The following is a 54,374-nucleotide window of genomic DNA, read 5'->3' as shown; positions in this document are numbered from 1 at the left end:
GGGGGCGGAGGGGACGGCGGCGGTGACGGCGATGCGGAGGCGCGCGCCGGGTTGGGTGCCGAGGACGGGGACGCCGGTGCTGATGGTGGTGGAGAACAGTCCGTCCGGGTCCGAGCCGAGCGAGCAGACCCCGGGCGGTCCCGGCTCGTAGGCGTCGGCCGAGTCGGCGGCGGTGGCGCTGCACGCGGTGGTCCTGGCACCGGCGGCGAACACGGTGCGGTCGGCCCAGCCGAGGCCCCGGGGGAGGGCGCCGGCCCAGGCGGCAGCCGTGGAACCGGCGGCGTCACCGGAACCGGAGCCGATCCGGTGCAGCACCAGCCGTAGCCGGGCCGCGTCCTGGCCGGACTGCGGCACCACGGTGATCGAGGTCAGCGTCAGCGGGTAGTCGCGCGGGCGGCCGCCGCTGCCGTTCACCGCGAGCGGCACGGTGACGGTGTGTCGGCCGCCGTCGGCGTCCGGCAGCGCCGCGCTGACGGAGTCGGTGAGGCCGGCCGCGTCCTGGAGGGTGAGCTCCAGGGTGGGGGCGGCCTTGGCACCGTTGCTGGTCAGCGTCTCGTCCAGGAGCAGTTCGGTCGGACGGCCGGGCAGCACGACGCCGTCAGCGGTGCTGTCCGCGGTGCCGGCTCCGGCGTGTGTGTCGGTGCCCACGATCTGGAGGGTGGTCCCGCCCGTCGCCGTGACCGGGGTGAGCGTCACCGGAGTGACCGCGGTGACCCCCGGCAGCGTGCGGTAGGCACCTGCCAGGACCGAGGGGGAGTAGCCGCCGCCGGCCGAGGTGTCGACCCGGACGTCGGCGCCCACGGTGAACCCGGCCTGGTCCAGGGCCAGCCCGTCCAGGCAGGCCAGCGCGGTGCCGGCGAGCGCCCCCACCGCGGCGGCCAGGCACATCAGCAGAACGGGGCCGGCGTTGCGGGCCGAGCGCCGGCTGAGCTGCCAGCCGGCCAGCGGCAGCACCAGGCCGGTGCGGCGACGTCCGTAGCGGTCCAGCAGCCGGGAGGTCAGCGGCATCAATCGGAACAGCAGCAGCGAGGCGGCCACACAGGCCACCACCGGGGCCAGCACCAGCACCGGGTCGACGGCCGGCACCGCGGCCGGCCCCGTTCCGACCGCGGTGCCCTGCGCCACGGCGTGGTGGTGTGCCAACTCCAGCCAGCCCAGCACCGCGACGGCCAGCAGCGCCAGATCCACTCCGGCCCGCTGCACTGCCACCGATCCGGCCCGGCCCCGGCCGCTGCGGCGTCGCGCGGGTATTCGCGCGGAGGCGCCGGTGGACCGTCCGCCGAGGGCCCGGATCCGTCCCAGCAGCGGCGTCACCGCCGGGTACAGCACCGGCAGGACGACCGCGGCCCCCTGTACGGCCAGCGTCAGCAGGGCGGCCGTCCATCCGGCGGAGCCCAGTGCGCCGTGCACCAGCAGCTGTGCCAGGAACGGCGCGGCGACAGCGGCCGGGACGCCGGTCAGCGCCCATTCGGCGCAGGCCGCCGCCAGCAGCCGCCCCGTCCCGGCACCGCGCGCCTGCTGTAGCTCCAGCTCGCCACGCCGGTGCTCGGCTAGTTGACATGACGTCAGAACCAGTGCCGTGAGCGCGAGTACGGCGAGAAGTGCGGTCGGCTGGTAGAGCGCCGAGCGGGCCACCGAGACGGGCGCGGCCAGCGCGTCGACGGCCTGGGGGAGCGAGGACACCACCGTCATACCGGCGAGCGGCGGCTGCGCCCCGTGGAACACGGAGAGGTCGGCGTGGCTCCCGGCGAAGGCGGAGGTCCGGTCCCGCAGCCCGGCCAACTGGTCCGAAGCGGCCCTGGCGAAGTCGCCCTGCGCACTCCAGTAGGCGGTGATCTGGCCGTTCAGTGCGGCGGTGCCGTTGAGCGCGGCGGGGGAGACGACGAAGAGGGAGTTCGCGGCGCCCTGGGCGGCGGTCGGGTCCCCGGCCATGCCCGGCCAGAACCCGGCGTTGTCCTGGGGTGTGTAGACGCCGGTGACCAGCAGGGTGACCGGGCGTCCGAAGGCGTCGCCGAGGGTGAGCCTCGCTCCGGGGCGGACGCCGAGCAGTTGGGCCAGCTGCTGCGGCAGTGCCGCGCCCACGGTCGAGGAGGCGTCCGGGGCGGAGGCTCCGGCCGAGACAACGGGCAGATGAGTGAAGGCAGTTGACGGGGTGTCGGCGACTCCGGTGGGCCAGGAGCCGGCGACCAGGCGGCCGAAACGGGCCGCCCCCTGAACGGCGACCGGATGCAGCACCGCACCCTTGCCGTTGCTGCTGGCGCCGTTGTCGACGACCAGTGGTCCGACGCCCAGCAGCCCCAGATAGGTCTGCTCGGGAACAGCGCCGTAGACCTGCGCGGTGGCCTTGCGGACGGCGGCGTCGGCTGCGGCCAGTCCGTCGGCCTGGAAGCCCGCGCTGACCTGGACCTGGGCCCGGGGGTCGGCGGCCAGCCGTACTCCGGCCCCCTGGTCGACGGCGTTGCCGGCCAGTGCGGCCAACGCTGCCAGCACCGCAGCCGCGAGCAGGACCGTCACCGCGACGGCGGTGAGCACCAACCCGTGGTGCGCGGAGCGCCGCAGCCCTGCCGGGAGCCTTCGGATCCGTGCGTTTCGGACCGGTCGGACTGCCGTCGCGACCACGCACATCTCCTCGTACCTTGTGCTTTGCAGTACTCCGCAATTCGTGCCCAGTCTTTCCCTCGGGCCGGGTGGGGCGCAAGGGATTGCCGGTCTCAGTTGGGCGGGGGCTCGGGCGCCGCGTCGGGTCGGACGGCGGTCGTGGCATCCGGCGCCGGTGGGGCGGTCGGCTCCAACTCCCTGGCCAGCAGGGTCGCTCCGGCCACCGCGCCGGGCATGGCGAAGACGGCGACGAAGGGGATGAGGAACAGCAGTACCAGCGGGACGCCGAAGCCCAGGGTCAGCGTGAGCCGGCTCCGCAGCCTGCGTATCCGCTGCCGGAAGGTCAGCCCGCGGCGCTGCAGGGCGACTGCGGCCAGCTGCTCGGTCAGGAAGAAGCCGGAGACGCAGAACGCGGCGGCCGGGACCACCGTCTGACCGATCGCGGGGACGAAGCCCAGCACCAAAAGCAGCAGACCGAGGCCGGCCGTCAGCGCCACCGAGGCCGCGCCCTCACGGGCGGCGAACACGAGTTGCTGCCCCACCGACTGGCGGGGCGCGTCCGGGGCGCCGCCCTCGATCTCCTCCACCCGCTCGGACAGCGACTCGTAGAGCGGCTGGCCGATGAGCAGGGTGACCGCGGTGAAGGTGACCACGGCGAGCAGCAGGCTGCCGCAGACCAGCAGTACGGCCAGCAGCGCGCGGACCGTCGAACGCCAGTCGGCGGACCAGTGGTCGGCGAACGGGGTGGCCCAGGTGGCGATATCGCCCGCGTAGGTCGCCAGCGCGATCAGCGCGCCGATGTAGAGGACCAGCGCCACCAGCCCGGGCAGCAGCCCGAACCCCCACCAACGGCCGTGCCGCAGTACCCATCGCTGGCCCTTGAACAGGTGTCCGAGGCCCTTTCCGAGATCACGCATGCGCGCAGTCTGCCGTAGTCCACCGACAGACTGCGCATCCGGCTGCGGTTTACCGGATCGATCCCGATCCCGAGCCCGAGCCCTGGCCAGATCCCAGGCTCGGAACCGTACCCGTACCCGGACGGGCTCAGCCGCCGAGCACCGGGAGCACCGGCACGCAGACCGGCGCCGTCGCGTGTGCCGGGTCGAGCGCGTTGCTCACGTCGTGCAGGGCCACCGGGTCGTAGATCACGGCGAGGTGGTCCGCGAAGTCCAGGGCGCACTGGTTCTGCAGCGTGATGTCGGTGACCTGCCCGCTGCTGCCGCCGCTGAGGAAGGCCGAGGTGTAGGGGGTGACCACCTCGTCGTCCTTGGTCTCGATGACGGTGTACCGGACGCCGGGCACGGTGTCGCCGCCCGCGTTCAGGGCGGTGAGGAAGGAGGAGCCGACGACCTGCTGCCCGCAGGCCGCGCACAGCGAGCCGACGAACGACGAGCCGCCCGGGAAGGCGGCCAGCAGCCCGGTCAGCCCGTCCAGGTCGGTGCCGTGGTTGGAGGGCGCCAGCCCGACCAGGGTGTGCACCTTGGCAGCCCCGCCCAGGTTCTTCAGGTAGTAGCGCGGCATCATGCCGCCCTGGGAGTGGCCGACGATGTCGACCTGCGCGGCGCCGGTGGCCGCGAGCACCTGGTCCACGAAGGCGGACAACTGGGCGGCGCTGGTGGGGATGTCACCGAAGCCCTGGAACAGGCTGCCGGCCGAGCCGCCGTAGTTGAGGGCGAAGACGCAGTAGCCCTGGTCGGCGAGCAGGGGTGAGAGCGCCTGCCAGCTGTCGGTCATGTTGCCGAAGGTGCCGTGGACCAGCACGACCGGCCGGGGGTGAGCCGAAGTCGGCTTGCAGGACCAGTTGTCGGCGCCGGGCGGCGCGCTGCCCGGGGCCGCCAGCTCGGCGGCGATCCCGGCGGCGAAGCTGTAGGGGACGGGATAGCTCGCGGCCTGCGCCTGCGGCGCGGCAAGTCCGAGCGCGGAGGCCGCCGCGGTGGCGAGGGTTAGGAGCGATGCCGCGAGGTGCCTGGGGCGGCTGGGGTTTCTGGGGCGGCTGGGGTCTCTGAACGCGGGCATGGGCATGGAGGGCCTCCGGAGTGGGGGAGGAGGATCCGGCTACCGATCGGTAGGCTTACTGGAGAGTAGGAATGCCGGATCGAGAAGGCAATGCGCATGACGGCGCAACTTCAAGATTCTGTTGTGGAGACCTCATCAGGCGTATTCAGGCTCGCCGCAGAGCCGTTGGCGACCATCCGAACGGGCGACACCACGCCGCCGCGCTGATGTCGGTGGCCGAGCCTTCGGATTCCCTGGCCTCCGCTCACTCTTGTCGCGTACGCTCCAGGACTCGATGACTGACACCTGGGACACCATCGCCGACTGGTACGCGGAGCGCCTGCGGAGGGGCTCCGCGATGCATGAGTTCGCGCGCGACATCCTGTTGCAGCAGCTGCCGGAGAATCTGACCGGAAGCCGGATCGTGGACCTGGGTTGCGGCGAGGGGCTCGTGTCCCGCGCGCTCGCGCTGCGCGGCGCCGGCGTCCGCGGTGTGGACCCCGCACCGCGCATGATCGCGCACGCCTGGATAGCCGAGGCCGAGCACCCCACCGGCGCCGTCTACACGATCGGCGACGGCTGCACCCTGGCCCCCATCGGCGACGGCACCGCGGACTGGGTCACCGCCGGGCTCTCGCTCAACAACGTCCCCGACCTCGGGGCGGCGCTCACGGCGGTGCACCGGGTGCTGCTCCCGGGCGGTCGGCTGGCGTTCACCGTCCCGCACCCCTGCTTCGAGGCCCCCGGCGCGAGTTGGGCCCCCGAGACGGTCGACGACGACCCGCCGGACACCCGGGGCCGACGCCGCACGGTCGGCGACTACCTGGCCGAAGGCTTCTGGCGCTCCGACAACCCCGAAGGCGCCCGCCGCGCGGGCAACCAGCACCGCACCCTCTCCACCTACCTGACCGCTCTCCTCGAGCAGGGATTCGCCCTGGAGGCCATCGCCGAACCCGCCCCCACCGAACCGGTCCGCGCCGAACAGCCCCTCCGGGAGGGGCTGCCGCCGTTCCTGGTAGTGAAGGCGGTCAGACTGCCCTGACGCCGCTCAGGCTGGCGGCGCTCAGAACAGTCCCGGCTGCGCCTCCTGGGCCTCCGCCGTCGTCCGTCATCGGTCCGTTCGGCTCCGGCCGGGGATGTCCAGGTGAGTGCGGGCTGTTCGGGGGTCCAGCCGAGTGCGGTGCAGCGCCAGGCTCCTGGGGTCACTCGGGCCGTCCCGCGCTGACCGGGTACGCCGTGACCGGGTATGCCATGACCGGGCCGGCCGCCTTGACGGTGCGCAGCACCGGCGCCGTCTCCAGGGTGTGGATGGCGTCCAGGGCGCCCAGGCGGTGGGTGAGGTAGCGGTGCAGTGAGGCCGGGTCGGGGCAGAGGGCCTGGGCGGCCAGGTTGGTCCGTCCTGTGGTCGCACCGACGAAGGCGAGCTCCTCGTGCCCGGCCAGGGTGGTCGCGATCCGCTCCAACTGCGCCGGGGCGACGGCCATCCAGAGCAGGGCCTGGGTGCCCATGCCGAAGGCTGCGACGTCGAGCTCGACATCGAAGAGCAGCGCGCCGCCGGCCCGGAGCTCGGCCAGCCGGCGGGTGACCGTCGCCGGGGTCCAGCCGGTGGCGGCGGCCAGTTCGGCGTGGGTGGCCCGGCCGTCCTGCCGGAGCGTGGCCAGCAGCGGTGCGTCGGCCTCGGTGATGGCGGTGTCGCCCTCGGGCGCCGCCTGCGCCGGACGCAGCAGTGCCTGCTGTTCCTCGCTCAGCGCGTCAGCGCGTCCGCGCCAGGCGGTGGGCCCGCCGAAGTAGGTGTGAAGCACGTAGTGGGCGGAGACCGAGGTGACGCTCGCGGTGCGCGGGATGTCCCCGAGCAGCAGTGAATGGCTGCTGGCGGTGGCCCCGGTGGGGGTGTGGATGATGGTGACGATCTCGGTGCCGCCCGAGGCGAGCTTCACCCAGGAGGTGTCGGTGCGCCGGGCCAGTGCCCGGGCCACGTCCTGGGCCTGGTGCGGGGCCGCGGTCAGCCGGACCAGCCACTGGGCCTGCCCGGCCCGGTGCGGGTCGGGCAGGCCGACCACGCGCAGCGCGACGGTGCCGCGCAGTCTCCGATAGCGTCGGGCCACGGTCTGCGTGGACACGCCGAGTGCGGCGGCGATCCTGGTGTAGGGGGCGCGGCCGTCGAGGTGCAGGGCGTGGATGACACCCCGGTCGATAGCGTCGAGCATGGAGCCATTCTTCGCCATGGCCCCCGCTGATGGAAGAAATCACGCAACTTCGCCGTCCGGATGGATGCCGGGCGGCGACAAAAACCACGCGACGTGCGGCCCCCGATCGTCGATACTCCGCGGATGGCCACCATCGACGTCGACACCGCCGAACGCTCCCCGTCCGGACGTCTCCTCGGCGCCATCCCGCCAACAATGCTGGTCCTCCTCGGCATCGTCAGCGTGCAACTGGGCTCGGCAGTGGCCAAGCACCTCTTCAGTGCGGTGGGCAGCTTCGGGACGGTCGCACTGCGGCTGTTCTTCGCGGCGGTGGTGCTGCTGGCGCTGTGGCGGCCGCCACTGCGGATGAACCGCCGCGCATGGGCCGTGGTGCTCGGCTACGGCGTGGTCCTCGGCACGATGAACCTGTGCTTCTACCAGGCGCTGGCCCGACTCCCGCTGGGCATCGCGGTCACTGCCGAGTTCCTCGGCCCGCTGGCGGTGGCCCTGTTCGGATCGAGGCGATGGCTGGACGCCCTCTGGGCCGTGCTCGCCGCAGGCGGCGTGCTCCTGCTGATGCAGGGGCGCGGCGACCTCAACCTGGTCGGCTTCCTGTTCGCCCTCGCCGCGGGAACCTGCTGGGGCCTGTACATCCTGATCGGCGCGGCCCTCGGCCGCCACACCACGGAAGGCAACGGCCTGGCCCTGGGCATGGCCGTCGGCGCACTGGTGGCCGTCCCCTTCGGTGTGGCCGACAGCGGGACGGCGCTGATCCGACCGTGGGTCCTGGTGGCCGGGTTCGGTGTGGCCCTGCTGTCGTCGGTGATCCCGTACTCGCTGGACCTGGAAGCCCTGCGCAGGATCCCCCCGCGCGTCTTCGGCATCCTCATGAGCCTCGAACCGGCGATGGCGGCCCTCATCGGCCTCGTCGTCCTCCAGGAGTCCCTGCGCTGGACCCAGTGGATCGCCGTCCTGTGCGTAGTGGCCGCCTCAGCCGGCGCCACCCGACCCCCCAGCCCGGACGCCCGACCTCCGGCAGCCGGCGGCGGCGAGTGATTGGGCCTGGGCTTCGGTGACGAGTTCGTCGAGCCATTCGGCGGATTCCGGGACGGCGTGGATGCCTTCCTCGACGACCCAGCGCAGGGCGAGCAGGGTCCAGCAGAGGCCGCCGATGGACATCTGTTCCTGCACGGCGGCCGGGTCGGTGCCCGACTCCCGGGCGAAGAGGGCGGTGAGGGCGGCTGCGTCCGCCTGGTCGGTCAGGCCGAGTCTGCGGGCCTCGCGCAGGAGGGTGTAGAGGTCGCCGAGGTGGGGGTGGATGTAGGCGCCGGGCCAGTCCACGGGAGAGACACGGCCGCTGACGCCCCGCACCAGGTTCTTGGCGTGGAAGTCGCCGTGGACGATGGTGGCGGGGAGGCCGGACAGCGGGCCGAGGCAGGCGTTCAGAGTTGACGCCACGCCGTCCAGCGAACCGGCCAGGTCCGGGCGGACGGTGGCCAGCCCCACCGCGGCGTGGTGCGCGGTGTCCGCGAAGTCGGCGGAGGTGCGCCGCAGGGCCGCACCGAGTGCGGGGTTCCCGGCAAGGCGCTCGGCGGCGGTCGCCCGCATCCGCGCCAGCGTGCGGACGGCCTCGCGGTAGCCCGCGGCGGTGGGCCGTTGTTCCAAGGTCTCCTCGCCGACGTCCTCCAGGACCAGCACGACCGGCTCCGATCCGTCGCCACCCTGTGCCGCGATCAGCTGCGGTGCGGGAAGCTGCAGTGGGACGACCAATTCCCGGTAGCGCATGGCTTCCTGGGCCATCTCACCAGTGCCGCGCTTGACGATCACCGAGCGCGCCCTGCCCTCTCCGAGTCGGAGCCGCCACACCTCCGACAGCCCCCAGCACCGCAGTTGCCGACCGCCGAGGACCACTGCCCCCGGACCCAGTGGCCCCTGCGGATCCGTGAGCCACTCCGGGAAATTCGTTTCCGCATCTTCGATCACTGCGGCATCATCCGCCAGGACTCCCCAGCCCGCTCGCGAATTTCCGGAGGCATCCGTGCGCCTGCTCGTCCTCGGCGGCACCAAGTTCATCGGTCGCCATCTCGTCGAGCACGCCCTCGCCGAGGGGCACGAGGTGACGCTGTTCAACCGCGGCGTGACCGGCGCGGACCTCTTCCCGGGTGTCGCCCGACTCGTCGGTGACCGGTGGGCGGATGATGGAGGACTGGCCGCCCTCGCCGAAAGGAGTTGGGACGCCGTCTTCGACTTCAGCGGTTTTCTGCCGGCCCAGGTGAACAGCGCGGCCCGCCTGCTCGCACCGCGCATCGGCCATTACACCTTCATGTCGTCCATCGCCGTCTATCCGAGGACCGACCAGATCGGCCTTGACGAGAGCACCCCGGTCCGCGCGCTGGTCCCGCTCCCCGGCAGCCCGGAGTCGCAGGGCTTCACGGCCGACACCTACGGCCCGCTGAAGGCGGCCTGCGAACAAGCCGTCGAGGCTGCCGTCCCCGGCAGGGCCACCTCCATCCGCTCCGGGTTGGTGACCGGCCCTGGCGATCCATTCGGTGCGTTCGCCAGTTGGGCGGTGGCGATGGCCGGAGACGGCCCGGTCCCGTGCGCGGCCCGCCCGGAGCAGCCGCTGCAACTGACGGACGTCCGCGACCTGGTCGCATTCATGGTCCGCACCGGGACGGAGCCGCTCCCCGGGATCTTCAACGTCATGTCCGCCCCGATCACCTTCGCCGACATGCTGGAGACCTGCGGCAGGACCAGTGACAGAGGCGCGGAGGTCCGCTGGACTCAGCAGGAGAACATCGACGAGCACGGCGCAGGCATCGTCCAGCCGCACGACGGAAGCGAGGACAGCGTCTTCCAACTCGACTGCAACCGAGCTCTGGAGGCCGGCTACCGTCCCCGTCCGTTCGAAGAGACGGCACGCGACACCATCGACTGGGCCCGCCGCACCAACCCGGTCTTCACCAGCCCGCACTGAGTCCAGCGGATCTCACCCTTCCCAGTGCATACGGGTTCAAGGGCTCTGCAGACTCTTCGTCATGACCCGCTCCCTGCGCACGCCGTCAGGGAGCAGATCACCCGACTCGTCACAGTCAGCGAAACCATGGCGTTCGTAGAGCGCGATCGCCTGTCGGTTGTCCGGCATCACCGACAGGCGCAACGTCTTGGCTTGCCGCTCCACAGCCCACCCCTCCACCGCCCTGATCAAGAGATCTCCCACCCCCTGGCCCCGCGCCGCCGGGCTGACCCAGATGGAGATCAGCTCAACACCCGCACCTTCCTCGGCCGGAACTCCGCTGGCCATCCCCACGGGATGCCCGTCGAGGACCACCACGACATCGCGCGCACCAGGAATCTCCAGGCGGCCACGCCAGCGCTCCTCCCGGTCACCGGCACCTGTCCACTCGGCCAACGTCGATCCGAACGCCGAAGGCGCCTCGGCAAGCGCAGCCAGGCGCAGCTCCCGCCACAGGGGCCAGTCGTCCGATGCCAAAATTCGCAGTTCAAGCATGGTCCAGACCCTGCACGGCGTGGACTCTCAGCTGCAAGGCGTTTACCTCCCCTGCCGGGCAACTACCCCTTTTGCCGTACCGGATAGCGCAGATGGAGCACCCCATCGCCCTGGATGACCACCTCGGGGTCCTCCAGCGTCAGGTGGCCGCCGGCGAGCGAGCCGAAGTACGGCTTGCCACGGCCGAAGACGACCGGGACGATGTCGATCGCCACCTGGTCGATGAGCCCCAGCGACAGTGCCTGCCCGCCGACCTCGCCCGCGCACACGCCGATCTCCCCGTCACCGGCCAGCTCCTGTGCCAGCGCGATTCCCTCCTCCACCGAAGCGGCGAAGCGGTACGGCGCGTCCGGGTGCCAGCCCGCCGGCCGGGGTCGGTGCGACACGACCACGACATGGTCGCTCGCGGGCGGATGACCCTCCCAGCCGTTGGTCAGATCGAACAGGCGCCGGCCGATGACGAGGACTTTCTGGCGCGTCCACATGCCCCGCACGTACTCGGCCGATGCCGCCGAAACGCGGAACGACGTACCGCCGTGACTCTCGGAGTGGTCCTCGTCGACCAGGGCGTGGTCGCCGTTGGAATACCAGTCGTGGAGCGGCCCCACGCCGTCGTGCTCATCGGCGATGTAGCCGTCCAGCGAGGCCACTGCGTGCAGGTACGTCATGCCCATGGCCGCTCCTCCTACCGATACGAGCCATCCGTCCCCCTTCACCCTGCCCGAGCAACGTCCGGCACACCACTCCGGAACACCGCTCGGCCATCCGTTCGAAGCGGTCCGCCTCGGGGGAATGCGCGAGAGGCCGGTCGGCGCTCCACGGCTGGCCGCGAAGGCGTGCAGGAATCAGCTCTGCACGACGACGTGCTCGCCCTCTCCGCTGGGTTCCTCGAAGCCGGCGAGGTACTGCTCCAGCAGCTCCGTGGAGACGGTGACGCTGTTGGCGCCCGACTGTTCGTTGCGCAGTGCGAGGCGCCGCCGCAGGGTGTCCGGGTCCGCCTTGAGGTGGACCAGCTCCCAGCGGCAGCCGCGGCTCTCGATCAGCTCCTTGTAGCGGTCGCGCGTCGCCCGGCTCCAGAAGCTGTAGTCGATGACGACGGGTTTCCGGGCGTCCAACAGGCGCACCAACTCCTGCCGCAGTTCGGCCTCGACGTCTGCCTTGAGCTGCTCGTACTCCGCCGGGGCGAGTTCCGCCGGGTCGTGGCCCAGGCGCCGCCACACCGTCTCGTCGATGGACAGCCGGACGAAGCCCCGGCGCTCCAGCGCCCGGGCGTAGGTGCTCTTGCCCGAACCCGCGATCCCGCACATCAGGACGGTGAGGCCGGGCTCGGCGACGAGATGCTCCACGGGCCCGAGACTAGCCCGCCGATCCGAGCCGCTCACCGGAATTGCCTCCCGGGCCGGCGGTCAGGCCTCGCTTCCCCTGCTCTCCAGCCAGGTCCGGTACTGGCGCAGGGGGCGCTTGCGGGCGGCGTTCGCCTCGACAACCGGGCCGGTTGCCGGCGGAGCGCCCGCTCTGCTTCGAGTGGGTGCCCGGCTCTGAGAGACTCCGGGGATGAACTCAGAGACGATCACTGCGACGGCCTCCGGCACCTGGAAGCTCGGGGACCTGACGGTCAACCGGGTCGGCTTCGGCACGATGCGCCTCACCCAGGACGGCGCCGCCCTCGACCCCGACGCCGTGCCCAGCGACCGCAGGCGGGCCATGGCCGTGCTGCGCCGGGCCGTCGAGCTCGGGGTGAACCACCTCGACACGGCGTCCTTCTACTTCTCCCGGCTGCGTTCCGCCAATGAGCTGGTCAACAGCGCGCTGGCGCCCTACCCGGACGACCTGGTGATCACCACCAAGGTCGGCCCCGGCCGCGACCCGCACGGCGCCTGGACGGACGCGGCCACGCCGGCCCAGCTGCGCGGCCAGGTGGAGGAGAACCTGCGCCAGCTCGGCCGCGACCACCTCGATGTGGTCAACTACCGTCGCCAGCGGGCCGGTTCGATCGCCGAGCACTTCGGCGCACTCGCCGAGCTGCGCGACGCCGGTCTGATCCGCCACCTCGGGCTGTCCAACGTCGGCGCCGAACACCTCGCCGAGGCCCAGGCCATCGCCCCGGTCGTCTGCGTGCAGAACCGGTACGGCCTCGGCCTGGCGACCCCCGAGGCGGACGCCCTGCTGCACTCCTGCGGGGAGCAGGGCATCGCCTTCGTGCCCTTCTACGCCATCGCAGGCACGGCCGGCGAGAAGGGCACGACCGCCGCCCAGGCCGCCCAGGACTCCGAGGTCCGCGCCATCGCCGAGGCCCACGGCATCTCGGCCGCGGAACTCCGCCTGGCCTGGTCGCTCCACCAGGGCCCGCACGTCCTGGCCATCCCGGGCACCGGCAACCCCGCCCACCTGGAAGCCAACATCGCCGCCGGCGCCCTGAAGCTCCCCGCGGACGACCTCACCCGCCTGGACGCCGTCCACGTCGCCGCAGCAGCCGGCGCCTGACAGCGAATCAACCCGGTTCAGCCGACTGATCGGTAGGCCCCGGGCGATGACCGTCCGGGCCTCCGGATCCCACCCCCTCCGAAGGCCTGTCGGACCCCAGCGTCAGAGCGACGCGAGGTTGGCGGAGAGGTCGTCGAGGCCGAAGGAGCCCTGGGCCAGGGCCTTCATGTGCCAGGTCTTGAGGTCGAAGGCGGCGCCGGCCCGGGCGCGGGCGGCTTCGCGGCCTTGGAGCCAGGCGCGTTCGCCGAGCTTGTAGCCGATGGCCTGGCCGGGGACGCCGAGGTAGCGGATGATCTCGCTCTCCCGGCGGGCGGCCGGGCTGCCGTGGTAGGCGGCCATGAAGGCGGTGCCCAGTTCCGGCGTCCAGCGTTCGCCCGGGTGGAAGCCGGAGTCGGCCGGGACGGTGAGCTGCAGGTGCATGCCGATGTCGATGATCACCCGGATGATGCGGAGCATCTGCTTGTCCAGGTAGCCGAGCCGCAGGCCGGGGTCGGTGAGGAAGCCGAGGTCGTTCATCAGCCGCTCGGCGTAGAGGGCCCAGCCCTCGACGTTGGCGCTGACCTTGCCGAGGGTGACCTGGTAGCGGCTGAGCCGGTCGGCGGCCGCGGTCCAGGAAGCGATTTGCAGATGGTGGCCGGGGACGCCCTCGTGGTACCAGGTGCTGACGATCTGCCAGGTGGGGAAGGACTCCCGGCCCAGCGTCGGCAGATAGGTGCGGCCGGGTCGGCTGAAGTCCAGGCTGGGGCCCGAGTAGTACGGCGCGGCCGAGCTCCCGGCGGGGGCCAGGCAGGACTCGACCCGGCGCAGCGGCCCGGTGATGTCGAAGTGCGCGCCGTCCAGGGCCTCGACGGCGTCGTCCATGAGCTGCTGCAGCCAGGCCCGGACCTCCTCCTGGCCCTTGATCGCCGGGCCGTGCTCGTTGAGGTGGGCCATGGCCTCCAGCACGGACGCGCCGGGGATGATGTGCTCAGCCTCGGCGCGCATCGCGTCGACGGTGGCGTGGAACTCGCTCCAGGCCCAGGAGTAGGCCTCGTCCAGGTCCAGGTCGGCGCCGGTGGACCAGCGGGCCGAGCGCAGGTAGCGCTCGCGTCCGACGGCGTCCGAGGTGCCCTCGGCGGCGGGGGCGTAGGTGTCGCCCAGCCATGCGCGCAGCTCCGCGGCAGCGGCCGCGGCCTGCCGCGCCGCAGCGTCCAGTTCGGGACGGAGCCGCTCCGGGCCAGGGGCGACGAAACCCTCGAACCAGCCGGCGCCGCCGGTGTCCTGGCCGCTCCAGGCGGCGAGCTGCCCCATCACCACCTCGACCTGCCGGGGTGCGGCGAGCAGTCCGCGGGCGATTCCCTCGGCGAGGCTGGACCGGTAGCCGGCCAGCGCCCCGGGCACGTGGCGCAGCCGTCCGGCGATCACGGCCCAGTCCTCAGCGGTGTCGGTCGGACTCACGGTGAAGATGTTCCGGACCCCGTGCAGCGGCGAGTTGATGTTGCGCAGGCTGCGCAGATGGTCGCCGGCGTCGTGCAACTGCAGCTGCGCGGTGAGCCGTTCGCGCAGCAGTCGGGAGCAGGCCTGTTCGGCGGGGTCCGCCACCACATCGACGACAGGAGGCGCGACGGCGGAGAGCGCCGCCAGCGTCTCCCTGGCGAGTTCGGCCTCGGCCTCGAAGCCGTCGGGGGAGAGGTCGGCCTGGCGGTCGTCCCCGGGGTTCAGGCCGAGCCAGGCCGACACCCCCGGGTCCAGGGCGGCCACCCTCTCGACGTACTGGTCTGCGATCCGGCGCGGGGTCAACTGGTCTTCCGACATCCCGCCATCCTGCCATCCCGCGTGTGAACGGTCCGGGAGGAGGGACCGGCAGGGGAACGGGCTCGCGAACCGACTCCCGGGGCGCGACCACGTTTGAGTGACATTGCCGGGGACGACCCGCCGCGCGCTGATAGATCTTCGGATTCGACGTCCGCGAACCACCGGGAGCTCCCGACATGTCCATCGACACCGCCCTGCCGCCGCAGGTCGAGCTGGAAGCGCCCGCGGTGGTGGTGTCCGAGCACACCCTGACCTTCGACGGCTTCCGCTACGTGGCCAGGGTCGTCCGCCAGGGCGACAGCGTCACCGCACCGCTGCTGCTGCTGGGCGGCTCCTCCCAGGACCGCTTCTCCTGGATCCGGCACCAGGCCGCACTGCTGCCGCTGTGCGACGTGGTGACCGTCGACCTTCCCGGCTACGGCGAGGCCGACCAGTTGCCGCCCCGCTACGGCACCGACTTCCTGGCCGCCGCCACCCGGCACCTGGTGGACACCCTCGGGCTGGGCGAGGTGAACCTGTTCGGCGGCTGCTTCGGCGGCTCCATCGCGCTGCGCTTCGCCCAGCACTACCCGGAGCTGGTGGAGCGCATGGTGCTGGTCGGGATGACCACCACCGTCCCGCCCGAGTACGAGCAGGCGGCCAACCGCTGGCTGGGCATGCTGGACGAGGGCCGCTACGAGGACATGGCGCGGGAGCTGGTGGCCCGCTTCATGGCCCCGGCCGGCAGCGGCACCATCCGCAGGCACGCCGCGATCGGGCGGCTGATCCACCGCCAGTTCCTGGAGCAGACGCCGCGCCAGTTCGAGATGGCGGTGGCCGACCACAACCGCAGGCTGATGCGGCACGAGTGGTACCGCCCCGAGCCGGTGCCCCGGGTGCCGACCCTGGTCTTCACCGGCGAGCACGACTCGCTGACCCCGCCCGGGCTGGGGCGCGGGGTGGCCGCGGTGGTTCCCGGCGCGGTGTTCACCACCGTCAAGGACGCCGACCACCTGGTGCACATGGAGCGGATCGAGGAGTTCACCGACCTGCTGGCGCACTTCCTGACGGACTGCCCGATCGACGGGCTGCCCTACTGCACGCCGCTGGAGTGGCCCTCGACGGACGCGACGGACCCGACGGGCCCGACGGACTGAAAGGCCGTCACCGCGGCGAGGTGGATCCGGGTCACCCCGCTGACATAGCGTCCGCCGCAGCGGTCCTGCGGCACCACCAGCTGCGGCCCGCAGAGGTCCAGCGACTGCCCGTCCGCGCTGGTGGCGAGCAGCACCGGCTGGTCGGCGAAGTCGGGGTCGAGCTCGCCCCAGGACAGTACGGCGTGGTGGCCGTCGGCACCGGTCACCGACAGCAGGAAGGCTGCCCGGTCCTTGCGCCGCCGCCGTTCGAAGCCGGGCGCCGCGGCCAGCACCACGTCGTGCAGCAGCGGGCCGATGAAGCGGTGCCGCTGGATGCCGCTGGTGGCGCAGGCGAAGGTCACCTCGGCCTGGTGCAGCGGCCGGCGGAGCAGGTCGGCGACGCCGATGGCGGCCGGACCGGCGAACGCGCCGGTCAGCTCCACCACGGCCGCGCGCCGCAGCTGTGACGACTGCGAAGACTGCGGCTGCGCCTGTACCCCTGCCCGTGACGACACGTCCACGACTGCACCTCCACCGGCGTGATGCCCCGTCAGCGGCGGTCTTACCCGCAACCACCAAGGATTCACCCACTATGGCTCGGATCTGCGACCATTCCATCGCCTCTTGCCTTGCATTTGCTGGCTGTCCTCCGCGAGCTGCCGCCAGATCCGGCTGCGGCACGCGCCCGCGGCGCACAGTGGTTCCGGCGGCCCGGGGCGCAAGCTCTAAGGTGTCGTCATGACTGACTCTGCCGCTGCCACGCTCGACCGACTCGGATCCGGCAAGTACCTGCTGGTCACCACCTACCGCAAGGACGGGAGGACGGTCCCGACCCCGGTCTGGACGGTGCGCGACGGCGACACGCTGGGGGTGTGGACGGTCGCGACCTCCGGCAAGGTCAAGCGGATCCGCAACCGGGCCGATGTGCTGGTGGCGCCGTGCGACGTGCGCGGCAACCGGAGCGGGGAGGACGTCCCGGCCAGGGCGGAGATCGGCCCCGGCGAGCTGGCCGGGCACTACCGCGAGCTGCTGAAGCGGAAGTACGGCCTGATGGGCCGGTTGACCCTGCTCGGCAGCCGGCTGCGCCGGGGCAACGAGGGGACCGTGGCGATCCGTGTCACCCTGGCCGACGCCACGCCCGGCGACGCCACGCCCGGCGGCGCCGAACCGGGCGACCCGGCGGAGCAGGCCTGAGTCCAGCGGCGGAGCAGAGGGCTTCGGCGCATGCCTTGACTTCTCATGGTCAAGGTTCCACGTTGTCAGCTGACGCACCGTCAGGAACGGTGCGCGACTGACGCCCGGAGGGCCGCAGCGATGGACCTGACCAGCCACGACGCCACCGGTCCGAGCCGCAGGACCCTGCTCGGCGGGGCCGCGGCGGCCGCCCTGGCCGCCACCGCGGTGCAGTGGACCCCGCTCGGACGCATCCCGGCCGCCAGCGCCGCCAGCACTCTGGCGGCCCCGCCGTCCTTCCCGGCCGGGATCACGCTCTACCAGCAGACCTTCCAGAACTGGTCCGAGGAGGTCACCGTCGACGGGCTGTGGACCTGCGCCCCGGCCACCCCCCAGGACGTGGTCACCCTCGCCAACTGGGCCCACGCCCAGGGCTGGCGGCTGCGTCCGCTCGGCGGCGCCTACAGCTGGTCCCCGGTCGTGGTGGACCCGGCCACCCCGGCGGCCGACACCCTGCTGGTCGACTGCACCCAGCACCTCACCGCGGTCACCGTCCACCCCGCCTCCGGTACGACCCCCGCCAGTGTCACCGCGCAGCCCGGCGTCACCATGGACACCTTCCTGGGCACCCTGAAGACCGCCGGCTACGGCCTCACCGGCTTCCCGGTGCTCGGCGCCGCCACCCTCGGCGGCGTGCTGGCCACCGGCGGCCGCGGCACCGGCGTCCCGGCCACGGGGGAGACCAGGCTGCCCGGCCACACCTACGGCTCGGTCGGCAACCTGGTCGTCAGCCTGACCGCGGTGGTCTGGGACACGGCCTCGTCCGCCTATGTGCTGCGCACCTTCCAGCGCACCGACCCGCAGATCCAGGCGCTGATCACCCATGTCGGCCGGGCCTTCATCACCGAGGCCACCCTGCGCGTCGGCGCCGACCAGCGGGTGCGCTGCCAGAGCTGGTTCAACGTCAGCGCCGCCAACCTCTTCGCCCCGTCCGCGAGCGCCGGCTCGCAGTCGCTGGCCAGTTATGTCAACGGCTCGGGGCGGGTGGTCTGCATCTGGTTCCCCAACACCGCTTCGCCCTGGCTGCGGGTGATCACGCCCACCCCGAGCCAGCCGTGGACCAGCCGAGCGGTCACCGGCCCCTACAACTTCACCTTCAACGACATCGTCGCCAAGAACATCTCCGACCTGCTGGCCGAGATCATCGCCGGTGACGCCGCGGCCACCCCCACCTTCACCGCCGCGCAGATGTCCGGGGTCGGCGCCGGACTGATCGCCACCGGCACCTGGGACATCTGGGGCTGGTCCAGCGACGTGCTGCTCTATGTCCGGCCCACCACCCTGCGGATCACCTCGACCTGCTGGAACGTGGTCACCAGCGGGGCCAACGTCCAACGCGCCGTCAGCGAGTTCTACGCCGAGTACACGGCCAAGCTCGCCGCCTACGCGGCCCAGGGCCGGTACCCGATGAACGGCCCGCTGGAGATCCGGGTCACCGGCCTGGACGACCCGGCGGACTGCCAGGTCGCCGGCGCGCTCGGGGCCCAGCTCTCCACGCTGCGCCCCCGTCCGGACCACCCCGAGTGGGACACCGCGGTCTGGTTCGACATGACCACCATCCCGGTCACCCCCTACGACCACCAGTTCACCGGCGAGATGGAGGCGTTCATCCGCGGCAACATGGGCGGCTACGGCCAGGTGCACGCCGAGTGGTCCAAGGAGTGGGCGAACACCGCCGCCGGCGCGTGGACCGACGACGCGGTGATCACCGGGGCCATCCCCGACTCCTACCGGGCCGGCCAGGCCGCGGGCGACGGCTGGGACGCGGCCGTGGCGACCCTGAAGGCGCTCGACCCGGCCGGGGTGTTCAGCAGCGCCTTCCTGGACCGCGTGCTGCGGTGAGCCCGCGGCGGGGGCGACACTGGGACCGGCACTCAATGAGGAGGTCCCGACATGAGCACGGCTCCCAGCGCCCCGACGTCCGATGACGGCAGGACGCCCCCGCCGCAGGTCTGGCCCACGCTGCGGGCGACCGACGCCCCGGCGCTGATCGCCTTCCTGGTCGACGCCTTCGGCTTCGACGTCACCTGCCGCTACGGCGAGGGCGACATCGTGCACCACGCCGAACTGGCCTGGCCGCCCGGCGGCGGGATCATGCTCGGCTCCACCCGTCCGGACGACGACGCCGACAACTGGTCGCTGCGTCCCGGCGGTTTCGGCGCGTACGTCGTCACCGACGCCCCGGACGCCCTCTGCGCCCGGGCCCGCGCGGCCGGCGCCGAGATCACCGCGGAACCGCACGACACCGACTACGGCTCCCGGGACTTCGCCGCGCGCGACCCGGAAGGCAACCGCTGGTCCTTCGGCACCTATCGCGGCGAGGCTCGCTCGTAAAGTGATATCACTATAAGCTGGTGACGCACGGGCGTCTCCAGCGCTCGCGCATGTCGACGCGAGGAGAGCCGGGATGAACACGACGGTGTCAGTAGCAGTGAGTGAACGGGCGGCGAGCCGGGTGCCCGGCGGGATCGCCCTGCCGGTCGGGCTGGTGCTGGTGGCCGCCGGCATCGTCGTCCTCAAGGCGGGATCGGGCTCGGGGGCCAACGCCGCCGGGATCCTGCTGATCCTCGCCGGCGCGCCGGCGCTGGCCGGGCTCACCGCGGTCGCCCCGGGGCAGGCCCGGGTGGTCACCCTGTTCGGCCGCTACCTGGGGACCGTCCGCACCAACGGCCTGTGCTGGGTCAACCCCTTCGCCAAGCGGGCCCGGGTGTCGACCCGGATCCGCAACCACGAGACGGCGACGCTGAAGGTCAACGACGCGGACGGCAACCCCATCGAGATGGCCGCCGTCGTGGTGTGGCAGGTGGCCGACACCGCCAAGTCGGTGTACTCGGTGGAGAACGTGGTGGCCTTCGTCGGCACTCAGACGGACACCGCGGTGCGGCACATCGCCGGGAGCTACCCGTACGACTCCCGCGGCGGCACCGGGCTGTCGCTGCGGGAGAACGCCGAGGAGATCACCTCGCGGCTGTCGGCGGAGATCGCCGAACGGGTCGCCCCGGCCGGACTGACCATCATCGAGTCGCGGATCGCCCGGCTGTCCTACGCGCCGGAGATCGCCCAGGCGATGCTGCGCCGCCAGCAGGCCGACGCCGTGGTGGACGCCCGTCGGCGGCTGGTCGAGGGCGCGGTCGGTATGGTGCGGATGGCGCTGGACCAACTCGCCGAGGAGGACGTGGTGGACCTCGACGAGGAGCGCAAGGCCGTGATGGTCAGCAATCTCCTGGTGGTTCTGTGCAGCGAGCACGGCACCCAACCGGTGGTCAACACCGGGACGCTCTACCAGTAAGCGGGGGCTGTGAGCGAGCGCAAGAAGATCCTGCTGCGGCTGGATCCCGCCGTCCACGACGCACTGGCGCGCTGGGCGGGGGACGAGCTGCGCAGCACCAACGCGCAGATCGAGGTGCTGTTGCGGCAGGCACTGGGGCAGGCCGGGCGACTGCCGGGCAACGTCGGCAGCCTGCCCCGGCGCGGGCGGCCGCCGAAGCAGGCGACGGAGGCGGTGGAGGCGGTGGAGGCCGCGGAGCCGTCCCAGGAGCCGCCGTCCGAGCGGCCATTGCCCCCCTCCGAATAAAGTGATATCACTTTAAATATGAGCAGCACACCGGCTCTCGTCGTAGAGGGCCTGACCAAGCATTTCGGCGGTCGCACCGCCTTCTCCGAGGCGTCCTTCACCGTGGAGCCCGGGGAGGTCTTCGGCTTCCTCGGCCCCAACGGCGCGGGCAAGACCAGCACGGTGCGCACCCTGGGCACGCTGATCGCCCCCACGGCCGGTTCGGCCGTGGTCGCCGGACTCCCGCTGACCCCCGCCAACGGGGTCGGCATCCGCCGGCGGATCTCGGTCATGCCGGAGTCGCCGGGGCTCTACCTCAGGCTGACCGTGGCCGAGAACCTGGAGTTCTTCGCCGGACTCCATGAGCTGCCCGGCGCCCGCGACCGCATCGAACGCGCCCTGCGGGCCGTCAATCTGAGCGATCGGGCCGGCGATCCGTGCCGTGCCCTGTCCAAGGGGTTGCGGCAGCGCGTCGGCCTGGCACGGGCGCTGCTCAACGACCCGACGGTGCTGTTCCTGGACGAGCCGACCTCGGGTCTCGACCCGGTCGCCGCCCGCGAGGTGCACGACCTGATCGCCGACCTGCGCGGACGCGGCGTGACCATCTTCCTGACCACGCACCGGCTGGCCGAGGCCGAGCGGCTGTGCGACCGCGTGGCCATCATGAACACCACGCTGCGCACCATCGGCCGCCCGGACGAACTGCGCGAGCGGCTGTTCCGCAAGTCACTGGAGGTCAGGACCCGGGCTCCGCTGGCGGATCCGGACCGGGTCTTCGGCGCACTGGACGGCGTCGAGAGCTGGCAGCTGGACGGTTCCGGCGCCTATGTGCTGGCGGTGTCGGACCCGGACAGCGCCGCACCGGCGGCGGTCCGCGCGCTGGTGGCGGCCGACGCCGATGTGCTGTCGCTGAGCCAGTCGCAGCATTCCCTGGAGGACGTCTACCTCCGACTGATCGAATCCGACCCGGAGGTCTCGGCGGCATGAGCATGAGCGTGATCAGAAGTCTGAGGAGGGGCGGAGCCGGCGCCGGGTTCGGCGGCATGAGCGCCGGGCGGATCAGGGCCGTCTTCCGCAAGGAGTTGCGCGACTTCCGGCGCAACCGCTTCATCGTGGGCACGATGGCCGTGGTGCCGCTCGTCTTCATGGTGCTGCCGACCGTCGAGCTCCTCACCATGCCCGCGGGTCTGCCTACGTCCGCGCTGGACACGCGCATCGGACTCGCCATGCTGTACCTGCTGATCGTCCCGGCCATGGTGCCGGCCGCGATCTCGGCCTACTCGGTGATCGGCGAACGCGACCAGGGCACCCTGGAACCGGTGCTGACCACCCCGATCCGCGCCGAGGAGTTCCTGGTAGGCAAGGCCCTGGCGGCGCTGCTGCCGACCCTGTTCATCTCCTACACCATGTTCGGCGTCTTCCTGGGCTGCGCCGAACTGTTCGCCCAGCCGGCGGTGGCCACCGCCGCGCTGCGCGGTCCGCAACTGCTCGCCCAACTGCTGTTCACGCCGCTGGTGGCCGGATGGTCGATCTGGGTGGTGATCGCCATCTCGGCCCGCGTCAGCGACGTCCGGGTGGCCCAGCAGCTCGGCACCCTCGCCAGCCTGCCACCGCTCGCCGTCTCCTCGCTGATGTCCTTCAACGTCATCCACCCCACGCTGCGCCTCGCCGTCACCCTGGCCGCCGTGCTGCTGGTCGTCGACTCCCTCGGCTGGCGCGCCGTGGCCGCCGTCTTCGACCGCGAACGCCTGATCACCGGCAGCCGCGCACTGAGGTGACGCCCGGGGGGCGTTCCGGGGTCGCGGGCGGGTACGGGTCTTCTCTTCTTCGGGTGGTGTGCTCACACTGGCGGCCATGATGACGCTGCAGGAGATCTCCGACCGCCTGGAGATCCAGGACCTGATGGTCCGTTACGCGCATGCGGTGGACACCCGGGAGTGGACTCTGTTCAAGGAGCTGTTCACCGAGGACGCCGTCATCGACTACACCGCCTTCGGCGGGCCGTGCGGGACGGTGGACGAGATCACCTCGTTCCTGGACCTCACCATGCCGCTGTTCTCGGCGACCCAGCACCTGGTCGCCAACTGCGCGGTCACCGTGGACGGCGACCGGGCCACGGCGCGGACCATGTGCCACAACCCGATGGCCGTGTCCGACTCGGAGTCGGTGCTGGTCTGCGGGCTCTGGTACGTGGACAGCCTGGTGCGCACCCCGGACGGCTGGCGGCTGCGCCGGCGATCCGAGGACAAGGCGTACTCGGCGGTGCTGAACCCGCAGGGGGACGGCGACGACTCATAACCCGGTCCGTCCTTCCGCTGGGGCGTGGTCGGCTGCCAGACTCGTCACCGTGCCCGAATTCGACATGCTCGTGATCGGTTCCGGACCCGGGGGCCAGAAGGCCGCCATCGCCGCCGCCAAGCTCGGCCGCAGGGTCGCCGTCGTCGAACGCCCCGACCGGGTCGGCGGGGTCTCCATCCATACCGGCACCATCCCGTCCAAGACCCTGCGCGAGGCGGTGCTCTACCTCACCGGGCTGACCCAGCGCGACCTCTACGGGCAGAGCTACCGGCTCAAGGACGAGATCACCGTCGCCGACCTGACCGCCAGGACCCAGCATGTGGTGGGCCGCGAGGTCGATGTGATCCGCAGTCAGCTGTCCCGCAACCAGGTCGCCCTGGTGGCCGGAACCGGGCGCTTCGTCGACGCCAACACCGTCGCGGTGACCGATATGACCGGGCAGGAGCGGCTGCTGACGGCACATCACATCGTCATCGCGACCGGTACCCGGCCGGCCCGCCCGGACCTGGTGGAGTTCGACGAGCGGACGATCATGGACTCCGACAACGTGATCAACCTGGAGCGGGTGCCGCGCTCCATGGTGATCGTGGGCGCCGGGGTGATCGGCCTGGAGTACGCCTCCATGTTCGCCGCACTGGGCAGCAAGGTCACCGTGGTGGAGCAGCGCGCCAGGATGCTGGAGTTCTGCGACGAGGAGGTGGTGGAGGCGCTCCGCTACCACTTGCGGGACCTGGCGGTGACCTTCCGCTTCGGCGAGAAGGTCGCGGCGGTGGAGCGGCATCCGCGCGGGACGTTGACGGTGTTGGAGAGCGGCAAGAAGATACCCGCCGACGCGGTGATGTACTCAGCCGGACGGCAGGGGCTGACCGACGACCTCGACCTGCAGAAGGCCGGACTGTCGGCCGACGCCCGCGGCCGGATCGCCGTGGACGAGCACTTCCGCACCGCGGTCCCGCACATCTACGCCGTCGGCGACGTCATCGGCTTCCCCGCGCTCGCCGCCACCTCGATGGAGCAGGGCCGGACCGCGGCGTACCACGCCTGCGGCGAGCCGGTGCACCCCATGCCCGAGCTGCAGCCGATCGGGATCTACACCATCCCGGAGATCAGTTATGTCGGCCGCACCGAGGACCAGCTGACCGAGGACTGCGTTCCCTTCGAGGTCGGCGTCGCCCGCTACCGCGAGCTGGCCCGCGGCCAGATCATCGGCGACGCCCACGGCATGCTGAAGCTGCTGGTCTCGCCGGAGGACCGACGGCTGCTCGGGGTGCACTGCTTCGGCACCGGCGCGACCGAGCTGATCCACATCGGCCAGGCCGTGATGGGCTGCGGCGGCACCGTGGACTACCTGGTGGACGCGGTCTTCAACTATCCGACCCTGGCCGAGTCCTACAAGGTCGCGGCGCTGGACGCGACCAACAAGATCCGCCAGATCGACCGGATGGCGGACTGAGGAAAAATCTCCCGGACTCCTCCGTCCTTGATGTCGAGCGGTCGGCGGCAGCGCCGACCACGCTGTGAGAGGCTCCCAGGAAGGGGCGCCGACGCCGCGAGGAGTGAGTCCCCATGAAGTTCATGCTGATGATCTACGGCAACCAGGAGACCTGGAGCGCCTACCCCGCCGAGGAGTGGCCCCGGGTCGTCGCCGTGGTCGACGCCTTCAACAAGAAGTTCTTCGGGACCGGGGAACTGCTCGGCGCCTACGGTCTCGCCGACGCCGTCCAGGCCAGGACCGTCCGGGTGCGGGCCGGCGCGCCCGCCGTCACCGACGGGCCCTACCTGGAGACCAAGGAGTACCTGGCCAGCTACTACCTCCTCGACTGCGTGGACGAGGCCAGGGCGCTGGAGATCGCCGCCGAGATGCCCTACGCCGCCGAGAACGCCGTGGAGCTGTGGCCGGTCATGAATGAGGCGGCCCCCCAGCTGTGAGCACGGAGCAACCGGGCGCACAGCCCGGCGACCGGCGCGTCGAGGACCTGCTGCAGCGGCTGGCGCCGCGGGTCCTCGGCGCGCTGGTGCGCCGCTACGGCCAGTTCGACGCCTGCGAGGACGCGGTGGCGGAGGCACTGCTGGCCGGTGTGCTGCGCTGGCCCGAGGAGGGCGTGCCGGACAACCCGCAGGGCTGGCTGCTCACCGTGGCCTCGCGCCGGCTGATCGACCAGTTCCGCAGTGAGAGCGCCCGCCGCGAGCGCGAGCAGCGGCTGTTCGCGGCCACCCCCGCGGCCGAGATGCTGGCCCCGGCACCGGGGGAGGGGGACGACGGCGACACCGACGACACCCTCGCCCTGCTCTTCCTCTGCTGCCACCCGGTGCTCACCGCGCCCTCGCAGATCGCCCTGACCCTGCGCGCCGTCGGCGGGCTCACCACCGCCGAGATCGCCCGCGCCTTCCTGGTCCCCGAGGCGACCATGGCCCAGCGGATCAGCCGCGCCAAGCAGCGGATCCGCGACGCCGGCGCGACCTTCGCCATGCCGCTGCCCGAGGACCGCCCGGAACGGCTCAAGGCCGTGCTGCACGTGCTCTACCTGGTCTTCAACGAGGGCTACGGCACCTCCTCCGGCAGCAGTCTGCAGCGGCTCGACCTGACCGCCGAGGCGATCCGGCTCACCCGGCAGCTGCGCAGCGTCGCCCCGCAGGACGGCGAGGTGCAGGGGCTGCTGGCGCTGATGCTGCTCACCGACGCCCGCCGGTCGACCCGTACCGACGACCAGGGGAACCTGGTGTCGCTCGCCGAGCAGGACCGCAGCCGGTGGGACACCGAGCTGATCGCCGAAGGCGTGGAACTGGTCACCTGGGCGCTGACCACCACCCGGCTCGGCCCCTACCAGGTGCAGGCCGCGATCGCCGCGGTCCACGACGAGGCCCCGTCCGCGGAGGCGACCGACTGGCCGCAGATCCTGGCCCTGTACGAGACGCTGGAGCGGCTCGCGCCCAACCCGGTGGTCACCCTCAACCGGGCGGTCGCCCTCGCCGAGGTCCAAGGTCCGCGCGCGGGACTGGAGCTGCTGGCGCAGCTGGAGAAGGAGAGCGGGGCTCTCTCCGAGAACCACATGCTGCATGCCGTCCGGGGTCATCTGCTGGAGGCGGTGGACGAACCGCAAGCGGCGGAGGCCGCCTACCGTACGGCGGCGCGGCGCACCCGCAGCCTGCCGGAGCGGCGCTATCTGGAGTCCCGGGCCCGTAGGTTGCGGTCCTGAGGGGTTCCGGACCGGGGACCGTCCGCGGCAGGCCACCGACACGCCGCAACCGGACGCCGCATCAGCCCCGGCGCACACCCGCCTCCAGGTTCTCCGCCAGCGAGTCCTGCGGCGTCCGCTGCGACGGCAGATGGGCTGCCGCGACCTTGCCTGCGCCGCCCCCGCGGCGGCGCAGGCGGCCGGTCAGCCGCAGCAGCGGGCCGGTGGCCCACAGACCCAGCAGGGTCACCCCGACGCCCGCGACGGCGTCGAGCAGATAGTGGTTGGCGGTGCCCATCACCACCATGGTGATCACGGCCGGGTAGGCAAGTCCGAGCATGCGCACCACCCGTGAGCCGCTGTAGCGGAACAGCAGCAGGCCGCACCACAGCGCCCAGCCGACATGCAGGCTCGGCATCGCCGCGAACTCGTTGGTCACATCGCCGAAGCCCTTGGGCGTACCGCCGCCGCCGCCCCACCAGCCGATGGAGGCGTGCTCGGCCAGGGTGTCCACGAAGTCGTAGGCCCCGCCCAGCATCCGCGGCGGCGCGGTCGGGAAGACGATGAAGCCGACCAGGCCGAGCATGGTGGTCAGGCCCAGCCAGGTACGCGCCTGGCGGTAGTGCTCGCGGTGGAACTTCCACAGCCAGAACAGCACGGCCACGGTGAGGATGTAGTGCAGCGTGGCGTACATGTAGTCGGCGGGTATGCCGAGCCAGGCGTTGTTGTAGAAGGCGTGGTTCAGCCAGTGCTCAGGGCTCAGGTCCAGGTGCCGCTCGACCGAGAGGATGTCGCGGCCGTGCTGCTCGGCGACGTCCTGCTTGCCGTGGACCAGGAGCCGGCTCCCGTCGTAGACGGCGTAGACGACAAGGAGGATCTCCCATTGCCAGGTCGAGCGCCAGCGCCACCTGAGGCGCCGGACCTTCGGGGTGCGCACGCCTTTTGACGCACTCTCCCGCGAGTTCACGGGAGCTTCATCGGAGCCGGGCGGTACCGGCAGGTCGGTAGACACCCGGGTATCCTCTCGTCTCCGTGTGCGATCTGCTGCATCCGGGTCGAACTGAGAGGAAGTGTGCTGGTCAGAGCAGGGTTATCCGCGAGTCCAGACTCTGACATCGTCCACCTGGAGATCCGCGGGGGCGCTGGTGCCGCCTGCTCCGCCCACCGCGTTGTTGAGGATCAGGTACTGCGGCGCGGTCACCCCGCCGGTCGAGGTGGTGCCGACGTCGTGGCCGTCGTAGTAGTAGGTGACCTTCCCGTTCTCGCGGTCGGCGCCGAAGGTGTGCCGGCCCGGACCCACGTTCGCGCAGCCGCCGGGGCCGCCGGAGGGGTCGTGGTAGTGGAAGCAGGTCGACCCGGACAGGCCCTCCATGATGTCCATCTCGCCGTCGGCGGGCCAGCTCTGGCCGTCGGTCCACCACGCGGGCCAGTCCGCGACGCTGCCGTCGGGGGCGGCCGGGAGGTAGATGCCGGCCTCGAAGAAGCCGTCCGTGAACTGGTGCAGCCCGTTGGTGGTGACCATCCCCGAGCTGAACCGCTTCGTCCCGCCGCCGCACTGCTCGCTCGTGGCGGTCGCGTCCAGGTGCAGGGTGCCGTCGTGCACGCTGACCCGGGCGGGGTCGTAGCACTGCTGCTCCGAGGAGCTGACCGGGGCGGTGACGCCGCTGCCGAACCAGCCGGTGTTCCACTTGGTGCGGTCCAGAGCGGTGCCGTTGAACTCGTCGTCGAAGGCGAGGGTCCAGGAGCCGGAGACCCCGTCAGGCTTGGGAGTGCTGCCGGTGGCGGGGACGGTGGCGGCGACGGCGGGGGACGGCGCGGCGGTGTCTGCGGGGGCCATCGCGGCGGCGGGGGCGGCCGTGGTGGAGGACTTCGTGCCGGTGGCGGTGGCGGTGCCGGAGCTGGTGGTGGCGGGAGCGGGAGCTGCGGCGGCGGGCTTCGGCGTGGGGCTGCCGCCCACCGGGACCAGCAGTCGCTGGCCCGGTCGGATCAGGTCGGGATCGGCTCCGACCGTTGCCCGGTTCTCGGCGTACAGCTCCTTCCAGCCGCCGGTGGCCTGCAGCTCCCGCGCGATCAGCGACAGGCTCTCGCCGGGGCGGACGGTGTGGACCACGCTGCGTCCGGCGGGGGCCACGGCCCGGACGAGGGCGCTCCCGACCGCAGCCCGGTCCGTCGTACTGGTGTGCGCGGGCGCCGGCGGCGAGGCCTGCGCGGCGGCGGCGCCCAGGATCGGGAGGGCGGCCGTCGCACCGCCGGCCGCGATCACCAGCGCGGTCCTCGGGGTGCGGCCGCCGCTCGGGCGGCGGTGCCGGGCGTGGGACGTCATGGGGCTCCTCGGGTCAGGGTGGTTCCTGATGGTCCCCCGACTGCCGCGAACATGACTGACGCAAGGTCATCTCCCTTGCAGATCAAGCACATTGGCGACAGCTGCAGATTCCACCATGCCCCAACCGGCAGCGCTGCGCGGCGATCGGCGGCAATCCTGTGGGTTCCCACGACTCCGCACCGGGCCCCCACTACCATCCGCCGGGTGCTGCCGGGGTCGAACATCCGGACAACGGGCATGATGTCGGGGCACCGCCCCCCGCCCTGAGCGATCATGATGGAGCGGTACAGGACGCCCGACCGACAGTACGGACGAAGGAGCAGTGATGGTGCACGATCGAGCCGGCCAGCCGGCCCAGCCCGGTGACCTGGTGGACGTCGCCCGACTGGTGACCGCCTACTACTCGCTCACCCCGGACCTCGCCGACCCGGCCCAACGCGTGTCCTTCGGCACCTCGGGCCACCGCGGCTCCTCCTTCGGCACCGCCTTCAACGAGGCCCATATCGCCGCCACCAGCCAGGCCGTCTGCGACTACCGGGCCAGGCAGGGGACCACCGGACCGCTGTACCTGGGCATCGACACCCACGCCCTGTCCGAGCCGGCCCGGGCCACCGCCCTGGAGGTGCTGGCCGCCAACGGAGTCACCGTCCTGATCGACAGCGAGGACGGCTACACCCCCACCCCCGCCGTCTCACACGCCATCGTCGCCCACAACCGGGGGCGCGGCGTCCCGAACAGCGCGGCGGGCCTGGCCGACGGCATCGTGGTGACCCCCTCGCACAACCCGCCCGGCGACGGCGGATTCAAGTACAACCCCCCGCACGGCGGCCCGGCCGACTCCGCCGCGACCTCCTGGATCCAGGACCGCGCCAATGAGTTGATCGAGAAGGGCATGTCCGAGGTCCGCCGCATCCCGTACACCCGGGCGCTGGCCGCCGACACCACCGGCCGCTTCGACTTCCTCGGCTCCTATGTCGCCGACCTCCCCTCCGTGCTGGACCTGGACGCGGTCCGGGACGCGGGCATCCGCATCGGCGCCGACCCGCTGGGCGGGGCCTCGGTCGCCTACTGGGGCCGGATCGCCGAGCAGCACCGGCTCGACCTCACCGTGGTCAACCCGGAGACCGACCCGACCTGGCGGTTCATGACGCTGGACTGGGACGGAAAGATCCGGATGGACTGCTCCTCCCCGTACGCGATGGCCTCGCTGATCTCCCGGCGGGACGAGTACCGGATCGCCACCGGCAATGACGCGGACGCCGACCGGCACGGCATCGTCACCCCGGACGCCGGGCTGATGAACCCCAACCACTACCTGGCCGTCGCCATCTCCTACCTCTACCGCCACCGCGCCGACTGGCCGCAGGGGGCCGGCATCGGGAAGACCCTGGTCTCCTCGTCGATGATCGACCGGGTCGCCGCCGACCTCGGCCGGAAGCTGGTCGAGGTGCCGGTCGGGTTCAAGTGGTTCGTCGAGGGGCTGATGGACGGCGGCGTCGCCTTCGGCGGCGAGGAGTCGGCGGGGGCGTCCTTCCTGCGCCGCGACGGTTCGACCTGGACCACCGACAAGGACGGGATCCTGCTGGCGCTGCTCGCCTCCGAGATCACCGCGGTGACCGGGAGCACCCCCTCCGAGCACTACGCGGCCCTCACCGACCGTTTCGGCGCCCCCGCCTACGCCCGGGTGGACGCGCCGGCCACCCGCGAGCAGAAGGCGGCCCTGGCCGCCCTCTCGTCCGAGCAGGTCACCGCCGGCGAGCTGGCCGGCGAGCCGATCACCGCCGTGCTCACCCGGGCCCCGGGCAACGACGCCGCCATCGGCGGCCTCAAGGTCTGCACCGACTCCGCCTGGTTCGCCGCCCGGCCGTCCGGCACCGAGGACGTCTACAAGATCTACGCCGAGAGCTTCCAGGGGCCGGACCATCTGGCCCGGGTCCAGCAGGAGGCCCGCGACCTGGTCGGCTCGGTGCTGGGCCAGGGCTGAGCCCGCGGAGCGGGCAGGGGGACGGGGCGAGGGGTCACCCGCCGTCCCCCTGCCGGTCCACCAGCCGCCGGTGCAGTTCGGTGGTCATGGCGTGGATCGCCCGGGTGAGCTCGGTGTTGGTCTTGAGCTCCAGCTCCTGCTCGACGAAGTCATGGTCGGCCTTGGCCTGCTGGAAGGCCGCCTGGCGGTTCTGACCGATCATCACGAAGGTCGACAGGAAGATCGCCTCCAGTGACACCACCAGTGTCAGCGTCGGCCAGGGGCTGCGTTCCACCCACAGCATCCACACGGTGAACAGCACCGCGTGGATGTAGACGAACAGCATGGACCCGGCGAACCGGGTGATCCAGTCGGCGATCCGCACCTGGACGTCCGAGGCTCGCCGGGCCTCATGGGCCAGGACCACGGGGTGGTGCTTGGCATGCCGGTCAGCCGGGTCGACCGGTGCGTCGGGCTTGAACATGGCGGAGGGCTCCTCCTGCGGACGGCGTGCTGCGAGCGCGGCCGATCAGGCCTGGTGCGCAGCATCATCCCGGACCGACGCCGTCCGAGGCGAGCCGTCCGCGCCGTCCCGGCCCTCGCGACGGGTGTCGCGGCCGCGCAGCAGCGAAGCGGTCGCGGCGACCACGGCCATGGCCGCTGCCGCCAGGAAGACCACGGTCAGCCCCTGGTGCAGCGGGCCGGAGATCAGGTGCGGGAAGAACTGGGTGCCGGTCAGGGTGTCGGCGTTGTGCCGGGGGAGGGTCTTCAGCACGCCCGAGGGGGCCAGCAGGTGGCCGACCGGGTTCTGGCCGAGGAAGGCGGCGAAGAGCGTGGAGACCGGCGGCAGCGAGGCGACCGGACCGGCCACCGAGGCCGGCACGCCCTGTCCCTGCAGTCCCGCGCCGAGGGTCTGCGGCAGGCTGCCGGCCAGCCCGGTGACCATCAGTGAGAAGAAGATGCCGATGGACAGCGACATCCCCGAGTTCTGGAAGGTGGCCCGCATCCCGGAGGCCGCCCCGCGCCGCTCGGGCGGCACGCTGCCCATGATCGCGGAGGTGTTGGGCGCGGAGAACATGCCCTGGCCGATGCCGTTGGCGAAGACGACGACGGCGAACACCGGGTAGGAGAAGTCGACCGGCAGGAACAGCAGTCCCACGAAGGAGGCGGCCATCAGCAGCAGGCCGCCGCTGGCGAAGGCGCGCGCGCCGAAGCGGTCGGAGAGGTGGCCGCTGATCGGCCCGGCGATCAGGAAGCCCGCGGTGAGCGGGATCAGCGCGATCCCGGCCCACAGCGGGGTGTCCTCGTAGGCGTAGCCGTGCAGCGGCAGCCAGACCCCCTGCAGCCAGATGATCAGCATGAACTGCAGCCCGCCCCGGGCGATCGCGGTCAGCAGCGAGGCGGCGTTGCCGGCCGCGAAGGCCCTGATCCGGAACAGTCCCAGGTGGAACATCGGATCGGCGACCCTGGTCTCCACCAGCCCGAACACCACCAGCAGCAGCACCCCGCCGCCCAGTACGCCGAGCACCATGGGGTTGGTCCACCCGGTGGGACGGCCGCCGTAGGGCTGGATCCCGTAGGTGATGCCCGCCAGCAGCGCCAGCGCGCCGCAGGTGAAGGTGAGATTGCCGGCCCAGTCGATCCCGGCCGAGCGCCGGGTGCCGATCTCGCGCAGGCTGCGGTAGGACCAGACCGTGCCGACGATGCCGATCGGCACATTGACCCAGAAGATGGCCCGCCAGTCCACGGTGGCCAGCAGCCCGCCTGCGACCAGGCCGAGGAACTGTCCGGCGAGCCCGGCGATCTGGTTGACGCCCAGGGCCGTGCCGCGCTGCTCGGCGGGGAAGGCGTCGGTGAGGATCGCGGCGGAGTTGGCCATCAGCATCGCGCCGCCGACGGCCTGCAGGATACGGAAGCCGATCAGCCACAGCGCGCCCCCGGAGCCGTGCAGCGGGTCCAGGGAGAGTGCCAGCGAGGTGGCGCTGAACACGGCGAAGCCCAGGTTGTAGATCCTGACCCGACCGTAGATGTCCCCGAGTCGGCCGAGGGCGACCACCAGCACCGCCGTGACCAGCAGATACCCCATGATCAGCCAGAGCAGGTAGCTGATGTTCCCGGGCGCCAGCGGATCGAGCCCGATCCCGCGGAAGATGGCCGGCATCGCGATGATCACGATCGAGGCGTCCAGGGTCGCCATGAAGACGCCCAGAGTGGTGTTGGACAGCGCGACCCACTTGTAGCGGGGACTCAGGGGAAGGCTGTCGGATGCACGCACACGATCATTTTATGAACCTTAGTTGGTATAAGCAATGGTGCGTGGGCACCCCCACTGGGGGCGCCCACGCACCTTCGGTCGGGCCGTGCCTACGGGTTCACGGTGATGGTGAACGTGGACGTGGTGTTCTCGATGTCGATGTGGTTGTTGCTCTCGGTGAGGTGGTTGAAGACCGCGGTGCCCACCGCCGGGCCCTGTCCGGACTCGGGCAGCGGGTTGGCCCAGATGCCGTAGCCGGACTTGGCGTTGTAGGCGTCACCGCTCTGCTGGGCGCCGGTGATGGACACGTCGGTGAAGACGGTGTCCTTGACCGGGTTCAGCGCCGCGCCGCCCACGTAGTCCGTCTGGAACATGATTCCGGAGTACGTCGGGTCGGTGATGTCGACGCTGTTCACCCTGATCCCCTGGAACGGCTGGGTCGCGGAGAAGACCCAGATCGCCGGGAACACCTGGCCGTTCCAGAAGTGCCCGCCGTCGCGTACCAGCGAGGCGTTCTGGATGGTCGTCGGCTGGGTGCCGAAGCCCTGGAACGGGTAGCCGAAGTTCAGCGAGCTGATGGTGATGCCCGCGTAGGTGAGCGTGTCGGCCACGTACAGGTTCTGCAGGGTGTTGTTCTCGCCGCCGTAGACGGCGACGCCGGCCGCGCGCCACGGGGTGAGCGCGCTCAGGTTCTGGAAGGTGTTGCCGGTCAGGTCCGAGGAGTTGTGGTCCTGGGCCGCGAACAGCGCGAAGCTGTCGTCGCCGGTGGACCTCGCCTCGTCATTGCTGACCAGGTTGCCCGAGCTGCCGTTGGTGAGGTTGATGCCGTCGGCGAAGGTGTCGCGGATCCGCATGTTGGTGGCGGTCAGGCCGGTCACATGGGTGCCCCAGATCGCGACCACCTGGTGCTCGATCCAGATGTTGTCGATGGTGAGGTTGGAGACGTCGGTCAGGTCGAAGACCTTGCCCGGCCCGTCGATGCGGGAGGTGTAGTCGCCGAACCAGCCGAAGCCGGAGAACGAGGACCCGTTGGCGCTGGACTGCACGGACCAGCCGACGTCCGTGTTGTCCTGCGTGGTCGGGGCGTTGAACTGGGTGTACCAGGGACCGGCGCCGACCACCTTGATCGCCTTGCCGCTGACCTGGAACTTGCTGGTGGTCTGGTACTGCCCGGCGGGCAGGTAGACGCCCACCAGCTTGCCGGTGGTGTCGTTGGCGACCTGGTTCAGGGCGTTCTGCACGTCCTGCTGTCCGAAGCCGGCCGGGGTGACATAGGTGGCCGGGTCGGGGTTGGCGACCGGTGCGACGTTCTCGGTGTTGATGTAGTCGATCGCGTACTGGGAGGTGTTGGCGGCGTCCTTCTGCAGCTTGATCACGCTGTCGGCGGGCACCGTCTGGTTGAGCATGATGTGCGCCTCGTCGTAGACGTGACGCGGCGATCCCGCACTCGGGTCGTTCCCGGGACCGGTCTCGGCTCCGTACAGCCACTCGTACTTGGAGTCGAGGGTGATGGTCTGCAGGAAGGTTCCGTTGACGTAGACGTCCAGGGTGGCCGTGGTGCCGCCGCCGCCGGGCGCGTCCGGGATGCTGAACCGGGTGACCAGGGTGTTGGTCGGGTCGGTGGTGTTCCACTGGACGTAGGAGCCGGTGCTGTCCAGGGTGACCGCCTTGCGGCCGGACGCCTCGCCGGCCAGGTCGCCGATGGTCCGGTTGGGGCCGACGACGGCCGCGCCGCCGCCGATCATGCCGTTCTCGGCCTCGTACACGTCGTACGGCATGTTGGCGCCGCGGCCGACGTAGAACGGGGTGTCGCTGATGTTGTTGGCCTGCTTGACCGACAGCTCGTTGGCGTCGATGGCGATGACTGTGTGCAGGGTGTACTTGCCGTTAACGGCGGTCCAGGTGCCCATGGTGACCGGGGCGCCGGTCGCGCCGGGGGCCAGGCTGCCGCTGTAGGAGCCGTTCAGCGTCTTGACCACGCTGTTGTTGCTGTCCAGCAGGGTCAGCGTGATGGCGTGCGCGCCGGAGGCGGTGGCCACCGTGCCCTGGTTCTTCAGGGTCACCGAGAAGGTGACGGTGTTTCCGGCGGAGGGCGTTCCGGGGCTGGAGCTGACCGCCGCGGCGACCAGGTCCGAGGACTGCACCGGGGCCACGACCAGGTTGGTCGGGTTGGTGTAGCTGTTGTTGCCGTCGTTGAGCTCGATGACGGTGTTGGCCTCGTCCACCTTGGCCGTCAGCGGGTAGCTGCCGGCGGTCCGGGTGCCGATGTTCGCCGAGACGGTGCTGGAGGCGCCGACCGCCAGCGCGCCCACGGCGGCGGTGCCGACCTTGGTGCTGCCCAGGTAGAAGTTGACGTTGGTCGCGCCCGAGGCGGCCGTACCGGAGTTCTTCACCGTGGCGGACACGGTGACCGGGTCGGTCTCCACCGGGGAGGTCGGCGTCCAGGAGGAGGAGCTGACCACCAGGTCCGGGTTGGGCGCCGGGGTCCCGATCACCTGGAACTCGGCGACCTGCCCGCCCGGGGCGCCGCTGTTGCTGGTGATGCTCAGCTCGACGTCCGAGACCCGTGCGCTGACCGGGATGGAGACGCTGTTCCCGGTGCTGGGGTTGAAGGTGTAGGTCTGCGCGGCGGCGATGGTGGTGAAGCCGGTCGCGCTCTGCTCGCGTCCGAGCACGGCGATGGTCTGGGTCCGGGTGGACCAGGCGGCATCGGGGTTGAGCTTGACCACGACCGACGAGACGTCAGCGTTGGCGCCCAGGCTCACGGTGAGCTGGCTCGGGTAGGTCGAGCCCTCGAAATAGGTGGTCAGGTCGTTGTCGTTGGCGTTGGCCGGGGCGTAGGTGAAGGTGTTGGCGGTGCCGGTGATCGGCTTGCCGACGGCCAGGTTGCTGCCGGTCCCGCCGCCGCTGCCGGTACGGGTGACCGTGTTGGACGCGGAGGACTGGTTCCCGGCCGCGTCGTGCGCCTTGACGTAGTACGAGACGGTGGCCGTGTCCGGCTGCGCGTCGGTGTAGGTCAGGGTGCTGCCGCCGACGCTGGTGGCCAGCGCCCCGTTGCGGTAGATGTCATAGCCGGTGACGCCGACGTTGTCGGTGGCGGCGGTCCAGGTCAAGGCGATCTGGCCGGACTGCGGCTGGGTGTAGGCGAGGTTGGTGGGCGCGGTCGGCGGGGTGGTGTCGCCGCTCTGCCCGGTCCGGGTGACCGTGTTGCTGTTGCCCGACTGGTTCCCGGCGGCGTCGTGCGCGCGCACGAAGTAGCTGACCGTTGCACTGGCGGGCTGGGTGTCGGTGTAGCTGAGCACATTGCCCGCGACGCTGGTCAGCAGGGAGTTGTCGGCGTAGATGTCATAGCCGGTGACGCCGACGTTGTCGGTGGAGGCACCCCAGGTCAGCCCGATCTGACCGCTCTGCGGCTGGGTGTAGGCCAGGTTGGTCGGAGCGCTCGGCGGAGTGGTGTCGCCGCCGGTCGTCGGCCCGTAGACCTCGAACTCCGATATCTGCCCGGCCGGCCAGCCGGTGTTGGCGGTGATGCTGATCCGCACATAACGGGTGGTCGTCGCAGTGAAGTTGATCGTCGCGGTGTTGCCGGTACTCGGGTCGAAGGTGTACCCGGCGGACGGGACCAGCGTGGAGAAGGTCGATCCGTCGCTGCTGCCCTGGACCGTCAGGGTCTCGGTCCTGGTCGCCCAACTGGTGTCGGCCGGAACCTTGAGCACCAGCTTGCTGACGCTGACCGACGCGCCGAGGTCGACCTGCAGCCACTGCGGGAAGGCGTTGTTGGTGCTCTCCCAGTAGGTCGCCTGGTTGCCGTCGTTGGCGTTGGCCGCCGCATAGCTCTGGCTGACGCCGCTGGAGCTCATGGTCTTCCCGAGCGCCAGGTCGGTGGACGTGCCGCCGCTGCCGCTGCCGTAGACCTCCAGCTCGGAGAGCTGTCCGGCCGCCCAGCCGGTGTTTGCTGTGATGTTGATGCGGACGTAACGCGTGCTGGTGGCACCGAAGTTGATCGTCACCACATTGGACGTCGACGGGTCGAAGGTGTACCCGGTCGAGGCCACGACGGTGGAGAAGGTGGACCCGTCGGTACTGCCCTGCACGGACAGCGTCTCGCTGCGGGCGCCCCAACTGCTGGGCAGCTTCAGCACCACCTGGTTGACGGAGGTCGCCGAACCCAGGTCGACCTGGGCCCACTGCGGGAACGAGCCGGAGCTCTCCCAGTAGCTGTCCTGGTTCCCGTCGTTGAGATTGCCGGTGACGTACTGGCCGTTGGAGCTGCTGGCGCTGGTGGTCTTCCCGAGGGCCAGGTTGCTGCCCGCGGCGGACGCCGGCACCAGGTTCAGCACCGGAACCATGGAGACCAGCAGTCCGATCAGGGTCAGGACCACGGTCCTGACCCGCGTGGTCCGCGCGGTGCTGCTCCTGGCTCTGTCGCTGCCGCCGCTGCTTCTGCTTCTGCGCATGCTCGTCCTCTGCTCGTGGCTGGCGCACGTGGGTGGGGGCTGAGGGTGAGTTCACTAGAATTTGCAGGCGGTGTCTCACGGCCTGAAGTTGTAGTGACAATATTTTGCGGCTATCGAGCAGGAAGTTACAGAGACGCCATGGCTCCGTCAATGGATCGCGCAGGGTTGGGCGTTGCGGGGAGTCGTCGATGGGCATGCAGAAGCGCTCCGACGGGGGCCGTGGGGGGCTGATCCCACCTCACGGTCACCGGGAGCGATCGTGCACCGGTCACCCGGCAGCTGGAAGGGGCTCGGTGGCTGTGCCTAGTCCGCCTGCGCCGCAGCTGCCCTCTGGGCGCTGATCCAGGCGTCGACGGCGACGCGGTCGTAGCCGCGGCGGGTCAGGTCGAAGCCGCGGAAACCGGTCGGCTCGGCGCCGGTGCCGAGTACGGCGGCGACATAGGCGTCGACCTGGCCCCGGTCGTATCCGCGCCGGACGATGTCGAACTCCATGGGTCGCTCTCCCTGCCGTACTGCTGTGCAGCGCTCAACTCCGGCGCAGCGCCGGGTGGTCGGCGACCACCGTACAGGAGCCCGGGGCGACCTCGGTGAAGCCCGCGTCGCGCACCATCGGCAGCTCCTCGGCGGCGGCCAGCGCGCCCCACTGCTCGGGGGCGGCGGTGCGGACCGCGAGCGGGAATCCGGCCTCGCGCCAGTCCGCACGCTGATCGGCCGTCAGCGCCCACCAGGCGAGTTGGGCCGCGTGGCCGGCCTGCGCCATGGACTTGCCGGTGGACATCCGCACCTCGGGGTTGAACCACAGCACCGGGACCCCCGGGTCGGCCGGGCCCGGCGGCTCGGGATCGTCCAGCTCGGTGCCGGAGACCTGGAGCTTCGCCAGCTCCTTCGGCCATCCGTCCAGCGGCACCGGCACGAACACCCGCACCTCGGCGGCCTTGCCGGTCACCGTCAACCCGTCGAGCTCCTGAGCCTTGCGCCACTCGCCGCCCCTGGCCCGGCGCACCACCTTGCGGATCCGGGCGTCCTCCCAGGCGTGCACCCGCTCGGCCCACTCGCCGTCCACCGCGGTGGTGCGCTGGTCCGAGAGCAGGGACAGCACGGCCCGGGCGGCGGTCTCCAGGGCGTCGGTGTGCGCGGGCGGCTCGGCACGCTCGATCCGTACCACCAGCGGCAGCACGAACTGCGGCGCGGCGTCACGGTCGTCCGCACGGTCGGCGAAGGGGCTGGCACCGGGCTCGGGTGCGGGGCTGCTGGTCACGGGTCCCACCCTAACCAGAACCTGGTGTTGCCATTGCACCGCCAAGGAGCGCGAAAGACTTCAGTCCTTGAGACGGCAGACCCAGAGCAGTGCCCCCAGCAGATGGGCCCGGAAGGCCGGGGCGGCGTAGGCGGCGTCGTAGTGGCCGAGGGCGGTGTAGAAGCTGCGGCCGCGGCCCTCGGGCTCACGGCACCAGACCAGCGGGTGGTCCGCGCCCATCCGTCCGCCCTGGTAGAGGCTCTCGTCGACGGTGGCCAGCACCCGCACCCCGGCGCCGGCCCGGGGCGGGCTGCGGAAGTCGTACCACTCGTCGGTCCACTCCCAGCGCTCGGGAAGGTGCCCGGTGGCCGGGTGGCCGCGGTCCTCGACGGTGACCGCGGCGGGCTGCGGCGCCGGGTGGCCGTGGAAGCGTGAACCGAGCAGCTCGCCGTAGAAGGGCCAGTCGTACTCGGTGCCGGCGGCCGAGTGGATGCCGAGGAAGCCGCCGCCGGCCGAGTGGAACTGCTCCAGGGCCTTGCGGCCCTCGTCGGTGAGCACTTCTCCTGTCGTCGACAGGAACACCACGGCGATCGTCCCGGCCAGACCCGCCCCGGTGAACGCGCCCGGGTCCTCGGTCGCCGTCAGCTCCAGCCCCTGCTCGGCGGCGAGTTCGCCGAGTGCGGCGATCCCGGCCGGGATGGAGTCGTGGCGGAAGCCGGCGGTGCGGGTGAACAGCAGGACGCGGGGGAGGGGCGGCATGGCGGGGACGGCTCCAAGCGGTCGAACGACTGGGGAAGCGCTTTCCGGGGCTAACGCTAAGGACCACGGCCAGCGCGGGTCAAGGGTGGTCACGGCGTCCCGGTGCTGGCCCGCAGGGTGGGCGCGACCGGCAGCCGCACCGTCCGGGCCGGGGCGGACGCGTCCTCGTCCTGTCGGCTCAGCGCCAGGCCGACCGCCTCCGCGCCCATCCGCTGAAGCGGCATCCCGACCGTGGTCAGCGCCGGGGCGAGGTCGGCCGCCAGCGGGATGTCGTCGAAGCCGGCCACGGCGATCCCGCCCGGGACGTCGATCCCGCGCTCGCGCAGCTCCGCCAGGACGCCGACCGCGCAGACGTCCGACAGCGCCAGTACCACCTCGGGACGCTCCTCGGCGCCAGGCAGTCGGCCGAGCAGTCGTCCGACCGCATCCCGCCCTCCGATCCGACTGAACTCGGTGCGCTCCTGCGGCATCTGATCGAGCGTCAGTCCAACCTCCGCCAGCGCGTCGGCCACACCGGCGAGCCGTTCCGCCGAGACCCGGAACCGTTCGGGTCCGGAGACCACGGCCAGCCGCCGGTATCCCTGCTCCAGCAGCGCCCGGGTGAGCGCCGCCGCGCCACCGCGGTTGTCGGGCAGCACGGTGTCGTACTCGGCCCCGTGGTCGGTCACGGCGGTGACGGCGCCGCCCTCCGCGCGGTAGAGCGCCAGCGCGGCGTCGATCGCGGCGGTGGCGGCGGGGTCGGTGTAACCGGAGCCGGCCAGCACGATCGCCCGGACCCGCTGGGCGTGCAGCATCCGGATGCAGCGCAGCTCGACTTCCGGGTCCCCGCCGGTGTTGAGCACCATGGTGAGCAGCCCGGCGTCGGCCGCGGTGTCGGTGGCGCCCTTGGCGAGTGCGCCGAAGTACGGGTCGGCGATGTCGTGCAGCAGCACCCCGATGGTCGCCGTGGTGGCCCTGGCCAGGGCCTGGGCCGGGGCGTTGGGGAGGTAGCCGAGCTCCTCGGCGCTGGCCCTGACCCGGGCGGCGAGCCCGTCGCCCACCGTGCGGGCCGAGCCGTTCAGGGCGCGGGAGGCCGTCGCCAGGGAGACCCCCGCATGACGGGCCACCTGGCCCAGGGTCACCGCCATGGTCGCACCACTCCGTTCCGGCCGGTCTCGGGTTCTCGCCGTGTGAGGGGAAGGCTACCGGGTCCCGGGCCCTTGACCTGCTCGGCCTTCCCGCTCTAGGTTCACCCTGGAAAGCGCTTTCCCGAGACCAGGAGGCACAGGGATGACCCGCAGGACGATCGGCATCGTGATGAACGGCGTGACCGGGAGGATGGGCTACCGCCAGCACCTGCTGCGCTCGATCCTGGCCATCCGGGAACAGGGCGGCCTGCCGCTCGACGACGACACCGTGCTCTGGCCCGAGCCGATCCTGGTCGGCCGCAGCGAGGCCCGGCTGCGGGCCCTGGCCGAGCGCCACGGTCTGGAGCGCTGGACCACCTCACTGGACGAGGCCCTGGCCGAACCGGTCACCGAGGTCTACTTCGACGCCCAGGTCACCCCGGCCCGGGAGAAGGCGCTCCGCACCGCCATCGCCGCCGGAAAGCACATCTACACCGAGAAGCCCACCGCCGAGTCGCTGGAGGGCGCGCTCGACCTGGCCCGGCTGGCCCGCGAGGCCGGGGTGCGCAACGGGGTGGTGCAGGACAAGCTCTTCCTGCCGGGGCTGCTGAAGCTGAAGCGCCTGGTCGACAGCGGCTTCTTCGGCCGGATCCTGTCGGTCCGGGGCGAGTTCGGCTACTGGGTGTTCGAGGGCGACTGGCAGTCGGCCCAGCGCCCCTCCTGGAACTACCGGGCCGAGGACGGCGGCGGCATGATCCTCGACATGTTCCCGCACTGGCGCTATGTGCTGGACGAGATCGTCGCCCCGGTCCGCTCGGTCTACGCGCACACCAGCACCCACATCCCGGAGCGGCGGGACGAGCAGGGCGGGGCCTACCGCGCCACTGCCGATGACGCCGCCTACGGCATCTTCGAGCTGGAGGGCGGCGTCATCGCGCAGATCAACTCCTCCTGGGCGGTCCGGGTGGACCGCGACGAGCTGGTCGAGTTCCAGGTGGACGGCACCGAGGGCAGCGCCGTCGCCGGCCTGCGCAACTGCCGCTACCAGCACCGGGTCGGCACCCCCAAGCCGGTGTGGAACCCGGATCTTCCGGCCACCGAGGACTTCCGCTCGCAGTGGCACCAGGTGCCGGACAACGAGGTGTACGACAACGGCTTCAAGGTGCAGTGGGAACTGTTCCTGCGCCACGTCGTCACCGGCTCCGACTACCGCTGGGACCTGCTGGAGGGCGCCAAGGGCGTGCAGCTCGCCGAGCTCGGGATGCGCTCCGCCCGCGAGGGCCGCCGCCTCGACGTCCCCGCGCTGGAGCTGTGAGCCCGCGATGACCTCCGCCACGACCTCAGCCACAACCTCCGCCACGGCCTCCGCCCCCTTCTCCTCGCGCACCGCCTACGCGGCCGCCCATGTGGTGGCCGACCCCTTCGGCGGCAACGCCCCCGGCGCGCCCGCGGCGGTGGACTGGGACGCCACCCTCGCCTTTCGTTGCCACCTCTGGTCGCTGGGCTTCGGCGTGGCCGACGCCATGGACACCGCCCAGCGCGGGATGGGCCTGGACTGGGCCGCCACCAGCGAGCTGATCGCCCGCAGCGGCGCCGAGGCCAGGGCCGTCGGCGGCCTGCTGGCCTGCGGCGCCGGAACCGACCACCTGCCGCCGGTGCCGGCAGCGGGCTCGGGCGGCGCCCCTGCCGTCTCCACGGCCGGTCCCGCCGCCGGCCTCGCCGCCGTGCGGGCGGGCTACGAGCAGCAGATCGAGGCGGTCGAGGCCGCCGGGGCCCGGGTGATCCTGATGGCGAGCCGTCAGCTCGCCGCCACCGCCCGCGGACCCGAGGACTACCACCGGGTCTACGGCGCCCTGCTGGCGCAGACCCGGGAGCCGGTGATCCTGCACTGGCTCGGCACCATGTTCGACCCGGCCCTCGACGGATACTGGGCCGGACCCGGCGCCGACCTCGACGCGGCGGCCGACAGCGTGCTCACACTGATCAAGGAGCACGCCGATCGGATCGACGGCATCAAGGTCTCACTGCTGGACGCCGACCGCGAGACCGCCCTGCGGGCCGCCCTGCCGCCCGGCGTCCGCCTCTACACCGGCGACGACTTCCACTACCCGGAGCTGATCCGGAGCGGCAGCGACGCCCTGCTCGGCGTGTTCGACCCGATCGCCGTCCCGGCCGCCGCGGCACTGCGCGCCCTGGACGCGGGCGACACCGGGCGCTACGAGGAACTGCTCGCCCCCACCGTCCCGCTGGCCCGGCACCTCTTCGCCGCGCCGACCTTCCACTACAAGACCGGCATCGTCTTCCTGGCCTGGCTGACCGGCCATCAGGACCACTTCGGCATGGTCGCCGGCGCGCAGAGCGGACGTTCGGCCGTCCACCTGCTGGAGCTGCACCGGCTCGCCCTGGCTGCCGGGATCATCCAGGACGAGGACCTGGCCGCGGCCCGGCTGCGGCAGTACTGCGACGTGATGGGAGTCCGGCAGTGAGCAGCGGTACTTCAGTGGGCAGCGGTACTTCAGCGGGCAACGGTACGTCTTCGGGCCCGGCCGGCATCGAGCGCCTCTCGCTCAACCAGATCACCACCCGTGGCTGGACCCTGGCTGAGGCCGTACGCGGCTGCGCCGAGGCGGGCATCGGCGGGATCGGCCTCTGGCGCGACAAGGTCGCGGAGGCGGGCGGCCCGGTCGCCGCCGCCAAGCTGGTCCAGGACGCCGGACTGGCCGTCAGCAGCCTCTGCCGGGGCGGGTTCTTCACCAGCCCGGGGGCGGTCCAGGACAACCGCCGCGCCGTCGAGGAGGCCGCCGCCCTCGGCACCGACACCCTGGTGCTGGTCTGCGGCGGACTGCCGGAGGGCAGCCGCGACCTGGTCGGCGCCCGCGAACAGGTCCGGGACGTGCTGGGCGAGTTGGCGCCCTTCGCGGGCGAGCACGGGGTGCGGTTGGCGGTGGAGCCGCTGCACCCGATGTTCTGCGCCGACCGCGCCGTGGTGTCCACCCTGGGCCAGGCCCTGGACCTGGCCGGGCAGTTCCCGCTGGAGCAGGTCGGCGTGGTGGTCGACAGCTACCACGTCTGGTGGGATCCGGACCTGTACCGGCAGATCGCCCGCGCCGGCGCGCGGATCGCGGCCTACCAGGTCTGCGACTGGACCCTGCCGCTGCCCGCCGACGCCCTGCTGGGGCGCGGCCATGTCGGCGACGGTGTGATCGACTTCCCGCCGCTCAGCCGGGCGGTGGCCGCGGCCGGCTACACCGGGTGGATCGAGGTGGAGCTGTTCAACCAGGAGGTCTGGGACACACCGGGAGAACTGACTCTGCGTCGCATGATCGAACGCCATCTGGCCCATGTGGCAATGCCGTGAGAGTGGTCATCGCCCCTGACTCCTTCAAGGGCACCGTCACCGCCGCCGGGGCCGCCCGGGCCCTGGCCGAGGGCTGGCGGCGGGTCAGGCCGCAGGACGTCCTGCGGCTGCTGCCGCTCGCGGACGGCGGCGAGGGCACCCTCGCCGCCGTGCTCCAGGCCCGCCCCGGTGCGGTCACCGAGTCCGTGCCGGACTCCACCGGCCCGGACGGGCGGCCGGTCACCGGCCGTTACGCGCTGCTGCCCGACGGTACGGCGGTGGTCGAACTGGCCACCGCCAGCGGTCTTCCGCTGCTCACCGAACCGGATCCGCTGGGAGCGACCACTCGGGGCACCGGCGAGACCATCGCCGCCGCGCTGGACCGCGGGGCCGAGCGGCTGGTCGTCGCCGTCGGCGGTTCGGCGTCCACCGACGGCGGCACGGGCCTGCTCAGGGCCCTCGGCCTGGAGCTGTACGACGGTCTGGGCCGACCGCTGCCCGACGGCGGGGGAGCGCTGGTACGGGCCGCGAGCCTCGACCGCTCGCGGCTGCGGGCAGCACCGCCCGGCGGCGTCCAGGTGCTCACGGACGTGGTCAACCCGCTGCTCGGCCCGGACGGGGCGGCCGCCGTCTACGGCCCGCAGAAGGGCGCCGACCCCGAGCAGATCGCCCAGCTGGAGCGAGGGCTGGCCCGGCTGGCCGAGCTGTTGGGCGGCGACGCGTCGGCCCCCGGCTCGGGGGCGGCCGGCGGCACCGGCTACGGGCTGCGCGCGGGCTGGGGGGCTGAGCTGGTTCCCGGTGCCTCGGCGATCGCCGAACTGCTGGAGCTGGACGCCGAGTTGGCTTCCGCTGATCTGGTGATCAGCGGAGAGGGCTGCTACGACGCGACCAGTCTGCAGGGCAAGGTCGTCGGCGAGGTCGCCCGCCGGGCCGGGGCGGCCGGGGTCCCGCTGGCGGTGGTGGCCGGAGCCGCGGCGGCCGACGCCGCGAACCTGGCTGCGCCGACGCCCGTTCGGCTGCTGACGCTCACTCAACTGGCCGGCTCCCGGCAGCGGGCCGTGGCCGAGGCGACCCGCTGGCTGGGTGAGGCCGGTGCCGGACTTGCCACCCGGCACCGGTAGCGGCGGAAGGTTCGGCAGCGGATGGCTCAGCCGCCGAGCGGGCCGCCGCTGCCGTCGGAGCTGCCCGCGCCCATTCCCTTGAGCATGTCCTGGATCACGCCGGACGTCAGCTCGGTGGCACCGGCCGGTGCGGTGGTCGGCGCGGCCTGGGTGTCGAAGGACAGCGACAGCGGCAGGTGCTGGTCCGCAGTGCCCTTGGGGTTCAGCTGCCAGACGTCCAGGGACAGCTTGGACAGCGAGCCGTCGTTGTTGATGTAGACGTCCGCGCTCATCGACTTGTCCGGGACGGAGGTCGGCGCGGCGGTCGGGAAGCTGCTGCCGATCGTGGGGACGTCCTTGACGATCGGCTCGACCGCGTTCTGGATGTCGGCGACGAGCTTGCGCGCGGGGGCCGTCACCACGATGTGGTCCTTGCCGTCCTGGGTGCCCTTGTCGTCCAGCGTCACATCGACGGTGAACACCCCGGTGAGCGCCTTGACCAGCTTGTTCTGGTCGCCGCTGCTCAGGCTGGGCAGGGCGGAGGGGGAAGGGGCAGCCGTCGTCCCGCCGCCGCCCAGGCTCTTGGTGAGGCCCGACAGCTGCTTGGGGTCGATCGACACCCACCTGCCGTTGACCAGGTCCTTCACCGCGTTGTAGGCCGACGGCAGTTGGGCGACACCGGACTTCATCCCGGAGATCCCGCCGGCCAGGCTCTTGTCGCTGCTGCCGAGCTTGGAGAGCTCGTCCAGGTCGACCCGCAGGTAGTCCTTGCTGTTGACCACGCGCAGCTCGAACAGCGGCTTGGCGTCGCCACCGTGCAGTTCCAGGGCGAAGTTGAGGCCCGGGTCGAGCCGGCCGCCGCTGCCGGCCTTCGCGGAGTCCAGCACGTCCTTGAGCGGCTTGTCCGCGCTCATGGTGATCGAGGCGCCGAGCCCGGCCAGGTTCTTGGCGTCCTGTGCGGTCATCGCATCGGACTTGCTCTCGTCGCCGGCTGCGATCTCGGCCTTGTCCAGGGCGAGCAGTTGGTCGGCCGTGGCGTCCAGGCTGAACTTCACCGACAGCGACTTGCTCTCACCGAGCTTGTCGAAGGCCGTGCTGACCTTCGCCCCGGCGCTGAGCTGCTTGGCGGCGCCACAGGCGGCGACGCCGCCGGCGAGTGCGACGGTGCAGGCGAGAACCAGGGCTGCCTGGCGGGTCCGAGTGATGGCGTACTCCTTGCGGTGTGTCATCCGCCGAGCACATCGGCAGATAATCGTTCGGGCTCGACCATAGCGGCTCTCGAACACACTTTCCTCACGTCGAGTCCATATCGCAATCACCTGGATACTCGCGGTGACTGTTATGGGTGGGGAATGCCCGAGATATCCGCCTGGCCGCCCCTTTGACGGTCCGACACGGGCTCAGTGCCGGGGCGGCCCTTCAGGGCTGCCCGTCGAAGCGGCGGACGAAGGTGCGCTGCCAGGGGGTTTCCACTGCGTTGGCCGCGTAGTGGGTGCGGACGTAGGCGACGGCTTCGTGGGCCGGGACGCCGTCGAGGACGGCGAGGCAGGCGAGTGCGGTGCCGGTGCGGCCGCGGCCGCCGCCGCAGGCGAGTTCGACGCGCTGGGTCGCGGCACGGGACCAGGCCTCGCGCAGGGCCTCGGCGGTCGCCGCCCGGTCGGCGGGCAGCCGGAAGTCGGGCCAGCGGAGCCACCGCGCCTCCCAGTCGACCCGGGGCGGCTGACGGCCCAGCAGGTAGAGCGCGAACTCGGGCAGCGGCCCGGCCGGGAGCGGGCGCCGCAACCCCCGCCCGCGAACGAGCCGTCCCGAGGGAAGCTGCAGCACCCCTATGCCGTCGGGGTCCCAGGCGGCGGGCATGGGCTCGTTCAGGGCCTCGGCTTCTGTCTCCTCCATGCGCATCACTCCTTTGCGGTGGCCGGGGCCCCGGCCGTTCCCGGCAGCCCCTGTTCGTAGAGCGCGACCAGGACGCCGTGCACCGGGTCGTCCGGTCCCGCCTCCTCGGTGTTCTCCACCAGCCGCTCCAGCTCCGCGCTCAGGGCCTTGGCCTGGGCCGTCGTCAGGCGGACGTGGCGGAGGATCAGCAGCGGGTCGCTGGTCGTGGTCCGGTCGAGTTCCTCGGCGACCGCGTCGAACATCGCGGCGGTGGCGGCGGCCTGGTGGCCGGCGAAGGTCATCCGGCGGGCGGTGCGCTGGTAGTACTGCTCGGTGCCGCCCCGCACCTGGCGGGTCTCCACCACCCGCACCATCCCGGCGTCGCGCAGCACCCGCAGGTGGTGGGCGACGTTGCCCTTCTGGGCGCCGAGCGCGGTGGCGAGCTGGCTCATGGTGGCGCGGCGGGCCAGGGCGAAGAGCAGCCGTTGCCGCAGTGGGTGCGAGAGGGCTTTGAACTGGACCGCGCTGTCGACCTCCAGCAGTTCCTCGGGGGGTGGCAGGTCGCGGGTCGGCAAGGGCTCCATGGGTCAAGTGTCTACGGCTCTTGACGCTTTTTCAAGGGCCGTGCTCTACTCCTGCTGTCAGCACCACCGACTCACAGCCGGAACACACACGGGGGTCTCCATGTCCGCGCTCGACACCGATCGAATCATCACCGACACCGCCAAGCTGATAGCCGAGCACTATGTGTTCCCCGAGATCGCCGAGCAGCTGTCCGCGCTGCTCGCGGAGCGCCTGGCGGCCGGCCGCTATGCCGCCGCCGGGACCGCGCAGGAGCTGGGCGCCCTGGTCACCGAGGACCTGCAGTCCGTCAACGGCGACCGCCATCTGCGGCTGCAGTTCCACGCGGACGAGATCCCCGCGGAGCCCGGCGGCGCGGTGCTGGCCGAGCTGACCCGGGAGGCCGACGGCTCCATGAACGGGGTGCCGCTGATCCAGCGGCTGGACGGCGGGGTGGCGCTGCTGGAGCTGGCGCCGATCATCTTCCCGATGCAGCTGAAGGACGGCGCCACCGGCGAGACCCTGCGCGCCGCGCTCAACCTGGTCGCCTCCGCCGAGGCGCTGATCATCGACCTGCGCCGGAACCGCGGCGGCAGCCCGGAGAGCGTCGCCTTCGTCTGCGGCTACCTGCTGGACGAGTCCACCCACCTGAACACCAACTACCTGCGCGACGGCGACACCTACGTCCAGTCCTGGTCGCTGCCCTACGTCCCCGGCGCCCGCTTCGGCGGCCGCAAGCCGCTCTACATCCTGACCAGCGGCACCAGCTTCTCCGGCGCCGAGGAGCTGGCCTACGACCTGCAGCAGCTCGGCCGGGCCGTCGTGGTCGGCGAGCGCAGCCGGGGCGGCGCGCACCCGCGCGAGGGCTACACGGTCCACCCGCACCTGGAGGCGACCATCCCGACCGGACGCTCCATCAACCCCGTGTCCGGGACCGACTGGGAGGGCGTCGGCGTGCAGCCCGACATCGAGGTCCCGGCGGCCGAGGCGCTGGAGCGGGCCTACCGCGAGGCGCTGGCCGCGCTCGCGGAGGGCCGGGAAGCCGCACAGGCGGCACCGGTCACCGCCTGAACCCGGCGAGTCTGTGAGCCGGGCAAACGGAACCCCTCTTCCGCGTCAAGGAATCACCATATTTGCCTGGTAAGTCCGGATTGGCAGTGTCGCGCGCCGGGGCCCCGGATCGGGCCCCGGCAGACTCCGGGCCATGGCAACGATCGCGACGAGCAAGGCCGTCCCCGCCCCCCGCACCGAGGCTGCACCGCAACCCCGCTACGCCCGCCCCGCCCTGATACTCGTCACCGCCGTCGCGGCACTGCTCTACGCCTGGAACATCGACCGGAGCAGCTACCACCCCTTCTACGCCGACGCCGTGCGCAGCATGGCGGGGAGCTGGAAGGCGTTCGTCTACGGGTCCTTCGATCCGGGCAACACGATCACCCTGGACAAGCTCCCGGGCTTTCTGTGGCCGCAGGCCCTCTCGGCCCGCATCTTCGGCTTCCATGCCTGGGCGCTGACGCTGCCCCAGGTCATCGAGGGCGTGCTCAGCGTGCTGGTGCTGCACCGGACGGTCCGCCGCTGGGCCGGGGTGAACGCCGCGCTGCTCGCGGCCGCGCTGTTCACCCTCACCCCTGTGCTCGCCGGACTGTTCCGCACCGCCGTCGAGGAACCCGCGTTCACCCTGCTCCTGCTGCTCGCCGCGGACGCCGCCCAGCGCGCCGCCCGCGACGCCCGGCTGCGGTCGCTGCTGCTGGCCGGGGCCTGGGTCGGGCTGGCGTTCCAGGCCAAGATGCTGGAGGCCTTCGCCGTACTGCCGGCGCTGGCGCTGGTGTACGGGCTGTCCGCGCCGGCGGCGCTGCGCCGCAGACTGGTCCACCTCGGACTGGCCGGTGCGGTGACCCTGGCGGTGTCGGTGTCCTGGATGCTGCTGGTGACGCTCACCCCGGCGCAGGACCGCCCCTATGTGGACGGCAGCACCGACAACTCGGCGGTGAGCATGGTCGTCGGCTACAACTTCCTCAGCCGCTTCGCGTCGGTGGGCATCAACGCCGACGACACCGGCAGTGTGCCGACGCTGCGCGGCCCCGGGGGATCCGGCGCCAAGGGGGCCTCGGCAGCTCACGGCGCCGATGCAGCCGGTGGAGTCCACGGCGCCCAGAGCCGGGCCCACGGCGGCAGCCGCGGCGGAAGGGGCGACGGCGGGTGGACGAAGCTGGTGGCCGGGCCGCTGGCCTCGCAGACCGGCTGGTTCTACCCGCTCGCCGTCGCCACCCTGCTCCTCGGGTTCCACCGGCGCCGTCGAGCCCCGCGCACCGACGCACTCCGGGCCGGACTGCTGCTCTGGGGAACCTGGTTCGCGGTGTTCTTCCTGGTCCTCAGTGCCGGAAGCGTCGACGGGCACACCTACTACCTGGGCGTCGTGGCCGCCCCGCTCGCCGCACTGGGCGGCACCGGGCTGGTGCTGCTGTGGCGCGCCCACCGGCGCGGCGGCGCGGCCGGCTGGGCGCTGCCCGCCACCGTGGCCGCGACGGCCGGCTGGGGCGCGTGGCTGACGCATGACTACCCGACCTTCCTGCCCCTGCTCGTCCCCGCCACGCTGCTGGTCGGCCTGGTCTCGGTGCTGCTGCTGGCCCTGCCGCTGGTCCTGCCGGCGCCGGGCCGCGTGCGCCGCTTCGGCCCGCTGGTCGCGGCGGGGTTCGGGGTCGGGCTGGTGGCGATGCTGGCCGCGCCGGCCGCCTGGAGCGCGTCCGTGCTCGACCCGGCCTACGGGCACTCGGGGATGGGCGCGGTCGGGCCACCGGCCCGGCGGATGTGGGGCTTCCAGCCAGACCGGGCCGAGCAGGGCGAAACCGGCTCGGATCCGGCGATGGCGGCCTTCGCCGCGGTGATGCGCGGCTCGGGCACGCTGACGGCCGGTCAGCAGGCGCTGCTCGGCTACGCCGAGGCCCATCGGGACGGCGCCCGCTATCTCTTCGCCGCCAACAGCTGGGCGCTGGCCTCCCCGTACATCCTGGCCGCCGACGCCCCGGTGCTGCCCATCGGCGGTTTCACCAACCAGGCGCCGTCGCCGTCGCTGGCCTCGCTGAAGCGGCAGGTCGGCACGGGTGAGCTGGGCTATGTCCTGCTCGGCGACCGGCCGACGGGCTTCGGCGGAGGCGGCGGCACAGGCGGGGGCGGAGGCAAGGGCGGCGGCGACTCGGCCACGGCCGGCACCGTCGCCGCCCGGGCGACCCGCTGGGTCACCGCCGACTGCTCCGCCGTCCCGCCCGCCGCCTATGGCGGAGGCGTGGCCGGCAGCACGCTGTACCACTGCCCCCGCACCGCCGGCTGAGGATCCGTCAGCACGAGGAGCCGCCCCGTCCCGGGGTGTCGGGGGCGGGGCGGCCGTCGGTGCGTATTCGAGGGGTCCGCTGCGGTGCTTCGGGCGACGGTCCGTCAGATGGACTGCCAGCTGGGCTTGGCGGCCCAGGTCGCGCGGAAGTAGTCGGCGAGCTTGAGGCGGGAGGCGGCGGCCTCGTCGACGACCACGGTCGCGTGCGGGTGCAGCTGCAGCGCCGAGGCGGGGACCACGGCGGAGACCGGGCCCTCCACGGTGAGTGCCACCGCGTCGGCCTTGCCCTCGCCGGTGGCCAGCAGCACCAGGTGGCGGGCCTCCAGGATGGTGCCGATGCCCTGGGTGATGACGTGGTGCGGGACCTCGTCCAGGTTGTCGAAGAAGCGGGCGTTGTCCACCCTGGTCCGCTCGGTCAGCGTCTTGATCCGGGTCCGCGAGGCCAGCGAGGAGCAGGGCTCGTTGAAGCCGATGTGGCCGTCGGTGCCGATTCCCAGCAGCTGCAGGTCCACACCGCCGGCCGCGGCCAGGGCGCGGTCGTAGGCGAAGCAGGCGGCGGCGATGTCGTCGGCGCTGCCGTCCGGGCCCATGAAGGAGGACTCGGTCAGCCCCAGCGGCTCGACGACCTCGCGCAGCACCACCGAGCGGTAGGACTCGGGGTGGCCCTTGGGCAGGCCGACGTACTCGTCCAGCTGGCAGATCCGGGCCCGGCTGACGTCCAGGTCGGTGCCGCGGACCTTGGCCGCCAGCGCCTCGTAGATCGGCAGCGGGGTGGAGCCGGTGGCCACCCCGAGCAGGGCGTCGGGCTTGCGGGTCAGCAGGTCGGCGATCGCCGTCGCGATGAGCTCGCCGCCGGCGGCGGCGTCCGGAACGATCACAATTTCCATGCTGGTCCCATCACAGTCGGGGCAGGGTCAAAAAGAGCATTGTGGTATAGACCAATTTTAGCAGAAAACAGGCCGCCTCGCTCCCCGGGACATCCGTCCGGGACGTGACCGCTCGGGGTCAGAACTGGCCGGCCTCGCGTCGGTAGCGCCCGGGCGTGGTGCCGAAGGCGTGCCGGAACGACTCGACGAAGGCGCTGGTGCCGCTGTAGCCGCAGGCGGTCGCGGTGGAGGTGACCGAGGCTCCGGTGGCCAGCAGTCCGAGGGAGTGGTGCAGTCGCAGCTGGGTGCGCCACTGAGGGAAGGTCATCGCGGTGTGCTCGCGGAACAGCCGGCTGAGGGTGCGCTCGCCGGCGCCCACCGCCGCGCCGAACTCGGCCAGGGTGCGCTGGTCGGACGGGTCGGCCAGGAGCAGTTCGGTGATGTCCCGCAGCCGGGGGTCGGCGGGGGAGGGCAGGTGCAGCGGCAGCGCGCGCACCCGGCGCAGCTGGTCAAGCGCCACCCGCTCCAGATTGGCCCGCGCCTGCCCGTCGGCGTCGGGGTCCTCGATCAGTGCGGTGATCACCTCGCGCAGCAGGGGGCCGACCGCGACCACGGTCGGCTGGTCCACCCGCAGCGGGTTGACCGCGGCGTCGAAGACCAGGTTGTACATCCGGGTGGGCCCGAGCGCCTGGTGGGCGTGCGGCACCCCGGCCGGCACCCAGACCGCGCGGTGCGGCGGCACCACCCAGGCGCCGAGCCCGGTCGATACCTGGAGCACCCCGGACCGCGGGTAGATCAGCTGGTGGACGTCGTGGTCGTGCCACTCGACCCGTTCGCGGCGGGTGAGCGACGTCAGGGTCGGGCCGGGCAGGGCAAGGCGGGTTACCGACACAGGTCGGCAGAATACCGATAGCCCGCACCGGGGTGCGAACGAAATCCTGGGGTGCATGCAGAGTTCTCCCGCTCCGACCCGCCCCGTCACACCCGCCGCGACCGGGCCTGCGCCGACCGGTTGGCGGCGGATGCGCCTCTGGGGCGCAGCCCACGCCGTCGACGACCTCTACCAGGGCCTGGTGCCCGCGAGCGTGCCCTACTTCGTACTGGACCGGCACTACGGCTATGTCGCCGCAGCCGGGCTCACCATGGCGGCCACGCTGGGCAGTTCGGTGCCGCAGCCGTTCGTCGGGGTACTGGTGGACCGGCTGCGGCCCAGCTGGCTGGCGGCAGCCGGGGTCGGGCTGGCGGGCGTCGGGCTCGGACTGTCGGGGCTGGCGCCGATGTATCCGGCGGTATGGACGCTGATCCTGCTCTCCGGGCTAGGCGTGGCCATGTTCCACCCGGCGGCGGGACGTTCGGCCCGGGAGGCGGCCGGCGACAGCGCCGGGGCGATGGGCGTCTTCGCCGCCGGCGGCAGCGTGGGCTTCTTCCTGGCCCCGGTGCTGGCCACCCCGGCCCTGGTGGCCTGGGGCGTGGGAGCCACCGCGCTGTTCATCCCGCCGGCCGTGCTGATGGCCTTCGCCCTGCTGCGCAACCGCCGCCGGCACAGCGAACTCACCGCGGGAGCCCCGGCCAGGACCGGCCGCGACCAGTGGAGACCGTTCCTGGTGCTGACCGCGATCGAGGTGGTCCGCTCGGTCGCCTTCTTCGGCGTCAACACCTTCATCGAGCTGTACTGGCTGCGTGAGCTGCACACCGGCCGCGCGCTGGCGGGAACGGCACTGGCCTGCTTCCTGGGCGGCGGGGTGCTGGGCACCCTGCTCGGCGGCCGGATCGCCGACCGGGTCGGCATGGTCCGCACCGTGCAACTGGGCGGCGTACTGGCCGTCCCGCTGCTGGTCGGGCTGCGGCTGACCCCGGGCGGAGTGCTGCCGCTGCTGTTCGCGCTGCTGTCCGGGGCCGCCCTCAACATCCCCTTCGCGGTACTGGTCAAGCTGGGGCAGGACTACCTGCCCTCGCGCCCGGGCACCGCCGCCGGGGTCACCCTCGGACTGGCCGTCAGCATCGGTGGCCTGATCTCCCCGGCCTTCGGCGTCCTCGCCGACGCGCACGGCCCGCAGGCTGTGCTCGCGGTCATCTGCGCGGTACCGGCGCTGGCGCTGGTCCTCGGCCTCTTCCTGCGCGAGCCCGACGCATCGGTGAGCGACTGATGCGCCGGCGCGGGGACGGCGCCGCTGTTCGCAGCCGGCCGGCGGGTCCCTTCCATCACTCGGAGGCTGCTGTTCAGCCATTGGACCGTCATGTCCCCTACCGATCACAGTGACGAGGCGTCACTCTAGGTGTCAGGCGTGCCGCGTCGGCGCGCCCGAGGGGGAGGGCCATGGGCCCGCAGTCGCGCGACGCCGCTCCCGCCTCCGCCTCCGCCGCCAGGCGGACCCCGCGGCGGCGGCACGGCGCGCTGCCCGGATGGCGGTCCACGCTGGTACGCGGCTGCGCCGGACTGGTGCTGCTGCCGGCCCTGCTGGTCGGCCTGCCGCTGGTGCTGCTCTACGGGACGCTGGCGCTGTCCCGCGGCGGCGGGCCGTTCGGCGGCGCGGGCCCCGGAGCGTTGCTGAGCGCCCCGGACCAGGGGCAGTTGCTGGTCTGGGTGCTGGCCGCGATCGGCTGGCTGGCCTGGGCGGCGTTCGCCCTCGGTGTACTGGTCGAGCTTGCCGCCAGGATCAGCGGACGCGTCCCGCGCCGGCTCCCGGCACTGGGCTGGTCGCAGCGGTCCGCCGCAGCGCTGCTCGGCGCCTTGTTCGCGCTGCTCCCGGCCGGGGGAGCGCTGGCGGCGTCGCTTCCGGCGCCGGCGGTCGCGACGGCGGGGGCGGCGCCGGGTTCTGTGCCCGTCGGGAACGCGCCGATCGGGAACGGCGGGGCGGCGGCTGCCGCCGCTACCGTCCACACCGTCCAAGCCGTCCGCCCGGCCGAGACGCTGTGGTCGATCGCCGAGTCCCGGCTCGGCAGCGGCGGACGTTGGCAGGAGATAGCCCGGCTCAACCAGGGCCGGGTGATGGACGCGACCGGCACCGTCTTCCGGGCGGACGCACCCCTCTCGCCCGGCTGGCGGTTGGCGATGCCGGCGGATTCGGCGACGAAGCCCGCATCCTCGGCGACGGACACGGTGACGGTGCATCAGGGCGACACGCTCAGCGGAATCGCCGACGAGCACCGTGTCAGCGGCGGCTGGGAATCCGTCTACGCCGCGAACCGGCAGGTCATCGGTGCCGACCCGGATGTGATCCAGCCGGGGGAGCAGCTAAGGCTCCCCGGGACTCCCGCCCCCACTCAC

General features: G+C 72.0%; 49 protein-coding genes. 25 read left to right on the top strand and 24 right to left on the bottom strand.

The annotated features are described in order from the left end of the window. The 3 genes from TR46_RS13550 to TR46_RS13540 all read right to left on the bottom strand — a co-directional run. On the bottom strand, positions 1 to 2,532 hold a 2,532-nt coding region (locus TR46_RS13550; RefSeq protein ID WP_161790125.1), incomplete at its 3' end, for an ABC transporter permease. A 179-nt stretch (positions 2,533 to 2,711) separates the two neighbouring features. After that, positions 2,712 to 3,515 carry an EI24 domain-containing protein gene (locus TR46_RS13545; RefSeq protein ID WP_042399263.1) on the bottom strand — a complete coding sequence of 268 codons (804 nt, stop codon included), beginning with the start codon at positions 3,513 to 3,515 and terminating at the stop codon, positions 2,712 to 2,714. A gap of 127 nt (positions 3,516 to 3,642) precedes the next feature. Beyond that, positions 3,643 to 4,614 (bottom strand): esterase/lipase family protein, encoded by a 972-nt coding sequence (locus tag TR46_RS13540; protein ID WP_042399260.1) that lies wholly within the window; start codon positions 4,612 to 4,614, stop codon positions 3,643 to 3,645. Positions 4,615 to 4,888: 274 nt separating this feature from the next. On the opposite strand from TR46_RS13540, the gene TR46_RS13535 reads away from it, so the two are divergent. Then, the gene (locus TR46_RS13535; RefSeq protein ID WP_042399258.1) at positions 4,889 to 5,635 is read left to right on the top strand and encodes a class I SAM-dependent methyltransferase; all 747 of its coding nucleotides are present in this window, start codon (positions 4,889 to 4,891) and stop codon (positions 5,633 to 5,635) included. A gap of 160 nt (positions 5,636 to 5,795) precedes the next feature. Here TR46_RS13535 and TR46_RS13530 read toward each other — a convergent pair whose 3' ends face one another. Further along, positions 5,796 to 6,800: an Lrp/AsnC family transcriptional regulator gene (locus TR46_RS13530; RefSeq protein WP_084718431.1), complete on the bottom strand. Its 1,005-nt coding sequence runs from the start codon at positions 6,798 to 6,800 to the stop codon at positions 5,796 to 5,798. A 123-nt stretch (positions 6,801 to 6,923) separates the two neighbouring features. On the opposite strand from TR46_RS13530, the gene TR46_RS13525 reads away from it, so the two are divergent. Beyond that, on the top strand, positions 6,924 to 7,835 hold the full coding sequence (locus TR46_RS13525; protein WP_042399252.1) for an EamA family transporter: 912 nt from the start codon (positions 6,924 to 6,926) through the stop codon (positions 7,833 to 7,835). Here the strand turns inward: TR46_RS13525 and TR46_RS42260 are convergent. Further along, positions 7,770 to 8,852, bottom strand: coding sequence for a phosphotransferase (locus tag TR46_RS42260; protein WP_369405987.1), 1,083 nt, complete (start codon positions 8,850 to 8,852; stop codon positions 7,770 to 7,772). The two genes, TR46_RS13525 and TR46_RS42260, sit on opposite strands and share 66 nt — an antisense overlap. Between TR46_RS42260 and TR46_RS13515 the strand changes: the two genes are divergently transcribed. After that, positions 8,818 to 9,756, top strand: coding sequence for an NAD-dependent epimerase/dehydratase family protein (locus TR46_RS13515; RefSeq protein WP_042399249.1), 939 nt, complete (start codon positions 8,818 to 8,820; stop codon positions 9,754 to 9,756). The two genes, TR46_RS42260 and TR46_RS13515, sit on opposite strands and share 35 nt — an antisense overlap. A gap of 36 nt (positions 9,757 to 9,792) precedes the next feature. Here TR46_RS13515 and TR46_RS13510 read toward each other — a convergent pair whose 3' ends face one another. From TR46_RS13510 to TR46_RS13500, 3 genes are all read right to left on the bottom strand, one after another. Further along, positions 9,793 to 10,290: a GNAT family N-acetyltransferase gene (locus TR46_RS13510; protein ID WP_042399246.1), complete on the bottom strand. Its 498-nt coding sequence runs from the start codon at positions 10,288 to 10,290 to the stop codon at positions 9,793 to 9,795. A 62-nt stretch (positions 10,291 to 10,352) separates the two neighbouring features. Beyond that, positions 10,353 to 10,964, bottom strand: a complete 612-nt coding sequence (locus tag TR46_RS13505) for a dihydrofolate reductase family protein (protein ID WP_042399243.1) — start codon at positions 10,962 to 10,964, stop codon at positions 10,353 to 10,355. 171 nt (positions 10,965 to 11,135) lie between these two features. Continuing rightward, entirely contained in the window at positions 11,136 to 11,636 is a 501-nt protein-coding gene (locus TR46_RS13500) for a P-loop nucleotide/nucleoside kinase family protein (RefSeq protein WP_042399241.1), read from the bottom strand. A 208-nt stretch (positions 11,637 to 11,844) separates the two neighbouring features. Between TR46_RS13500 and TR46_RS13495 the strand changes: the two genes are divergently transcribed. Then, positions 11,845 to 12,774, top strand: coding sequence for an aldo/keto reductase (locus TR46_RS13495; protein WP_042399238.1), 930 nt, complete (start codon positions 11,845 to 11,847; stop codon positions 12,772 to 12,774). Positions 12,775 to 12,876: 102 nt separating this feature from the next. Here TR46_RS13495 and TR46_RS13490 read toward each other — a convergent pair whose 3' ends face one another. Further along, entirely contained in the window at positions 12,877 to 14,568 is a 1,692-nt protein-coding gene (locus TR46_RS13490; RefSeq protein ID WP_042399235.1) for a DUF885 domain-containing protein, read from the bottom strand. A gap of 176 nt (positions 14,569 to 14,744) precedes the next feature. On the opposite strand from TR46_RS13490, the gene TR46_RS13485 reads away from it, so the two are divergent. Next, a complete protein-coding gene (locus tag TR46_RS13485; protein ID WP_084718425.1) occupies positions 14,745 to 15,704 on the top strand; it encodes an alpha/beta fold hydrolase in 960 nt (319 codons plus the stop codon). Here TR46_RS13485 and TR46_RS13480 read toward each other — a convergent pair. Next, entirely contained in the window at positions 15,641 to 16,204 is a 564-nt protein-coding gene (locus TR46_RS13480; RefSeq protein WP_439654359.1) for a molybdopterin-binding protein, read from the bottom strand. The genes TR46_RS13485 and TR46_RS13480 overlap by 64 nt on opposite strands. A gap of 217 nt (positions 16,205 to 16,421) precedes the next feature. On the opposite strand from TR46_RS13480, the gene TR46_RS13475 reads away from it, so the two are divergent. The 11 genes from TR46_RS13475 to TR46_RS13425 all read left to right on the top strand — a co-directional run bounded on the left by TR46_RS13475 (position 16,422) and on the right by TR46_RS13425 (position 25,964). Further along, a complete protein-coding gene (locus tag TR46_RS13475) occupies positions 16,422 to 16,877 on the top strand; it encodes a PPOX class F420-dependent oxidoreductase (protein ID WP_042399232.1) in 456 nt (151 codons plus the stop codon). A 120-nt stretch (positions 16,878 to 16,997) separates the two neighbouring features. Next, entirely contained in the window at positions 16,998 to 18,758 is a 1,761-nt protein-coding gene (locus TR46_RS13470) for a cholesterol oxidase substrate-binding domain-containing protein (protein ID WP_052432763.1), read from the top strand. A gap of 51 nt (positions 18,759 to 18,809) precedes the next feature. Then, entirely contained in the window at positions 18,810 to 19,250 is a 441-nt protein-coding gene (locus TR46_RS13465; RefSeq protein WP_042399230.1) for a VOC family protein, read from the top strand. 73 nt (positions 19,251 to 19,323) lie between these two features. Then, positions 19,324 to 20,205 (top strand): SPFH domain-containing protein, encoded by an 882-nt coding sequence (locus TR46_RS13460; protein WP_042399226.1) that lies wholly within the window; start codon positions 19,324 to 19,326, stop codon positions 20,203 to 20,205. Between the two features lie 9 nt (positions 20,206 to 20,214). Then, on the top strand, positions 20,215 to 20,490 hold the full coding sequence (locus TR46_RS13455; protein WP_042399222.1) for a type II toxin-antitoxin system antitoxin: 276 nt from the start codon (positions 20,215 to 20,217) through the stop codon (positions 20,488 to 20,490). Positions 20,491 to 20,508: 18 nt separating this feature from the next. Next, positions 20,509 to 21,456: an ABC transporter ATP-binding protein gene (locus tag TR46_RS13450; RefSeq protein WP_052432762.1), complete on the top strand. Its 948-nt coding sequence runs from the start codon at positions 20,509 to 20,511 to the stop codon at positions 21,454 to 21,456. Then, a complete protein-coding gene (locus TR46_RS13445; protein ID WP_084718423.1) occupies positions 21,453 to 22,247 on the top strand; it encodes an ABC transporter permease subunit in 795 nt (264 codons plus the stop codon). The genes TR46_RS13450 and TR46_RS13445 overlap by 4 nt, the downstream gene beginning before the upstream one ends. Positions 22,248 to 22,323: 76 nt before the next feature. Beyond that, entirely contained in the window at positions 22,324 to 22,767 is a 444-nt protein-coding gene (locus TR46_RS13440; protein WP_042399471.1) for a nuclear transport factor 2 family protein, read from the top strand. 49 nt (positions 22,768 to 22,816) lie between these two features. Beyond that, on the top strand, positions 22,817 to 24,220 hold the full coding sequence (gene sthA, locus TR46_RS13435; RefSeq protein ID WP_042399216.1) for a Si-specific NAD(P)(+) transhydrogenase: 1,404 nt from the start codon (positions 22,817 to 22,819) through the stop codon (positions 24,218 to 24,220). Between the two features lie 113 nt (positions 24,221 to 24,333). Continuing rightward, positions 24,334 to 24,696: a YciI family protein gene (locus TR46_RS13430; RefSeq protein ID WP_042399213.1), complete on the top strand. Its 363-nt coding sequence runs from the start codon at positions 24,334 to 24,336 to the stop codon at positions 24,694 to 24,696. Further along, complete coding sequence (locus TR46_RS13425) at positions 24,693 to 25,964, top strand: RNA polymerase sigma factor (protein ID WP_042399210.1); 1,272 nt, start codon at positions 24,693 to 24,695, stop codon at positions 25,962 to 25,964. Before TR46_RS13430 ends, TR46_RS13425 begins: the two co-directional genes overlap by 4 nt. A gap of 61 nt (positions 25,965 to 26,025) precedes the next feature. Here the strand turns inward: TR46_RS13425 and TR46_RS13420 are convergent, their stop codons facing one another. Together TR46_RS13420 and TR46_RS41020 are read right to left on the bottom strand one after the other, a co-directional pair. Next, positions 26,026 to 26,880, bottom strand: a complete 855-nt coding sequence (locus tag TR46_RS13420) for a phosphatase PAP2 family protein (RefSeq protein WP_063770586.1) — start codon at positions 26,878 to 26,880, stop codon at positions 26,026 to 26,028. A 153-nt stretch (positions 26,881 to 27,033) separates the two neighbouring features. Further along, a complete protein-coding gene (locus TR46_RS41020; RefSeq protein ID WP_052432761.1) occupies positions 27,034 to 28,266 on the bottom strand; it encodes a LysM peptidoglycan-binding domain-containing protein in 1,233 nt (410 codons plus the stop codon). A 325-nt stretch (positions 28,267 to 28,591) separates the two neighbouring features. On the opposite strand from TR46_RS41020, the gene pgm reads away from it, so the two are divergent. After that, a complete protein-coding gene (pgm, locus tag TR46_RS13405) occupies positions 28,592 to 30,250 on the top strand; it encodes a phosphoglucomutase (alpha-D-glucose-1,6-bisphosphate-dependent) (RefSeq protein WP_042399208.1) in 1,659 nt (552 codons plus the stop codon). 34 nt (positions 30,251 to 30,284) lie between these two features. Here pgm and TR46_RS13400 read toward each other — a convergent pair whose 3' ends face one another. From TR46_RS13400 to TR46_RS13370, 7 genes are all read right to left on the bottom strand, one after another. Next, entirely contained in the window at positions 30,285 to 30,713 is a 429-nt protein-coding gene (locus TR46_RS13400) for a DUF1003 domain-containing protein (protein ID WP_042399207.1), read from the bottom strand. A 45-nt stretch (positions 30,714 to 30,758) separates the two neighbouring features. Next, the gene (locus TR46_RS13395; RefSeq protein WP_084718451.1) at positions 30,759 to 32,426 is read right to left on the bottom strand and encodes an MFS transporter; all 1,668 of its coding nucleotides are present in this window, start codon (positions 32,424 to 32,426) and stop codon (positions 30,759 to 30,761) included. A gap of 167 nt (positions 32,427 to 32,593) precedes the next feature. Further along, the gene (locus TR46_RS13390) at positions 32,594 to 36,940 is read right to left on the bottom strand and encodes a discoidin domain-containing protein (RefSeq protein WP_439654358.1); all 4,347 of its coding nucleotides are present in this window, start codon (positions 36,938 to 36,940) and stop codon (positions 32,594 to 32,596) included. Between the two features lie 303 nt (positions 36,941 to 37,243). Next, entirely contained in the window at positions 37,244 to 37,432 is a 189-nt protein-coding gene (locus TR46_RS13385) for a hypothetical protein (RefSeq protein WP_042399204.1), read from the bottom strand. Positions 37,433 to 37,466: 34 nt separating this feature from the next. Next, on the bottom strand, positions 37,467 to 38,198 hold the full coding sequence (locus TR46_RS13380; protein WP_042399202.1) for a peptidyl-tRNA hydrolase: 732 nt from the start codon (positions 38,196 to 38,198) through the stop codon (positions 37,467 to 37,469). Between the two features lie 60 nt (positions 38,199 to 38,258). After that, positions 38,259 to 38,936: a ThuA domain-containing protein gene (locus TR46_RS13375; protein ID WP_042399200.1), complete on the bottom strand. Its 678-nt coding sequence runs from the start codon at positions 38,934 to 38,936 to the stop codon at positions 38,259 to 38,261. An 89-nt stretch (positions 38,937 to 39,025) separates the two neighbouring features. Continuing rightward, positions 39,026 to 40,063 (bottom strand): LacI family DNA-binding transcriptional regulator, encoded by a 1,038-nt coding sequence (locus tag TR46_RS13370; RefSeq protein WP_042399198.1) that lies wholly within the window; start codon positions 40,061 to 40,063, stop codon positions 39,026 to 39,028. Positions 40,064 to 40,205: 142 nt separating this feature from the next. On the opposite strand from TR46_RS13370, the gene TR46_RS13365 reads away from it, so the two are divergent. Genes TR46_RS13365 through TR46_RS13350 form a run of 4 tightly spaced genes read left to right on the top strand, consistent with a single transcriptional unit; the run spans position 40,206 to position 44,500 of the window. Further along, the gene (locus TR46_RS13365) at positions 40,206 to 41,357 is read left to right on the top strand and encodes a Gfo/Idh/MocA family protein (protein WP_042399196.1); all 1,152 of its coding nucleotides are present in this window, start codon (positions 40,206 to 40,208) and stop codon (positions 41,355 to 41,357) included. A 7-nt stretch (positions 41,358 to 41,364) separates the two neighbouring features. Then, positions 41,365 to 42,528 carry a dihydrodipicolinate synthase family protein gene (locus tag TR46_RS13360; protein WP_042399194.1) on the top strand — a complete coding sequence of 388 codons (1,164 nt, stop codon included), beginning with the start codon at positions 41,365 to 41,367 and terminating at the stop codon, positions 42,526 to 42,528. After that, positions 42,525 to 43,400: a sugar phosphate isomerase/epimerase family protein gene (locus TR46_RS13355; protein ID WP_439654357.1), complete on the top strand. Its 876-nt coding sequence runs from the start codon at positions 42,525 to 42,527 to the stop codon at positions 43,398 to 43,400. The genes TR46_RS13360 and TR46_RS13355 overlap by 4 nt, the downstream gene beginning before the upstream one ends. 2 nt (positions 43,401 to 43,402) lie before the next feature. Beyond that, positions 43,403 to 44,500, top strand: a complete 1,098-nt coding sequence (locus TR46_RS13350; RefSeq protein ID WP_236655322.1) for a glycerate kinase — start codon at positions 43,403 to 43,405, stop codon at positions 44,498 to 44,500. 26 nt (positions 44,501 to 44,526) lie between these two features. Here TR46_RS13350 and TR46_RS13345 read toward each other — a convergent pair whose 3' ends face one another. The 3 genes from TR46_RS13345 to TR46_RS13335 all read right to left on the bottom strand — a co-directional run bounded on the left by TR46_RS13345 (position 44,527) and on the right by TR46_RS13335 (position 46,935). Beyond that, positions 44,527 to 45,708, bottom strand: a complete 1,182-nt coding sequence (locus tag TR46_RS13345) for a hypothetical protein (RefSeq protein ID WP_042399187.1) — start codon at positions 45,706 to 45,708, stop codon at positions 44,527 to 44,529. Between the two features lie 190 nt (positions 45,709 to 45,898). Then, a complete protein-coding gene (locus TR46_RS13340; protein WP_042399451.1) occupies positions 45,899 to 46,336 on the bottom strand; it encodes a phosphatase domain-containing protein in 438 nt (145 codons plus the stop codon). A 41-nt stretch (positions 46,337 to 46,377) separates the two neighbouring features. Further along, positions 46,378 to 46,935, bottom strand: coding sequence for an ArsR/SmtB family transcription factor (locus TR46_RS13335; RefSeq protein ID WP_042399184.1), 558 nt, complete (start codon positions 46,933 to 46,935; stop codon positions 46,378 to 46,380). Between the two features lie 100 nt (positions 46,936 to 47,035). On the opposite strand from TR46_RS13335, the gene TR46_RS13330 reads away from it, so the two are divergent. Together TR46_RS13330 and TR46_RS13325 are read left to right on the top strand one after the other, a co-directional pair. Further along, entirely contained in the window at positions 47,036 to 47,983 is a 948-nt protein-coding gene (locus TR46_RS13330; RefSeq protein WP_042399181.1) for a S41 family peptidase, read from the top strand. A gap of 133 nt (positions 47,984 to 48,116) precedes the next feature. Then, a complete protein-coding gene (locus TR46_RS13325; RefSeq protein ID WP_152626451.1) occupies positions 48,117 to 50,240 on the top strand; it encodes an ArnT family glycosyltransferase in 2,124 nt (707 codons plus the stop codon). Positions 50,241 to 50,344: 104 nt separating this feature from the next. Here the strand turns inward: TR46_RS13325 and nagB are convergent, their stop codons facing one another. Beyond that, complete coding sequence (gene nagB / locus TR46_RS13320; protein WP_042399178.1) at positions 50,345 to 51,127, bottom strand: glucosamine-6-phosphate deaminase; 783 nt, start codon at positions 51,125 to 51,127, stop codon at positions 50,345 to 50,347. A gap of 118 nt (positions 51,128 to 51,245) precedes the next feature. Continuing rightward, positions 51,246 to 51,998 (bottom strand): AraC family transcriptional regulator, encoded by a 753-nt coding sequence (locus TR46_RS13315; protein WP_042399174.1) that lies wholly within the window; start codon positions 51,996 to 51,998, stop codon positions 51,246 to 51,248. A gap of 55 nt (positions 51,999 to 52,053) precedes the next feature. Between TR46_RS13315 and TR46_RS13310 the strand changes: the two genes are divergently transcribed. After that, positions 52,054 to 53,253, top strand: a complete 1,200-nt coding sequence (locus tag TR46_RS13310) for an MFS transporter (RefSeq protein ID WP_042399171.1) — start codon at positions 52,054 to 52,056, stop codon at positions 53,251 to 53,253. Positions 53,254 to 53,423: 170 nt separating this feature from the next. Beyond that, positions 53,424 to 54,374 (top strand): LysM peptidoglycan-binding domain-containing protein (locus tag TR46_RS44215; protein ID WP_042399167.1); only part of this gene is annotated, 951 nt, incomplete at its 3' end.

The organism is Streptacidiphilus carbonis, assembly GCF_000787775.1.
Classification (GTDB): domain Bacteria; phylum Actinomycetota; class Actinomycetes; order Streptomycetales; family Streptomycetaceae; genus Streptacidiphilus; species Streptacidiphilus carbonis.
Note: the sequence above shows the minus strand (reverse complement) of the source record. Positions and strands in the feature narration are given on the sequence as shown.

Coding starts and splice junctions, on each gene's coding strand:
- TR46_RS13450 (WP_052432762.1), top strand. CDS start 20,509: ATGAGCAGCACACCGGCTCTCGTCGTAGAGGGCCTGACCAAGCATTTC.
- TR46_RS13540 (WP_042399260.1), bottom strand. CDS start 4,614: ATGCCCGCGTTCAGAGACCCCAGCCGCCCCAGAAACCCCAGCCGCCCC.
- pgm (WP_042399208.1), top strand. CDS start 28,592: ATGGTGCACGATCGAGCCGGCCAGCCGGCCCAGCCCGGTGACCTGGTG.
- TR46_RS13475 (WP_042399232.1), top strand. CDS start 16,422: ATGACTGACTCTGCCGCTGCCACGCTCGACCGACTCGGATCCGGCAAG.
- TR46_RS13535 (WP_042399258.1), top strand. CDS start 4,889: ATGACTGACACCTGGGACACCATCGCCGACTGGTACGCGGAGCGCCTG.
- TR46_RS42260 (WP_369405987.1), bottom strand. CDS start 8,852: ATGAACTTGGTGCCGCCGAGGACGAGCAGGCGCACGGATGCCTCCGGA.
- TR46_RS13505 (WP_042399243.1), bottom strand. CDS start 10,964: ATGGGCATGACGTACCTGCACGCAGTGGCCTCGCTGGACGGCTACATC.
- TR46_RS13390 (WP_439654358.1), bottom strand. CDS start 36,940: ATGCGCAGAAGCAGAAGCAGCGGCGGCAGCGACAGAGCCAGGAGCAGC.
- TR46_RS13525 (WP_042399252.1), top strand. CDS start 6,924: ATGGCCACCATCGACGTCGACACCGCCGAACGCTCCCCGTCCGGACGT.
- TR46_RS13530 (WP_084718431.1), bottom strand. CDS start 6,800: ATGCTCGACGCTATCGACCGGGGTGTCATCCACGCCCTGCACCTCGAC.
- TR46_RS13375 (WP_042399200.1), bottom strand. CDS start 38,936: ATGCCGCCCCTCCCCCGCGTCCTGCTGTTCACCCGCACCGCCGGCTTC.
- TR46_RS13330 (WP_042399181.1), top strand. CDS start 47,036: ATGTCCGCGCTCGACACCGATCGAATCATCACCGACACCGCCAAGCTG.
- TR46_RS13490 (WP_042399235.1), bottom strand. CDS start 14,568: ATGTCGGAAGACCAGTTGACCCCGCGCCGGATCGCAGACCAGTACGTC.
- TR46_RS13335 (WP_042399184.1), bottom strand. CDS start 46,935: ATGGAGCCCTTGCCGACCCGCGACCTGCCACCCCCCGAGGAACTGCTG.
- TR46_RS13325 (WP_152626451.1), top strand. CDS start 48,117: ATGGCAACGATCGCGACGAGCAAGGCCGTCCCCGCCCCCCGCACCGAG.
- TR46_RS13465 (WP_042399230.1), top strand. CDS start 18,810: ATGAGCACGGCTCCCAGCGCCCCGACGTCCGATGACGGCAGGACGCCC.
- TR46_RS13445 (WP_084718423.1), top strand. CDS start 21,453: ATGAGCATGAGCGTGATCAGAAGTCTGAGGAGGGGCGGAGCCGGCGCC.
- TR46_RS13370 (WP_042399198.1), bottom strand. CDS start 40,063: ATGGCGGTGACCCTGGGCCAGGTGGCCCGTCATGCGGGGGTCTCCCTG.
- TR46_RS13495 (WP_042399238.1), top strand. CDS start 11,845: ATGAACTCAGAGACGATCACTGCGACGGCCTCCGGCACCTGGAAGCTC.
- TR46_RS13545 (WP_042399263.1), bottom strand. CDS start 3,515: ATGCGTGATCTCGGAAAGGGCCTCGGACACCTGTTCAAGGGCCAGCGA.
- TR46_RS41020 (WP_052432761.1), bottom strand. CDS start 28,266: ATGACGTCCCACGCCCGGCACCGCCGCCCGAGCGGCGGCCGCACCCCG.
- TR46_RS13440 (WP_042399471.1), top strand. CDS start 22,324: ATGATGACGCTGCAGGAGATCTCCGACCGCCTGGAGATCCAGGACCTG.
- TR46_RS13385 (WP_042399204.1), bottom strand. CDS start 37,432: ATGGAGTTCGACATCGTCCGGCGCGGATACGACCGGGGCCAGGTCGAC.
- TR46_RS13365 (WP_042399196.1), top strand. CDS start 40,206: ATGACCCGCAGGACGATCGGCATCGTGATGAACGGCGTGACCGGGAGG.
- TR46_RS13430 (WP_042399213.1), top strand. CDS start 24,334: ATGAAGTTCATGCTGATGATCTACGGCAACCAGGAGACCTGGAGCGCC.
- TR46_RS13485 (WP_084718425.1), top strand. CDS start 14,745: ATGTCCATCGACACCGCCCTGCCGCCGCAGGTCGAGCTGGAAGCGCCC.
- TR46_RS13360 (WP_042399194.1), top strand. CDS start 41,365: ATGACCTCCGCCACGACCTCAGCCACAACCTCCGCCACGGCCTCCGCC.
- TR46_RS13340 (WP_042399451.1), bottom strand. CDS start 46,336: ATGCCCGCCGCCTGGGACCCCGACGGCATAGGGGTGCTGCAGCTTCCC.
- TR46_RS13510 (WP_042399246.1), bottom strand. CDS start 10,290: ATGCTTGAACTGCGAATTTTGGCATCGGACGACTGGCCCCTGTGGCGG.
- TR46_RS13345 (WP_042399187.1), bottom strand. CDS start 45,708: ATGACACACCGCAAGGAGTACGCCATCACTCGGACCCGCCAGGCAGCC.
- TR46_RS13395 (WP_084718451.1), bottom strand. CDS start 32,426: ATGGCGACCCTGGACGCCTCGATCGTGATCATCGCGATGCCGGCCATC.
- TR46_RS13400 (WP_042399207.1), bottom strand. CDS start 30,713: ATGTTCAAGCCCGACGCACCGGTCGACCCGGCTGACCGGCATGCCAAG.
- TR46_RS13460 (WP_042399226.1), top strand. CDS start 19,324: ATGAACACGACGGTGTCAGTAGCAGTGAGTGAACGGGCGGCGAGCCGG.
- nagB (WP_042399178.1), bottom strand. CDS start 51,127: ATGGAAATTGTGATCGTTCCGGACGCCGCCGCCGGCGGCGAGCTCATC.
- TR46_RS13310 (WP_042399171.1), top strand. CDS start 52,054: ATGCAGAGTTCTCCCGCTCCGACCCGCCCCGTCACACCCGCCGCGACC.
- TR46_RS13470 (WP_052432763.1), top strand. CDS start 16,998: ATGGACCTGACCAGCCACGACGCCACCGGTCCGAGCCGCAGGACCCTG.